The sequence below is a fragment of the Vibrio sp. CAU 1672 genome (genome assembly GCF_029223195.1).
GTDB lineage: Bacteria > Pseudomonadota > Gammaproteobacteria > Enterobacterales > Vibrionaceae > Vibrio.
In genome coordinates this window covers 1-57,671 of the sequence record NZ_JARHUF010000026.1, presented here as the reverse complement: position 1 = coordinate 57,671, position 57,671 = coordinate 1, and the positions used below count along the sequence as shown (strand labels likewise).

The following is a 57,671-nucleotide window of genomic DNA, read 5'->3' as shown; positions in this document are numbered from 1 at the left end:
CCAGCTTAGTCACTACTTTATCGGCTGCGATGTGGTTGCGGATTTCGTCTGTCGTTAGCTCCTGCTTCTTACAACGAATCACGCCGCCTTCTTCCAGCACCGATTTAAGCTCTGCTTCATCCATCATAGTGATGCCTTGCGGTGTGTCGCCTGTCTTCACCCATTCAGTCAATGTGGTTTCGATCGCGACCTCAGGAATAGCAGGTACAACCGGTAGGCTACCCATAGTCTTACGCAATAGAGCCAATACGTCTTCAGCTTTTTTGTAGCTGCTGGCATCAACCAGGATGAAGCCTTCTTTTGGCATGATCAGCACGTAAGTGTGGCTGCTACGACTAAATGCACGTGGCAGTAGGTCCATGACGATGTCATCTTTGAGGTTGTCTTTCTCTTTCTTCTTAAGAGGACGACCTTCTTGTGCTTCCATGGTTTCGACTTTGGCGCTCAATGAATCTTTGATCACTGACGCTGGTAGCATTTTTTCTTCTTTCTTGGCACAAATCAGAATGCGGTTTTCTGATACGTGAGTCATCATGTCGCCATGTTTGCCCATCACGTTGACCCAACCAAACTTTTGCTTATCTTGGCTGCCGCACGGAGTAAAACGAAACTCGGCCAGTTGAGTTTCCAGTTGGTCTGCATTGAAGTTAACTTCACGGTTAACACGGTATACCAGACAGTTTTTAAACCACATAAATCTTCTCTAGGCTGATGACAGGGCCGTAATCATAGGAAATTTTGTCCTGAATGTCTTAAGTGAAATGCAAAATATCAGAATGAATCCCAAAAGAAAGTTATGTGAAAATTTGTTTTCAAAGGTCACAAAAGTGTCATAATTGGTAGTGATAATGCTTATGCATAGAGGAGCGCTTTGTCGCTTAACTTTACTAAGTCAACGAACATAAGGTTATTCAGTTATGTCTAGAAGGATTCTGGTTGTTGAAGACGAAGCGCCAATCCGTGAAATGTTGTGTTTTGTGCTTGAGCAGAAAGGTTATCAAGCAGTAGAAGCCGAAGACTATGACTCTGCGGTATCGAAATTGGCGGAACCTTTTCCTGATCTGGTGTTACTAGACTGGATGCTGCCGGGTGGCAGTGGGATTAACTTTATCAAACATATGAAGCGTGAAGAGCTGACACGTAACATTCCGGTGGTGATGTTGACCGCACGCGGTGAAGAAGAAGATAAAGTGCGTGGTTTGGAAGTTGGTGCCGATGACTATATTACCAAGCCCTTTTCTCCCAAAGAGCTGGTCGCGCGCTTAAAAGCGGTTATTCGCCGGGTGACGCCTACTGCATTAGAAGATGTGATTGATGTACAAGGACTAAAGCTCGATCCTGTCTCTCACCGTGTGACGGCCAATGATCAAGCGTTAGATATGGGGCCGACAGAATTTAAAATGCTGCACTTCTTTATGACTCATCAGGAGCGGGTCTATAGTCGTGAGCAACTGCTGAATAACGTTTGGGGCACTAATGTGTACGTCGAAGATCGTACTGTTGATGTTCATATCCGGCGCCTGCGTAAAGCACTTGAAGCGGCCGGCCACGATAAACTCATCCAGACAGTGCGCGGTGCGGGATACCGCTTCTCGACTAAAGCTTAAGGCTTTAGCAGAACCTTATTCGGAGCAATGAGTGGTTGAAAGATTAACTTGGAAAAGGCTGGCCTGGGAGCTGGCTTTTTTTTACACACCCTGGCTGATTGTCGGGTGGATATTTGGCTACATGCCGTGGTTGCTGTTGGCGGCGACGGCGTTGCAACTTGTGTGGCACCTGCATAATCAAGTCCGGCTGTCGGCTTGGTTATGGGATGAGAAGCGGTTGACCCCTCCGTCTGGCAGTGGCAACTGGGAGTCGTTGTTCAATGGTTTATACCGTTTGCAGCAGCGACAGCGACGCAAGCGTAAAGAGCTGACCAACTTAATTCGTCGTTTTCGTAACGGTGCGGAATCACTCCCGGATGCCGTGGTGGTGTTTCGCGCCGAAGGCAATATTGTCTGGTGCAACCGCCTGGCGCAGCACTTGCTAGGTTTTCATTGGCCGGAAGATTCCGGACAGCCGATCTCTAACTTGATCCGCACTCCTGATTTTATCAAATACCTGAGTAAAAGTGACTTTTCCGAGCCGCTGGAAATGCGCTCGCCGCTCAATGTTGAACGCATGCTTGAGTTACGGATAGTGCCCTATACCGAAGGTGAGCACCTGATGGTGGTGCGGGATGTGACCCAGCTTAAACAGCTGGAAGGTATGCGGCGTAACTTCTTTGCCAACGTATCACATGAGTTGCGTACGCCGATGACGGTTCTGCAGGGTTATCTGGAGATGACTGAAGATCCGGATATGGTTGTCGGACCGATGTGGAGTAAAGCACATGGAGTGATGACAGAGCAACTTAACCGGATGAATGGTCTGGTTAATCAGTTGCTTACGCTATCTAAGATTGAAGCGGCGCCAATGCATGAACTGGAAGATGTGGTGGATGTCCCTGGCATGCTGGATGTATTAGAGAAAGAGGCATTAAGCCTGAGCGGGGACAATAACCATCAGCTGCATTTTGATATAGATACCGGACTGCGTGTGTTGGGCGATGAAGATCAGCTGCGCAGCGCAATATCGAACCTGGTATATAACGCAGTGAAATATACGCCGCCCGAAGCCAATATTTATGTGCGATGGTTTCGAACGGCGCAAGGCGCGTGCCTGGAAGTGGAAGACAGCGGTGACGGCATTGAACCTCAGCACCTTCATCGTTTAACTGAGCGCTTCTACCGCGTGGACAAAGCTCGCTCGCGGGACACCGGGGGGAGCGGCCTTGGCTTGGCGATTGTTAAGCACGCTTTAAGCCACCATGACTCCCACCTTGAAATACAAAGTGAAGTTGGGGTTGGCAGTAAGTTTTCATTTGTTTTACCTAACCGCCTGGTGGTGAAGGCATGACGAGCACCAGAAAACTACTCTCATGGGTAGCCCTGAGTATTTCACTGCTTGCGGGAAGCGCTTCGGCTGATGAGCCGCGGCTGCCGCCTTACCAGAAAACCAGTGGTATTGTGGGTAACCTGTTGTCGGTCGGTTCCGACACCCTGGCAGGCATGACCACCTTGTGGGTTGAGGAATTTCAGTCGATCTATCCTAATATCAATGCACAAATTCAGGCTTCCGGCTCTTCGACCGCCCCGCCGGCGCTGACTGAGCAAACCGCACAGTTCGGCCCGATGAGCCGGCCGATGCGCTTAAGGGAAGTTGAAGCCTTTGAGCGAGAGCATGGTTATAAGCCGACGGCCTTGCGGGTTGCCATTGATGCGATTGGGATCTTTGTCCATCAGGACAACCCGATTGAAGGGCTGAACTTTCGGCAGCTGGATGCGATGTTTTCTGCCACCCTGCGCTGTGGTGAGCTTGACTTTATCACTAACTGGCGGCAGCTGGGGATTAAAACTGATTGGGCGAAACGCAACTTACAGCTTTTCGGTCGCAATTCTGTGTCTGGTACCTATGGTTACTTTAAAAGTAATGCCCTGTGTGGCGGGGATTTTAAGACCCGAGTGAATGAACAGCCTGGCTCGGCATCGGTGGTGCAGTCTGTGGCTTCCAGCGTCAGTGGGGTTGGTTATTCCGGGGTTGGTTACCGCGTTTCAGGAGTGCGGTTGTTGCCGATCGCCAAAACTGGAGCCGATTATGTCCGGCCAACGCGAGAAAATATCGTTTCCGGGCGTTATCCGCTGTCCCGTTACCTGTATGTGTATGTTAATAAACACCCCGATCACGCTTTGAGCCCGATTGAGGCGGAATTCATTCGGTTTATTTTTTCGGCTGAGGGCCAAACGTTGGTCGCCAAAGATGGTTACGTGCCGATATCCGGTGAATTTGCTTTACAGGAGTTAGCAAAAGTCGGCTTATAAGCCGACTCTCTGTTACTCGTTTATCAGCTCTAGTTTCCAGCCGGTATTATGCCAACGTTGTTGCTCTTCAGCTAAGTCTGCATCAAGCAGTTTGTTGTTTTCCAGCCAATCTTTATCCGGACTCGACAGTCGCCATTTGTCATTTTTGAGCGTTAGCTGCACCTCAGCCTGAGGCATGTCGCTGCGTTGTCCATTAAGGACAATCGCCAAACGCAGCAGCTTGATCAGGCTTAACACCTCGCTTTTTTTGTATAAGTTAAACTCGGGTAACTCATTAAGCCTTAATGACTTGCGCTGGAAGCGTGCCAGCGTCGCCAGCAGAAGTTGTTGCTCACTGTTGAAGCCTGGTAGTGTGGAGTGCTGGAGAATGTAGCAGGAGTGACGATGGAAGCCTCTAAAGCTGATACTTAAGCCGACTTCGTGCAGCAGTGCCGCCCATTCCAGCAGAACGAACAGTTCGCTTTTCTTTTTGATCCCGAGGTCGACATGAATTTGCTGCAATAGCTCTCGCGCACAGCCTTTGACCCGCGCGGCGTGCTCAAGATCAACATGATGTTTCAGTGCCAAGTTTTCGGTAGTGCGCATGCGGATGTCGGTACGGGCAAACCGTTGTTCCATCTCATACAGTAATCCCTCCCTTAATGCGCCGTCAGAAAAAAACATCTGTTCAATGTTGAGCGCCTGAAACAGGGCGGTTAATATCGCGACTCCCGCGGCAAAGACTGGCTTGCGTTCATCGGCCAACCCTGCCAGCTCCAGGCCATCGATGTTCTCCAGTGCACACAATGTCTCAATCAACTGGTGTAAGCGGGGCAGGGTGATCATGCCATCGTCGTGTCCTTGCCCTAACAGTACTTCGCGGATCGCTTTGATGGTTCCTGAAGAGCCTAACGCAATGTCCCAGCCTTTCTTCTGGTATTTACCCGCGATGGATTCAAGTTTTTGTTCTGCCGACAAGATGGCCTTGTTAAAGTTCTTACGTGATAGCTTGCCGTTTTTGAAATAATGCTCAGTGAAATTGACGCAGCCCATCCGTTTACTGTTTAGCAGGTCAGCCTCAAATTCCTGACCGATGATCATCTCGGTGCTGCCCCCACCGATATCGACTACCAGTTTTGAGTTTGACTCAACTTGGGTATGTGCCACCCCAAGGTAAATCAGGCGGGCTTCTTCCTCGCCGGAAATGATTTCGATCGGGAACGGCAGGACTTCGCGTGCCCGTTGAATAAACAGGTGCGCGTTTTTCGCCTGACGCAGGGTATGAGTAGCCGCAATACGCACATTGGACGGCTCAAAACCCTGAATTCGCTCAGCGAACATCGCCAAACACTCCAGGCCTCTTTCCATCGCGGCATGGCTGAGGTTCATTTCATTATCAAGTCCGGCAGCCAGGCGTACGCGTTGTTTGTGGCGGCTGACCAGTTGTAGATCGCTGCCCACCACTTTGGCTACTACCATATGAAAGCTATTCGAGCCGAGGTCGATTGCGGCGATATAGCGTACATTTTGTTCAAGTATCTGAGACATCTGATTTTTGCTTTCTGGTTTGTTTCTCTATGTTTTTAAGATAGTCGTAAATGGCTAATTGGGAACGAACTTTTTTCCGGTTACCGCGCGAGACGTACTGGTTGCTCATCTCTTTATCGAGCAAGCGGGCTTTGACCGTATCAGTAAACTGGATATTAAGGATATCGATAATTTTTTGTTTTAACCGAGGATCACGGATAGGGGTGGCGACTTCAATGCGGTGGTCAATGTTCCGGGTCATCCAGTCTGCCGATGAAATGTAAACTTGAGGGTCGCCATCGTTGTGCGTAATGATGACGCGAGGGTGCTCCAAAAACCGGTCGACAATACTGATGATACGGATATTGTCACTGACGCCTTCGACTCCGGGTACCAATGAACACATGCCTCGGATGATCATATTGATTTTCACGCCGGCATTGCTGGCGCCATAAAGCTTATTGACGATGCCTCGATCAACCAGATTATTGACCTTAAGGGTCAGGGCGGCTTTTTTGCCGGCTTTAGCATGGGCGATTTCACTGTCGATAAGGCGGTAAATCTGTTTGCGCGAATTGCGCGGCGATACGAACAAGTGGTTGAAGCGTACCGGTCGGTAGGGGTTTTCTATGTAGCCAAATACATTGCGCACTTCGTTGGTCAGCTCCTGATCGGCGGTGAGCAGTGAAAAGTCGGTATAGATGCGGGCGGTTTTTTCATGGAAGTTGCCGGTACCGATATGCGCGTAGCGTACGATTTGGTCGTCTTCTCGGCGGCTGATCAGCAATAGTTTGGAATGGATCTTCAATCCCGGGGCGCCAAAGACCACGTGCACCCCCGCCTCGGTGAGCACTTTCGACCATTCGATGTTGGCTTCTTCGTCGAAGCGAGCCTGCAGTTCCACCACCACGGTGACACTTTTACCGTTATGCACCGCATCGATCAGTGAGTTCATCAGCCGGGAATCTTTAGCTACCCGGTAAACGTTAATTTTGATCGAAATCACTTTGGGATCAAACGAGGCCTGACGCACCAGCTCCGAGATATGGTCAAAGGTGTGGTAGGGGTAATACAGCAGAATATCCTGTGCTTTGATGGCGTCAAACTTGTTGGGATGACCTTCAAAATCGGCACACTTTAACGGTGCCAACGGTTTGTTCTCCAGGTACTCACGGCCAACGTTAGGAAAGGCGATAAAATCTTTGAAGTTATGATAACGGCTACCCGGGATCAGGCTGTCGTAGTGAGAGATTTGCAGTTTCTGGCACAGAAACTCGAGCATGTCATCTGGCATGCCCCGCTCATAGACAAAACGTACCGGCATGGCGGTTAAGCGTTGGCTGACGCCTTCCGACATCTGTTCTAGCAGACTGAACTCGATTTCGTTGCGTAAGTCGTACTCAGCATCGCGGGTCATTTTCATGGCATACCCATTGAGCTCATCATAATCAAAAAAGCCTTTAAATAGGTCGTCCAAGCAATAACGGATAATGTTATCGAGCAAGATAATGGTCTTGCGTCGCTTGCCTTTTTGCTCCGGCACCATAACAAAGCGCGGCAGGTGATCGGTGGGGATCTCGATCAAAGCGTACTGAGATTGGGTCTCTTTGCTTAGTTTGACCGCAATGTACGCGTACTCATCTTTGAGGAACTGCAGGACATCAATTTCATCTTTCATTAACAGTGGCGTAATGTGCGGCAATACCTGATTGTGGAAATACTTGGTGATCCACTTCTGCTGCGATTCATCCAACTGGGTCTCGTTGACCAGAAAAATGCGGCGACGTGCCATTTCCCGGATTAATTCACTATATAATTCATCGAATTGTTCGTTAAGCTTCAAAGCTTTCGATTGCATTTTGGCCAGGAGATGTTTGGGGTTGTCACTGCCGCCGCGTTCCTGATTGATCATGATTCGGCGTTTCACATCGGCAAAACGAACTTTATAGAACTCATCCAGATTGTTGGAAAAGATCCCCAGAAACCGAATACGCTCAATCAGCGGGACGGTTTTATCCGCGGCTTCTTGTAATACCCGCTCATTGAATGATAACCAGCTCAGTTCTTTTTCTATGTATAATTTTTCTGCGCTCATAACCTTACCTGACCAAAAAGTAAAACACACCCGATAGGGGACGCGGTGTGTATGAATGAGAACATTATGTGTTTTTTGTTACAGATTTATTTCATATTAAGTATTGCACAATAGTTGTATTCTTTTCAGGTGTTTAATGTGATCTGTAATATAATTGTCATCTAAGCGACATATTCTGGTACTGAGTCAAAAAAGGTAGAGAGATAAATGGCACAAGCCGAGTTTTCATTGCAGGAAAAAGATAAAAAGCGTTTGATTAAAGATCGTTTGATTCGTCTTGCAGTGACGGCCGGTGGAGTCGGGGTGTTGGCGGCGCTGATATTGATTTTTGTTTATCTGGCAATGGTGACCATCCCTCTGTTTTCCGATGCAAAAATTGAAACCAATTATGCTCAGCGCCAGATTGAGGCCAAGCAGCCGTTTGCGATCGCTGTTGATGATTACGCCCAACTGGCACTGGTCTTGACCCGCAATGGCCAGGTTCACTTTCTTTCCCTGCAAGATCCGAATGCCCCCGCCGTACATGTCGAACAGTTAGCCACTAACCCGGTTGCGTTTGCGCAATCTGTGCCGGGCATGGGCTGGTATGGGTTGGTTGATGATAATGGCAGTGCGTATCTGTTTAAGCCTGAGTTTAATGCGACGCTGCGTGAGAATGCGCGCTCACCGGAAGTCATCCACTATCGTGCCGAGATGGATATGCGCTTGAGTGATCCCAGCGATCCAGTACGCCAGTTTGTCTTTGCATTCAATGAGTCATCGCCAGTGATGGTATGGCAAACGCAATCCGGTCGGTTGGCCGCGCGCTGGCAACAGCCCCGGTCATTTGGTAACGGTGTTACTACCATCAATTATACCTTCTCCTCCGCATTCCGCGCTCCGGAGCAGATGTTGCTGACGCCAGATGGCCAAACGCTGTATTTACGTCAAGGCTCGGAACTGGTTGTTCTGCAGCAAACTGAGCAGGCTTTTGCTGTCCGGGAGGTGGTTGATCTCAGCCAGGGAGAAACTAAGCATGAAGTGCGTAGCATGGATTTGTTAGCCGGTGCGTATTCGTTGCTGGTAACCCACCAGGACGGGCAAGTATCACAGTGGTTTGATACCCTGCAGCAACAACGCCGAGCTCTAACGCATATTCGCGATTTTAAACTCGCTTCTGAACTCGCGTTCCTGTTGCCGGATACGCACCGCAAAGGCTTCTTCAGCTTTTTCGCCAATGGCACAGTGCAAAGCCATTACACAACCAGTGAAAAGCTGGTGATGTTTCAGCGGGCTTACGCAAAATCGCCGCAGTTGGCCGCGATGTCCAACAACGAGCGCTATGTGATCACGCTGCTGGGTAATGAGTTGAGTGTTGCCCTGGTGGATAATCCTTACCCGGAAGTGTCACTGTCTTCATTGTGGAGTAAAGTCTGGTACGAGGGCTACCCTGAGCCGGAGTACGTGTGGCAGTCCTCCTCGGCCAGCGATAATTTTGAAGCTAAGTTCAGCCTGATCCCGATAGCCTTTGGGACGATTAAAGCTGCGATGTTCGCGATGCTGTTCTCTGTCCCGATAGCGGTGCTGGGCGCGATCTATACCGCTTACTTTATGTCGCCCCGTATGCGGCGTGTGGTCAAACCGTCGATTGAACTGATGGAGGCCTTACCAACGGTGATCATTGGTTTTCTGGCCGGGCTGTGGTTTGCGCCGATTGTTGAAGACCACCTGATTTCGGTGATCGTGTTGTTATTCATGTTACCCCTCAGCACCATACTGATGGGCGGAGTGTGGGCCGCCATTCCTGGCACGCTTCGCAACCGCCTGCCAAATGGCTGGCATGCGCTGGTGTTAATGCCGGTGCTGGTGGCTGTCGTGGGCTTTGGCTTGTGGATGGCGCCGTTGCTGGAACAAACGTTCTTTGGCGGTGATATTCGTTTGTTTCTCACTGAGCGGGGGATTGGTTTTGATCAGCGCAATGCTTTGGTGGTCGGGCTGGCGATGGGGTTTGCGGTGATCCCGACCATTTTCACTATTGCTGAAGATGCCGTGTTCTCTGTGCCTAAGCACCTGTCTGATGGCTCTCTGGCATTGGGGGCAACACCATGGCAGACCTTGATTTATGTTGTGTTGCTGACGGCAAGCCCCGGGATATTCTCCGCGATCATGATGGGGCTTGGACGTGCTGTAGGAGAAACGATGATCGTCCTGATGGCGACCGGCAATACCCCGTTAATGGACTGGAATATTCTCGAAGGATTACGCAGCCTGTCCGCGACTATTGCGGTAGAGTTGGCTGAATCTGAAGTTGGTAGCACCCATTATCGCTTGCTGTTTTTGGCGGCACTGATCCTGTTTGTGTTCACCTTTGCCGTCAACTCCCTGGCTGAATGGGTTCGTCAGAGATTGAGAGAGAAGTATCGTGCATTGTAATCAAGTGGACATAGAGCGAGTAGCAGCGTGTTGAAATGGATCCGTTCGGGTGCGCCCTGGATTTGGTTAACTGGTGGCGCGGTCAGTATCAGCTTGCTGTCAGTGCTTGGACTATTATTGTTGATTGGCTGGAAAGGGCTGACTTACTTCTGGCCCGCCCCGCTGTATCAGTGGAATGTGAGCGAACTAACCCCGGTACAAGGTGAGGTGCTGGATAAGAATACCATCCTGGTTGGCCAGGTGTATGAGCGCAGTTTTGTGCCCAGAAGCTATTTACCGCCACAGTCGGCAGGTAAACTGGCCGATGATGAAGAGTTTGCCACCCGGCTGAGTATTAAGATTGCCAACCGTGAGTTGTATCCGTCGGATTTTATTTCTGTGTTGCAAATGCAGCTTGATGAACCGACCAAACCGACAGACTGGGCCGTGATAGAGCGCAGTAGCGGCGGGTATTTCTTTGGCAAATTCATCGCGTTCCGAGATGGTGAAACGTTATATCAGGATGATATTCAGTCAGTACTACAGAAAAAGCTGAGCGACGCTGATACCCTGCGCGACGAGATCCAGTTATTAGTGAGTGAGCAGTTGCAGTCTCTGGGCTGGCAGCTGGAGCAATTGCGTTTAGATAAGCGTAAACGCGAACTTAATGGGGCGTTAACCGGCGCTTACCTGGCGGATTATGCAGCCAGGCAAGCTCAGATTGAGTCGCAACTGGCGATGTTAGAGTTGCAGTTAGATGGTCTGAGGTTGCAACTGTCGGATTACGCCCTGCTGGTGGAAGACATGACAGGACAGCAGGTGGCAATCCTGTTGGAAGATATTCTGGATTACTGGTATCCCAACCAAATGTCGACCCTGGATAAAGTGCTGCATTGGGGCAAACAGGTGTGGAAGTTTTTATCCGAGCAACCCCGAGAATCCAATTCAGAGGGCGGGGTATTCCCAGCTATCTTCGGTACGGTCTTTCTGGTGTTGATCATGTCGATCATTGTGATGCCGCTTGGGGTGGTAGCGGCGATTTATTTGCATGAATACGCCAAAAACACTCTGCTAACCCGCATTATCCGGATTGCGGTCATCAACCTTGCCGGGGTACCGTCGATTGTGTATGGGGTATTCGGTTTAGGCTTTTTTGTCTATACCATTGGCGCATCGATTGATAATGTATTTTATGCTGAGCGTTTGCCCGCGCCGACGTTTGGTACGCCGGGCCTGCTGTGGTCGGCATTGACCCTGGCGGTGTTAACGTTGCCGGTGGTGATCGTCACGACCGAAGAAGGTTTGACGCGTATTCCCAGTTCAGTCCGTCACGGCTCGCTTGCTTTAGGAGCAACCCAGTTTGAAACCTTGTGGCGGGTGGTGTTGCCGATGGCGACGCCAGCGATCATTACCGGATTGATTTTGGCTATCGCCCGTGCCGCTGGGGAAGTTGCACCACTGATGTTGGTTGGGGTGGTCAAGCTGGCATCAAGCCTGCCGGTGGACAGCCAGTTTCCCTATGTGCACTTAGAGCGCAAGTTTATGCACTTAGGATTCCATATCTATGATGTGGGTTTCCAGACCTCCAATATCGAGGCGGCGAGACCGTTAGTGTATGCCACCTCATTTTTGCTCGTGACGGTGATAGTCGGGCTAAACTTAACAGCAATAAACATCCGCAACAATTTACGCGAGAAGTACAAAACATTAGGACAAGATTAAGTATGCTGAACTTCGATAGTGCATTGGGATTTCCGCCCCCGTTAGATGTCCATAATCTGACGGATGAACAAACGGCGATTTCAATTGAAAACCTTAATCTTTTCTATGGTCAGGCTCAGGCGCTCCATGATATATCCATGCGTATCCCGAAAGGGCAGGTCACCGCCTTCATTGGCCCCTCTGGCTGTGGTAAATCGACGTTATTACGCTGTATCAACCGGATGAACGATCTGGTCGAAGGGTGTAGCGTGAATGGTAAAGTGTGCCTGCATGGTAAAAATATCTATGCTCCCAGTGTGGATGTCGCCACGTTGCGGCGTCGGGTCGGAATGGTTTTTCAGCGGCCTAACCCGTTTCCGAAGTCGATTTATGAGAATGTGGTTTATGGTTTGCGCTTGCAGGGGATTAAGAACAGCCGGGCTTTGGATGACGCCGCCGAACGTTCATTACGCTCTGCGGCACTATGGGATGAAGTGAAAGACCGTTTACATGAAAATGCCTTTGGCTTGTCTGGTGGCCAGCAGCAGCGTCTAGTGATTGCCCGGGCGATTGCGATTGAGCCGGAAGTGCTGCTGTTGGACGAACCGACCTCCGCTTTGGATCCGATATCAACCTTAACGATCGAAGAGCTTATCAATGAGCTGAAGACTCAATATACTGTGGTTATTGTTACCCACAACATGCAGCAGGCGGCAAGGGTGAGCGATCACACCGCTTTCATCCATATGGGCAAACTGATTGAATATTCTGATGCGGACTCGATTTTTACCTCGCCACTGAAAAAGCAGACAGAAGATTACATTACCGGCCGCTACGGTTAGATTTACCAACACTGAAATAACAGGGACAAGTATGCACTTTGGACGTCACATCTCCGGGCAATTCAATGCCGAGCTGGAATCGATTCGCACCCATGTACTGACCATGGGCGGGCTGGTTGAGCAGCAGCTCTCTTTCGCCATTCAGGCGTTGCATAAAGAAGATATTGAGCTGGCACGCAAAGTGGTCCGTGACGATCATAAAGTGAACGCCATGGAAGTGACCATCGATGACGCCTGTACCCGCATCATTGCCAAGCGCCAGCCGACGGCGAAAGACTTGCGCCTAATCATGGCGATCATTAAAACCATCACCGATTTGGAGCGGATTGGTGATGTTGCAACGCGTATTGCGTATGTCGCAATTGAAAGTCCCTCCTCGAAAGAGCGCCAGTTCCAGGTTTCTCTCGAACCACTGTGCCGCCAGGCGATCCAAATGCTGCATCAGGTACTGGATGCCTTTGCCCGCATGGATGTGGATGCTGCAGCAGAAGTGCATAAGCTGGATGATAAGCTGGATGCTGAGTACGAAGCGGTTATCCGTCAGCTGATGACCTATATGATGGAAGACCCGAAAAACATTCCGCATATTTTGCAGGTGATGTGGTCTGCCCGGGCGATTGAACGGGTAGGCGACCGCTGTCAGAACATCTGTGAATACATTATCTACTTTGTCAAAGGGAAAGATGTACGCCATCTTGGCGAGCAAAGCATTGATGACGTACTGAAGTAAACGTTAGAAACGCAAACCAAAACCGACAGAAAAGTTAATCATAGTGTCAGTGAAGGTGTGGGTTTTACCGTCTTTGAAGACGTCAAGATCTGCCCCTGCTCTTACGGAGAACACTGGATTCACCTGATAAACATATGCTCCCCCGACACTCAGGCCAGCAGTCTCCCTCTGCTCCTCGCGATATCTTCCCTCATAAGCCGCTAAGCCCAGACTGGCCTGAAATCCCATTTGAGGCTGATGGGCAAACATATGCTCAAAGCCGATGCGGTAAGCGTCGATTTTTTCATCAAAATTACCGCTTTTGTAACTGACTTGTGAGTAATCCAGAAAGAGTGCGTCGAATCCGGCCACATCAGTAGCCCCAAGTTGGATGCCAGCCCCACGAAATGACCCAATTTTGAGCTCCGGAGAGATATACCAACCGGAAGCTTGTGCAGAAAGAGGCGCGATTAATAGCGCCATTAATGACAGTGAATGTTTCATCGCTCTACCTGGAACCTTCGCCGTTATGTATATCTGCTAACCCAGAGTTAGTTGAATTTGATTTGTACACCGACACCTCCGGCCACATCTGATGAAGAGTATTTGCCAGACGATTCGTAGTGGAAGGTGCCGGAGACGCTTATCTGATCATTGATTCCGTAAGCGCCGCCAACAGCCAGAGCTTCTTTGCTGCCGGAAAAACCGACACCGGCACCTAGAGCAAATTCACCATTGGCCGCATAAGGACGTGCATTGGTCACGGCATGCAGGCTCGCACGGATACCATCCATCTGTTCGGCTTGTTGATTTAAACGATAGTCGTATTCTACTGCCAAGTTTTCGAGATAATTAAGGCGATCGTCGACCGGAGTAGCCTCAATTGGGTTAGATGGCAGCTGAGGTGTCGGGCGATCAGGGATCCCAGGTATACCATTGTCTTTTTCTGGCAATACCGGTTGTTCCGGAGCGGCTTCTATAGGCGGTGTTGCCGGCATGTCGGGGCGTGGACGGTCCGGGATGCCAGGAACACTGTTATCCACTTGCGGTAAGGTAGGATGCTCAGGGATACCCTGAATTGGATTGGTCGGAATGCCCGGGTTGGGCCGGGGTGGCTCCAGTGCGGCAAGTGCTTGGAATGACGCTAGAATGGCACATGCGGCGGCTAGTTTAACAGTATGGTTAGACATATCTTTACTCTCAATAATTAAACAACGGCAGCATCCTTACTGTGGCTTTTCGCTGTTGGCGAAGTTCCTTTAAGTTGAGCGTCATTTTATTGAGTGATTTTGGTTATGACTAAGTAATAGACGTTATCTCGGTGATAAGCTCTACTTATTTACCTGCTTGGTAAGTATCTCCTGGATTAAGCCGAATAGCCACCGTACTAGTGGGTTGTTGCGGTTGCGTAAATGCGTGTGACAAAATACCGGGATGTCGAAAGTTCGGCCATCAATCGCAACATCGATAGCACGTAAATTAGGGTATTGTTCCACCGGGAAGAGGTTGGAGTGCGGAAAGTACATGTCAGTGTGTTGAATCACATCAATCACAGCCATCACCAGCTCTGAACGAAAACCAATTTTGTGCTCGATGCCCCTTTGCGTCAGTATACGTGAGGCTACGCTGAAGTTGTCATTCCAGCCCGGTGTAATCAGCGACGCAATTTCATAGCGCGAAAAGTCTTCTGGTACAGCTGTGGTTTTTTTTATTGGATGGTCTTTGCGGACCAGTACCCTACCACTTAAATCGATCAGCTTCTGGGCGTAGATTTCCTTATTCGGTAGTTGCACACCATAATTGATACCAATCAGTGTTTCACCTTTTATGAGCTCATTTTCACTATTATTGTTCCAACTGACCAACTCTAACTGAGCTCTGGGAGCTTGCTGGCGAAGTTGTTCAAACAGGCTTCCAGACAGGCAGTTTAAGGTTATAGGAGATAGTGCAATACGCAGCTTATGGTCAATTTCACCGGGGTTAAACTGGTAAGAGCGGTTCAGTGCGGCAGCGAGTTCATCCAGGATAGGCGCGATTTGATTAGCCAGCGACTCAGCAAAAGGAGTCGGCTCAAGTCCGGTTTTGACTTTCACAAACAACTCATCATTAAAATGGTGACGCATTTTTTGCAGTGCTTGACTGATGGCTGGCTGCGAGACAAGCAAACGTTGCGATGCTTTACGCATGTTTTTTTCTTGTATCAATACCATAAAGGTTTTGAGCAGGTTCAGATCAAGATTGTGGAACCGGTCTTTTGCCATAGCAGATCTCTAATACTTTTCTGGAACAAAGGTTTGATCGTGAATTGACGTCCGCACGTAGCCTTCGGTGTTCAATTTAGGCAGTACAATTTTTGGGTGGTCAATCTCTTTATATTCAATTTGGCTGAGTAAGTGGCTGATACAGTTGAGCCGGGCGCGCTTTTTATTGTCGGAAGGGACAACCCACCAGGGGCTGTGTTTGGTGTCTGTGTAAGCAAACATTTTGTCTTTGGCTTCTGAATACTCCGCCCAGCGGTTACGCGATTCTAAATCCAGCGGGCTGAATTTCCAGCGTTTTATCGGAGTATTGATCCGGCCCCGAAAGCGCTTTTCCTGCTCTTCATCCGAGACGGAAAACCAGTACTTGATCAAGATAATTCCGGAACGTTGCAGCATGCGTTCAAACTCCGGGCAGGAGTGCAGGAATTCTTCATATTCTTCCAGGGTACAAAAACCCATGACTTTCTCGACCCCGGCACGGTTATACCAGCTGCGGTCAAACAGCACCATTTCTCCGGCTGAGGGCAGATGGGCCACATAGCGTTGGAAGTACCACTGCGTTCGCTCTTTTTCGGTGGGAGCGGGCAGGGCAGCGACCCGGCATACCCGCGGGTTGAGTTTTTCGGTGATCCGTTTGATGACCCCACCTTTGCCGGCGGCATCTCGTCCTTCAAAGATCACCACTACTTTGAGGCCCTTGAGCTTGACCCACTCTTGCAGCTTAACCAGTTCAATTTGCAGCTTTTCCAGCTCGTTTTCATAGCCCTTTTTTTTGAGTTTTGACATGCTTTACCTTCCTTTGTTATCAACATGTTAGCACTCAACTGGGTTGGTATGTTGATCTTTTGTGCAAATTTTAGGTTGAAACGCCGGGTAAAACGGTTGGCACCGGGTGTTGGTCAGCCGGCCAAATACCGCAGAAGCTTGCGCAGATCAGTTCGTCCTTCTGGAACTGACCTGGGTTAAGCAAAATTTATCGTTACCCTCGTTTTAGGGTAGCCGTCACACTGGCGATTGCTTCAGTGCTGGTGATGGGAATGATAAAGTCATCCACCCCGGCAGCGCCCATTTTGCTTTGTGCAGCGATGAAGGTCATCTGACTCGGGCGAGTGGTTTTTCCGGAAAGATGCACTTCCTCAATCTGCGCCTGTTCAATCAGTTGGTTGACATTTCCGGCATTCACGCCAGCTCCCGCCATGATGGAGATACGCCCGTGAGCTTGTTGCACCAGAGACTTTAAAACCTCAATCCCTTGCGGTGCACTGGGGGCCAGGCCGGAAGTCAGGACGCGCTCACAGCCCAGACTAATGATTTCTTCCAGCGCCTGTGATGCTTCTCGACACTGATCAAAGGCCCGGTGGAAGGTGACGCCTAAGCCGAGTGCATGAGCTTTTGCACACAACGTAGTGGCATGGGGCAGATGAATGTGTCCGTCGTGCGTCAGGACGCCCAGAACCACACCATCTAATCCTGCCAGGTGTGCTGACTCAATATCCAGACACATTGTTTCAATTTCCTCTTCGCTGTAGAAAAAATCACCCTGGCGGGGACGGATCATGGCGTAGACCGGGATGGGGGAGCATTTCGCGGCTAAGCGCATAAAACCGTAACTGGGGGTAAGCCCGCCGAGACTGAGCGAAGAGCACAGCTCGATGCGGGTGGCTCCGCCGGCAATGGCATTGTGGAGCGATTCAATGTTGTCAATGCAGACTTCTAACTGAGCATTCATTTACTTATCCTGGAGAGTCGTTGTTGCGAGCAATAGTAACAGGGCTTTGTTCAGGATTTTGTCTGCAACAGGTTAGAAATAGAGGTAAAGTTTGCTGTGAGTTAGTGCCTCTTTTGTGGGGATTTTGAACATGAAAAAGCCCGGAGCAGGGCTCCGGGCTTGGATAGGACTTTACTTCGACTGATTGGCGTTTGCGCTTTTTGCGCGAGCTTATTGCTTTATTATTTGATATCCAACCGCCACACCTATTGAGCTTAGGTGCTGTTAAGCAATTATTTGCTTAGGTCGTCTGCGTGCTCAGATAGGAATGCAGCGACACCTTTTGGTGATGCATCCATACCTGCTTTACCTTCTTCCCATTGCGCTGGGCATACTTCGCCGTGTTTCTGGTGGAAGTTTAGAGCGTCAACCATGCGTAGCATCTCATCGATGTTACGGCCCAGAGGCAGGTCATTGACTACTTGGTGACGAACCAGACCGTCTTCGTCGATTAGGAATGAGCCGCGGAAAGCCACGCCTTCTTCTGGGTGTTCAACATCGTACGCTTTGCAGATTTCGTGCTTAACGTCAGCGATAAGTGGGTACTTAACCTGGCCAATACCACCGTTTTCAACCGGGGTGTTACGCCATGCGTTATGTGAGAACTGAGAGTCAATAGAAACGCCGATTACTTCAACACCTTTTGCCTGGAAATCTTCGTAACGGTTATCGAATGCGATCAGCTCAGAAGGGCAAACGAACGTAAAATCTAGTGGGTAGAAGAAAACTACAGCTTTCTTACCTTTCGTGAACTCTGCAAAGTTGAAGTTTTCAACGATTTCACCGTTACCTAGAACAGCTGCTGCAGTAAAATCAGGGGCTTGACGACCGACTAGTACCATTTTATTGCTCCTAAAAAATATGTTTAGTTCCAAACCGTTTTACAGTATTCAGGGCTTGGTCCGTGTTTGTACGAGACAAACTATAGTACAGATTGTAGTATTGAAAAAAGCGAAATAAATAGATTGAGTTAATCGAAAAAAACGATGACACTCAAACTGGAATCCTGATCACTACTACGGCGAAAGGAACCGACATAATTATGAATAAGTGGCCCAGTTTGAAGCAGTTACACTATCTGGTCACACTGCATGAAACCCGACATTTCAGCGATGCTGCCGAGCGTTGTTTTGTCAGTCAGTCAACTTTGAGCAAAGGGATACAAAACCTGGAAGAGTTAATTGGCTGTCCCTTGTACGAAAAGAAAGACAAAAAAAGCCCACTGGTTTTTACTCAAGCCGGTGAGATGGTGGTGCAGCATGGACGCGATCTGTTAGCGAAAGGGCAAGATCTGGTTGAGCTGGGGCGTTTGTGCCAGGGGGATGATATGCAAGGTCAACTGAAAGTTGGTTGTATTCCTACTATTGCCCCATTCTTGCTGTGTGATTTGGTTCAAGAGGTAAACTATCGTTTCCCGCAACTGAACCTGCTGCTCAGAGAAGACACCACCACCAACTTGCTCCAGGCTCTGCGTAACGGCCAACTGGATGTACTGATCCTGGCTCTGCCGGTCGAAATCGACGGCATGCAAAGTTGTGTGGTCGGGCAGGATCCTTTTCGGATGGTGATCAGTGCCAATCAAGTGCACTCTGTGCCGCTGCCGATCCGCTATGCGGATCTGCCGGATGAGTCTGTATTCTTGTTAGAAAAAGAACACTGCCTGACGGAACATGCGGTATCGGCTTGTAAGCTGACCGACAAAGAAAAAATTAATCCGTTCACGGCAACCAGCTTACATACACTGGTGCAGATGGTCGCAAACGGGTTAGGGACTACCTTTATTCCTCAGATGGCGATCGATCATGGGCTGTTACACAACCAGAATCTGGTCGTGATTGATCCACCTGGCCAGCAAGCGTACCGCGAGATTGGTTTGGTTTGGCGACCGAGTTCCTCTCGTATCAATACTTTCAATCAACTGGCAGAAGTGGTGTCTGAACTGCTTTAGCAATAAGTATTAGCGGACTCCCCGGGCTTAATTTTCCAAAAACGCACTGTAACAGGTGCGTTTTTTAGCATTTTATTCTATTGGTAAACTTTAACTTGTAAAATTTCACAGACAATCTTGCATGAAGATTTCATAAAATAGTGAAATTTCACATTGTTAATTTTACACATTGCACCGTCAGTTCTGTTTAAGCGCCGTTTGATTTCCCGCTGCCAGCCCTTGTGAATACAAGGGATTTTCCCTCGACTCATTATTCATACGCTTGTTTTAATTTCGACACGACATCAGAAATTTGTGTAAATTAATTACGTAATAACTTACAGAAACGAGCTCAAAATCAAAGGTTTGTTTGATACCGGATAAAACTTTGAATTTAACGTTTTGTTTACTTTGGGGGTTCCGTTTAAATTCTTGTTGGTATAGCTTAATTAAAGGCTTGTAATACTTATGTCTAGATTGCAAAAGCCGCCTGGCTTGCGCAATGTATAGGCATGCAAACGCCGGATGACCATCAAATCTAAGGATGTGATTTGTTGTTTTTAACTTACAAATGTAGTTTTAGGCTTTGTGCTATCAATGAAGAAGCTCGTTAAGGATGAATGATTATGCTTGCTCAGACCGATCAAAAAACACAACAACCACAGCAGACCCAAGGCATGCTTGCAGTGAACGGTACCCTGTTGCCTGAACATCAAGCAATTTTCCCTAATGAAGCCCAAACCTTTTTATCTTTGCTGTGTGAAAAGTTTGCCGGACGTGTTGAGCAACTGCTTAGCGGCCGGGAAGAGCAGCAAGCCCGTATTGATGGCGGAGAGTTGCCGGATTTTTTACCAGAAACTCAAGATATCCGCGAAGGAAGCTGGCAGATTTTGGGTATTCCGCAAGATCTGCAAGATCGCCGGGTGGAGATCACCGGTCCGACAGATCGCAAAATGGTGATCAATGCACTCAACGCCAATGTGAAAGTGTTTATGGCGGATTTTGAAGACTCGATGTCTCCGGCATGGAGTAAAGTGCTGGATGGTCAGGTCAACCTGCGTGATGCGGTGAACGGCACCATCAGCTATACCAACCCCGCTACTGGCCAGCAGTATCAGCTGGCCGATGACCCGGCAGTATTGATTTGCCGTGTACGCGGACTGCACTTAAAAGAAAAACATGTTACGTGGCACGGTGAAAGCATTCCCGGAGCGTTGTTCGACTTTGCGCTGTATTTCTATAACAACTACCAGGCGTTACTGACAAAGGGCAGCGGCCCTTACTTCTACATTCCCAAACTGCAGTCTCATCAGGAAGCCAAATGGTGGAGTGAAGTGTTCCATTTCACCGAAGAGTACTTCGGTTTAGATACTGGCACCATCAAAGCGACCGTTCTGATAGAGACCCTGCCTGCGGTATTTGAGATGGACGAGATCTTGTTCTCGCTTAAAGAACATATTGTTGGACTCAACTGCGGTCGCTGGGATTACATTTTCAGCTACATCAAAACACTGAAGAAACACCCTGAGCGAGTACTGCCTGATCGTCAGGTGGTGACCATGGATAAGCCGTTCCTGAACGCTTACTCGCGACTGCTGGTGCGCACCTGCCACAAACGTGGCGCCTTTGCGATGGGAGGAATGGCCGCCTTCATTCCGGCCAAAGATCCCCAAGAGAATCAAAAGGTACTGGATAAGATCCGTAACGATAAAGCGCTGGAAGCCGAGAACGGCCATGATGGTACCTGGGTGGCGCACCCAGGCCTGGCAGATACCGCGATGGAAGTGTTCAGTGCAGCGTTTGGTGAGCGGAGTAACCAGCTTGACGTGAGCCGTGAGCAGGATGCTCCTATTACTGCTGCCGAGTTGCTTGAGCCGTGTGAGGGTGAACGCTCAGAACAAGGCATGCGCCACAATATTCGTGTCGCTCTGCAGTACATCGAAGCGTGGATCTCGGGTAACGGTTGTGTGCCGATTTATGGATTGATGGAAGATGCCGCCACGGCAGAGATTTCTCGCGCCTCTATCTGGCAATGGATTCAGCATGGCAAGACTCTTGATAACGGCCTGACGGTAACCAAGGAACTGTTTGAGCTGTACCTGAAAGAGGAAATTGAAGTGGTGAAACAAGAAGTCGGCGAAGAGCGTTATCAAAATGGCCGATTTGCAGAAGCTGCCAGTTTGATGGCCAGGCTGACTACCAGTGATCAACTGACCAACTTTTTAACCATTCCGGGTTATGACTACCTGGACTGAAGACCGATAACAACATCACCAATACGTGAAGGATTTTCGCAGCAGATAGGGATGTACTGCTGGAGAAATGGACAACTCAAACGGCACGCGTTTTGACGCTGCCAATAAAACAGAGGGATAGACCGATGACACTAACTCGCCGCCAACAAATTGAAGCTCTGGAAAAAGACTGGGCGACCAACCCACGCTGGAAAAATGTTAAGCGCACTTACACTGCTGAAGAAGTGGTTGAGCTGCGTGGTTCGATGGTTCCGGCCAACACCGTTGCCCAGCGGGGCGCGGATAAACTCTGGTCACTGGTCAACGGTAGTGCCAAAAAAGGCTATGTTAACTGCCTTGGTGCCTTAACCGGTGGTCAGGCGGTGCAACAAGCGAAAGCCGGGATCGAAGCGATTTATCTCTCCGGCTGGCAGGTTGCGGCAGACAATAATACCGCATCAACCATGTACCCGGACCAGTCGCTATACCCGGTTGACTCGGTTCCCTCGGTCGTGAAGCGCATCAACAACTCCTTCCGTCGTGCGGACCAAATCCAGTGGGCAGCCGGTAAGTCACCGGAAGATGAGGGTGGTATTGATTACTTCCTGCCGATTGTTGCGGACGCGGAGGCCGGCTTTGGTGGGGTGCTGAATGCGTATGAGCTGATGAAATCCATGATCGATGCCGGGGCCGCTGGTGTTCACTTCGAAGACCAACTGGCCTCAGTGAAGAAGTGTGGCCACATGGGGGGGAAAGTACTGGTGCCCACCCAGGAAGCGGTACAAAAGTTGGTTGCGGCTCGTTTGGCTGCCGATGTCGCGGGGACGACAACGCTGGTTATCGCGCGTACCGATGCTAACGCTGCAGATCTACTGACGTCAGATTGCGATCCATATGACAAAGATTTTATCATTGGTGAGCGCACTCAGGAAGGCTTCTACCGCGTACGTGCTGGTATCGACCAGGCGATTTCGCGTGGCCTGGCTTACGCGCCATACGCCGATTTGATCTGGTGTGAAACCGCTACTCCTTGCCTGGAAGAAGCCAGAAAGTTTGCGGAAGCGATCCACGCCGAGTACCCGGATCAACTGCTGGCCTATAACTGTTCGCCTTCGTTTAACTGGGAGAAAAACCTGGATGCAGAAACCATTGCTAAGTTCCAGCAAGAGCTTGCCGACATGGGCTACAAATACCAGTTCATTACGTTAGCCGGTATTCATAACATGTGGTTCAACATGTTCGAACTGGCTCACGCTTATGCCCAAGGTGAAGGTATGCGCCATTATGTTGAGAAAGTTCAACGACCCGAGTTTGAAGCGGCAGAAAAAGGTTATACCTTCGTCGCGCACCAACAAGAGGTAGGAACCGGTTATTTTGACCGAATGACCAACACCATTCAGGGCGGTAACTCTTCCGTCACGGCACTGACCGGTTCGACCGAAGAAGATCAGTTCTAATCAATCGCGCACGCAGTACGCACAACCAGAGCGGCCAAGTTGCCGCTCTGTTTATTGTTATGGAAGGCTCAGAGTTTTTCCTCGTCGGGCTCTATCTCGTCTGGCTCGACTTCTTCTTGCAATTCCAGCAGGTTAATTGCGATGGTAACAAAATCCGTATCGGTAATGATACCCACCAGTCTTCCTTTTCTCACTACCGGCAAACACCCCACCTTATGTTTTTGCATATAAATCGCACTCTCTTTTAAACCAGCGCGCGGCTCGGCCGTCATGAGGTTGGTATGCATCATTTCAAACAGCGGGGTATCCAGAGTAAAAGACGCCCCTGATTCGCTGGGGTGCACTGTCGATTCCTGAGCGGCGAGGATGTCACGCTGGGTAACCAGCCCTTGCAAATGATTGTTGGCATCCACAACCGGAATATGTCGAATGTCCAGCGCTTCCATCATCCCCTGAGCATCACGTAAGGTGTGCGTGCGTGTCAACGTGTGTGGGTGACGCGTCATCATATCTTCAACTTTGATCATAGAGACCTCCGAAGGCGTTGTCCTTTACTCTAAATATAGAGAAAAATTTCCGTTATATCTGGGAGCTAACTCGTTTTTCATTAATTAAAAAGTTCCGATCTGGCCCGTTGTCTTCAGGGGTTCGCCAAGGGGAAACCTATGGCGAAAAGAGCTTGCTGGCTGCGCTGCGAGCCAGTTGGCATTCTATTTTGATATTCACGGTAGTCTGGATGTAATCCAATGAGTTGAATCGCACATTTGGCTTGGCTTGGTTTTATTCAGCTCAGTGCTCGAGGAAGCTGCGCACAGCTGAAGGATTAATTGATGACTATGTACAAGCAACTATTAGTGATGGTGGCCGCTCTGAGCCTGCAACCTGCAGAGGCGATCGTGTTGGGTGATGAGGAGCCTGTCGCGGGTGAACGTGTGGCAATTCGCGCCAGCAATATGGCGGAATTTCAGATGTGTGGTGGTACCTTGGTGACAGAGCAGTGGGTGATGACTGCTGCGCACTGTGTGGTGATGGGAGAGGGGACCGATGAAAATAGCTATTATGTGACCCCTCCGGGGGACTTGTCGGTTACAGCAAATGTATCCGATCATGATATTACCTCTATCGATAACTACTATCCGGTGTCTCATGTTGTCGTACATCCGGACTATACCCGTTTTGCTAAAGCCGAAACGGATGGCAATGGCAATTTCAAGCCAATCCAAACCGGCTTAAACAGTGACATTGCGCTGCTCTACCTGACCCGCCCGGTCGCTAACGCCAACCTGGCGGAGTTGGCGACCAAACCGGATATGCTCGATATCGAGGCCCGGTTGGCTGCAGACTGGAGCGATAACTACGCCACCAACCAAAGGACGGCAAATGTGCAGGTTTTTGGCTGGGGGTCTACCACGCCAATGGCATCGGAGCCTTCTACAACCCTGAAAACCACTACGATAGCGTTTCTGCCAATTGATAAGTGCTATGAGCGACTGGAGGTTGGCAGCAGCTATCCAGGTTTAATTGAATCTCGCCAGAATCAAACCAAGATCTGTACATTACCGACGGTTAACCGGCCTTTGGGGCTTACCAGCAGCACCCAATATGGTAACTCGGCGTGTACAGGCGACAGTGGCGGGCCACTGGTGGATGTGGCTACCGGAAAGCAAATTGGTATTGTCAGTGGCGGGCCTTTGGTGTTGCCTACCTGTGGTTCATTAACTATCCCCAGCATCTACACTAAGGTCAGCCAACATTATGATTGGGTTCAGTCTTACATCACCGCAGAACAGCCGCCGAGCAGTTACATTATCGAACCTAATTTTATTAAAGAAAGCAAAGATAGCAGTCCTGGCGAGTGCTACGATGGTATTGCGACCAATAACTGCAATTTTAACGGCTCAGGCGATGAAGGCGGCAGCGTTGGTATGTCCGTATTACTGATGCTGGTGGCGTTGCTTGGGCGGCACCGGCGTCTGGCCTGAAAATTCATCCGATTCACTTTTCCCAGGCAGCGCAACGCGCTGCTTTTTTATCTTCTGCGCGCCTTTCACGTTTTATTACACTCTCGGTAACAGGTTTTGCTGTGATCTGCAGGGATTTACTTGCTATTGCAATATGCCGACATATACTAGTCTGCTGCGAAAAACTCGTCGCACCTTTTTCGTCGACCCGATGTAATATGAGCAACCGATAAGACAAGTAACATGCAAGTATCTGATTTCCATTTTGACCTTCCTGATGAACTCATCGCCCGTTACCCTCAGCCAGAGCGTACCGCCAGTCGCCTGCTGCAACTGGACGGCAACACCGGTGAGCTGGTAGACGGCACTTTTACCGATGTGCTGGAGCAAGTTCAGCCGGGGGATCTGGTGGTCTTCAATAATACCCGGGTTATCCCGGCACGTATGTTTGGCCGTAAAGCATCGGGCGGTAAGTTAGAGGTGTTGGTTGAGCGAATGCTGGATGACAAACGCATTCTGGCGCATGTGCGCTGCTCTAAATCACCTAAACCGGGTTCAACCGTTATTGTCGGCGAGAACGATGAGTACACCGCGGAAATGGTGGCGCGTCATGATGCGCTGTTTGAGCTGAAGTTTGACGCAGATAAAACCGTATTGGAGATCCTGGAAGAGATTGGCCATATGCCGTTGCCGCCGTATATCGATCGTCCGGATGAAGACGCGGATAAAGAGCGTTACCAGACGGTATATAACCAAAAACCGGGGGCGGTAGCAGCGCCAACTGCTGGTCTGCACTTTGATGACGTGTTGCTGGAAAAAATCAAAGCCAAAGGGGCGGAGTTTGCTTACGTGACTCTTCACGTCGGGGCGGGAACCTTCCAGCCAGTTAAAGTCGACAATATCAATGATCACCATATGCATGCGGAATACGTTGAAGTGCCGCAAGGCGTAGTGGATGCCATCAATGCGACCAAGGCGCGCGGAGGCCGGATCATCGCCGTAGGCACCACTTCGGTTCGTTCGCTGGAGAGTGCTGCACAGGATGCATTAAAGAAAGGTACCGAACTGGCGCCATTTTTTGGTGATACCGAAATCTTTATTTATCCTGGCTACGAATATCAGCTAGTGGACTGCCTGATCACCAACTTCCATTTGCCGGAATCGACTTTGATCATGTTGGTGAGTGCGTTTGCCGGCTATGACAATACCATGAACGCTTATAAACATGCGGTGGAAAACCAGTATCGTTTCTTCTCGTATGGCGATTCGATGTTCATTAAAAAGAAAACCAGTTAACCCCATCGCGAGGGGTAATACACAAACAGAATTTACGAGTGCTAGCAGTAGGCTAGGAAATGGGCAGATGGCTGCCCGATTTCTCGCATGGATGAGCGACCGCTCCCTAAAATAGGGTGATAACCCTGAAATAATCGTCAGACTGTTTCTCTGACACCGGAGGCTTCGTGAAACTAAAATTTGATTTGAAAAAGAAAAACGGCAATGCGCGTCGTGGTCAGCTGACTTTCGAACGTGGCACGGTGCAAACCCCAGCGTTTATGCCGGTGGGTACCTACGGCACGGTTAAAGGGATGACGCCTGAAGAAGTAAAAGGCACCGGCGCAGAAATTCTGCTGGGTAACACCTTCCACCTGTGGCTACGCCCGGGGCAGGAAGTGATGAAAATGCATGGCGACCTGCACGATTTTATGAACTGGCACGGCCCAATCCTGACCGATTCAGGCGGTTTCCAGGTGTTCAGTCTGGGTGATATCCGTAAGATCACCGAAGAAGGGGTGCATTTCCGCAACCCGGTCAACGGCGATAAGATTTTCATGGATGCAGAAAAATCGATGGAAATCCAGAAAGACCTCGGCTCTGACATTGTGATGATTTTTGACGAATGTACGCCGTACCCGGCGACACACGCTGAAGCGAAAAAGTCGATGGAAATGTCTTTGCGCTGGGCACAGCGTTCACGTGATCATTTTGACAAACTGGACAATCCAAATAACTTATTTGGTATCGTTCAGGGTGGTGTGTATGAAGATCTGCGTGATGTCTCGGTCGAAGGTCTGACTAAGATCGGTTTTGACGGTTATGCGGTTGGCGGCCTGGCAGTAGGTGAGCCAAAAGAAGACATGCACCGGATTCTGGAGCATACCTGTCCACAGCTGCCGGAAGATAAGCCTCGTTACCTGATGGGGGTAGGCAAACCGGAAGATTTGGTTGAGGGGGTACGCCGCGGTATTGATATGTTCGATTGCGTGATGCCAACGCGAAATGCGCGTAACGGTCACCTGTTTGTGACTGGAGGTGTGATCAAGATCCGCAATGCGAAGCATAAAACCGACACAACTCCGCTCGATCCGCATTGTGACTGTTACACTTGTCAAAACTACTCGAAGTCGTACTTACACCATTTGGATCGTTGTAATGAAATCTTAGGTGCACGTCTGAACACTATTCATAACTTGCGCTACTATCAACGTGTGATGGAAAGTATTCGTACCGCGATTGAGGAAGATCGCTTCGATGAGTTTGTTGAGGAGTTTTATGCTCGCCGCAACCGCGAAGTGCCGCCGTTAGGCAAACAGTAACAATACCAAGCCTTTGGCCCTGCGCCAGAGGCTTTTGCTAATTATTTAAGCAAACGCATTCTATTTTTGAGAGAGCGATCTCTATTACGAAAGCTCTGACTTGAATCTATGATGCAACAGCCCAACTTGTTGGATTATCAATAAAAATTAATGAGGATGTTTTAATGTTTATTTCTCAGGCTCACGCAGCAGCAGAAGGCGCACCAGCAGGTGGCGGTTTTGAAATGCTCATCATGCTAGGTATGTTCGCGGTGATCTTTTACTTCATGATCTACCGTCCACAGTCAAAACGTGTTAAAGAGCACAAAAACCTAATGGCCTCCATGGGCAAAGGTGACGAAGTGCTAACCAGCGGCGGTCTGGTGGGTAAAATCACCAAGATTGCCGAAGATAATGATTTCATCACCATTGAGCTGAATGCAAACAATGAAGTTGTGATCAAAAAAGACTTCGTTACTGCAGTGCTACCAAAAGGCACGCTTAAATCTCTATAAAACAGCTATAGGATCCTCGCTGTGCTAAACCGTTATCCGTTGTGGAAGTACCTGATGGTAATGTTTGCCATTATCATCGCTGCGTTGTACGCGCTTCCAAACCTTTACGGTGAAGATCCGGCTATTCAAGTTACAGGGGCGCGTGGCGCCTCTGTAGATATGTCAACGCTGGATGCTGTCACCGCTGCTCTTGAAAAAGAGCAACTCTCTCATAAATCAATTGCCCTGGAAAATGGGTCAATTCTGGTTCGATTCAATGATACTGATACCCAGATCAGTGCCCGTGATGTGGTCAATGAAGCGCTAGGCAAAGACAAGATTGTTGCGCTTAACTTAGCACCGTCAACACCTGACTGGCTGGAAAGCATCGGTGCCTCGCCACTTAAACTCGGTCTCGACCTGCGTGGTGGTGTTCATTTCCTGATGGAAGTGGACATGGACGCGGCGATGGAAAAGCTGATTGGGCAACAGGAAGAAGCGTTCCGTAGTGAATTGCGTGAAGCCAAGATCCGTTATCGCGGGATTCGTCCGTCTGGTAAGGAAGCGGTAGAAGTGTTGCTGCGTGACGAAGACCAGTTGCTTCAAGCCAAACGCACCTTAGAAAAGAACCACCCGGACATGACTTTTGTCGAGGCTGATTCGAACGGCCGTTTTGCTTTGACCGCTACATTTACCGAGCAGCGCTTGCAAGAAATCCGCAACTATGCGGTTGAGCAGAACATTACCATTTTGCGTAATCGTGTGAATGAACTGGGTGTGGCAGAGCCGCTGGTTCAGCGCCAGGGCGCAAGCCGTATTGTGGTTGAACTGCCGGGTGTACAAGATACTGCGCGCGCTAAAGAAATCCTTGGTGCGACGGCAACGCTGGAATTCCGCGAAGTCGATGACAAAGCGGATCTTGCTGCAGCGGCCAGTGGCCGTGCGCCGGCAGGCAGTGAAATCAAGCAGGATCGCGACGGCCGTCCTGTGGTACTGAAAAAACGCGTTATCCTCAGCGGTGCCAGCATTACCGATGCCAGTTCAAGTGTGGATGAATATGGCCGCCCTCAGGTGAACATCTCGCTCGACAGCGAAGGTGGTAATAAGATGTCGGCGTTCTCAAGACAGAACATCGGCAAACTGATGGCTACCGTATTTGCCGAGTACAAAGACAGTGGTCGTCGTACACCGGAAGGCAAAGTGATCCTTGATAAGCATGAAGAAGTGATCAACCAGGCGACGATTCAGTCGGCGTTGGGGCGTAACTTCCGTATCACCGGTATCGATTCGGCGGCTGAAGCGCATAACCTGGCGCTGCTACTGCGTGCCGGTGCATTGATTGCTCCGATTTCGATCGTGGAAGAGCGTACCATCGGTCCGTCAATGGGTCAGCAAAACATCGATATGGGTATTCAGGCCTGTATCTGGGGTATGGTTGCCGTGATGCTGTTTACCCTGGTTTACTACCGCAAGTTTGGCTTGATCGCCAACGTGGCGTTAATGGCAAACCTGGTGTTGATTATCGGTGTCATGTCGATGATTCCTGGTGCGACGATGACGTTGCCGGGTATTGCCGGTATCGTATTGACGGTCGGTATGGCAGTCGATGCCAACGTGCTGATTTTTGAGCGTATCCGTGAAGAGTTGCGTGATGGGCGCAATCCTCAGCAAGCGATTCACCAAGGCTACGCTAACGCTTTCAGTACCATTGCCGATGCCAACATCACGACTTTAATTACGGCAATCATTCTATTTGCCGTAGGTACCGGTGCGGTGAAAGGTTTTGCGGTAACACTATCTATCGGTATCTTAACCTCCATGTTTACTGCCATTGTAGGTACACGCTGTATCGTGAACCTGCTGTACGGTGGCAAACGTGTTGATAAACTGTCGATCTAAGGCTGGGAATTATTATGTTTCAAATTCTAAAAGCAGAGAAAATGATCGACTTCATGCGTTGGTCAAAAGTGGCATTCGTTTTGTCAATTGTCATGATTGCCGCTTCGCTGTTCACGCTGTCAACCAAATGGTTAAACTGGGGCCTGGACTTCACCGGTGGTACGCTGATTGAAGTGGGCTTTGAACAGCCGGCAAACCTGGAAGAGATCCGTACGTCACTCGAAGCTAAAGGTTTTGGTGATGCCACGGTACAAAACTTTGGTAGTGCGCGTGATGTTATGGTGCGCCTTCGTCCACGTGATGATGTATCGGGTGAGACACTGGGTAACCAGATCATTGGTGCAATCCAACAAGGTACCGGTAAAAGCGTTGAAATGCGCCGGATTGAGTTTGTTGGCCCTAATGTGGGTGATGAACTGACCGAAGCGGGTGGTTTGGCGATCCTGGTTTCATTGATCTGTATCCTGATTTACGTCTCGATGCGCTTTGAGTGGCGTCTTGCGGCAGGTGCGGTAATGGCTCTGGCGCACGATATCATCATTACGCTGGGTGTTTTTTCTGTCATGCAGATTGAGGTTGACCTGACTATTGTGGCGGCACTGCTGACCGTAGTGGGTTACTCGCTTAACGATACCATCGTTGTATTCGACCGGATCCGTGAAAACTTCCGTAAAATGCGTAAAGGTGAGCCTGCTGAAATCATGAACAGCTCAATTACCCAAACATTGAGCCGTACGTTGATCACATCAGGTACGACATTGTTCGTGGTTATCGCCCTGTTTATGCAAGGCGGAGCAATGATCCATGGCTTTGCCACTGCACTATTGCTTGGTATTACCGTTGGTACTTACTCTTCTATTTATGTTGCATCAGCACTGGCGCTGAAACTGGGTATCCAGAAAGAGCACCTGATGCCGCCTCAAGTAGAAAAAGAAGGGGCAGAGTTCGACGAGATGCCATAAGGCAGAGAACCCAAAAACAAAACCGCTGAATCATCAGCGGTTTTTTTGTATCTGAACACCTACTTAGCCAGCTTGGTATAAAAAAGCCCCGCTCAATGAGCGGGGCTATTCGAAAGTCATCAGCGTGACGGGCTTAGGATGACCTTAGGATCTTATTTAAGGATCGCACTGTTGCCGTGTTCGCGAATGTGCTTAAGCATCGATTTCACGCCACGAGCGCTTGAAGCCACAATGTTGCCAGACTTCATGTAGTCAGTACCACCGGCAAAGTCAGTCAGGATTGCGCCAGCTTCGCGAGCGATAAGTTCACCTGCAGCCATATCCCATGGTTTCAGGCCTAGCTCGAAGTAACCATCCACACGGCCTGCCGCTACGTAACATAGGTCAAGCGCCGCTGAACCACTGCGACGGAAGTCAGCACACTCAGTGAACAGAGAACCAATGATCTTAATGAATGATTCAGAGTGTTGCTTCTGTTTGAATGGGAAACCCGTCGCCAGTACAGTGCCTTGCAGGTCTTTAAGCTGTTCTACACGGATACGGGCATTGTTAAGCTGTGCACCGGCACCACGCTGTGCAGTGAAGAGTTCGTTCTGCATAGGATCGTATACACAGGCAACTTCAGTTTTGCCTTTGATGCGAACTGCGATAGAAACGGAGAAGTGAGGGTAACCTTTTACAAAGTTAGTGGTGCCATCCAGTGGGTCGATGATCCATTGTACGTCTTTATCTTTGCCTTCGATAAGACCTTGTTCTTCAGCAACGATACAGTGCTCTGGGTAAGAGTGCTTGATGGTATCGATGATGATAGCTTCTGCTTCTTTGTCTACGTTTGTAACAAAGTCATTAGTGCCTTTTAGATTAGACTCAACTTTATCTGCGTTTTCTAAAGATTTAGCAATATGATTGCCTGCTTTTCGCGCAGCGCGAATAGCAATGTTTAGCATTGGATGCATACGAATTTCCCAACGGATGTTAAAGAACAATTTAAAGCGGCGGCGAGTATACCAGAGATTGATAAAAAAGGAAGTGGTTAATTTTTAAACGAGAAAGGTGAGGGGAGGATCCGGCTCAACATCCCAGCGTGAGCCACGGCGGAATAGCGGCAGACAGACCCGCTTCAGGCTAGGGGGCGACAAAAATGTATGGTAAGATTCTGCGGTTTTTTATTCAGGCAGTGAGCACACATGTTGGATCAAGTTAAAGTGGTTCTGGTTGGTACTTCCCATTCAGGTAACATCGGCTCGGCAGCACGAGCGATGAAGGTCATGGGATTAAGCCAAATGGTGTTGGTGGATCCGCAATGTGAGATCGATGAACAAACCTTCGCCTTGGCTTCGGGAGCGGCTGATATCGCCCAGAATGCAGTAATAGTAGATACGCTCGAAGAGGCTATCGACGATTGCGGACTGGTCGTTGGATCGAGCGCACGCTCTCGTACTCTGGAATGGCCGATGCTGGACCCGCGTGAATGCGGAGAAAAGTTTGCACTGGAAGGGCAACAGCATCCGGTTGCGCTAGTATTTGGCCGGGAAAGAACCGGCTTGACCAATGAAGAGCTGCAAAAGTGCCATTATCACGTTTGTATTCCTGCCAACCCTGAGTACAGCTCACTTAACTTGGCGATGGCGGTGCAGACATTGAGTTATGAAATCCGGGTGGCACACCTCAATCTACTGGCAAAGCAATATGCCCCGGCAGAGCAGGAGGCCTATCCGCGGCATAAAGAGTTGGAAATGTTCTATACACACCTTGAAAAGGTGTTATTGGATACCCAGTTTATCAGTGAAGACCAACCGAGCATGGTGATGAACAAGCTACGCCGTCTGTTCTCCCGTGCGCGTCCGGAAGCACAAGAGCTGAACATCCTGCGTGGGATTCTGACCTCGATTGAAAAGCACCGGCGCTGAGCAAATAATGACCACGTTAGGTGTAAGGATGAATACCTGAGTAAATTAGTCAAATAAATACTTGACCGAAATGGTCGGGTATGTGACTATTCTATCCATTACAAACCATGTGGATACGGTGTGGTATGAAACTTACATCTAAAGGAAGATATGCAGTGACTGCCATGCTGGATGTGGCACTGCACTCGCAACAGAATCCAGTCCCATTGGCGGATATTTCAGAACGCCAGGGGATTTCGTTGTCTTATTTAGAACAGTTGTTTTCTAAATTGCGTAAAGCGGGCCTTGTCGCCAGCGTGCGTGGTCCTGGTGGCGGTTACCGACTTGGTGCGGATGCACACAGTATTGCCATTGGAACCGTTATCGCGGCAGTCGACGAATCGGTCGATGCCACCAAATGCCAGGGTAAAGGGGATTGCCAGGGGGGCACGCGTTGCCTGACTCACACATTATGGCGTGACCTGAGCTCTCGCATTAGTGACTTCTTGAATAACATCACTCTGGGTGAGTTGATGAGAGACAATGAAGTGCTTGAAATTTCTGATCGCCAGGATATTGATCTGGCGGTGACTCATGGGCTTTCAAATAAAAATACCACCGCCGCGCCCATCGGTGTAAACGTCCGCTCATAGCGGTCAGCCTTTTACATTGGAGTAGAGAATGAAACTGCCGATTTACCTTGATTATTCCGCTACATGTCCGGTCGATCCTCGTGTTGCTGAAAAAATGGTTCAGTACATGACGATGGACGGTACATTTGGCAACCCAGCCTCACGTTCGCACCGTTATGGCTGGCAGGCAGAAGAAGCGGTAGATACTGCTCGTGAGCAAATCGCTGACCTACTGAACGCGGATCCTCGCGAAATTGTATTTACGTCTGGAGCCACAGAGTCTGACAACCTGGCTATTAAAGGTGCGGCGCACTTCTATGCGAAGAAAGGTAAGCACATCATCACGTGTAAAACCGAGCATAAAGCGGTGTTGGATCCATGCCGCCAACTTGAGCGTGAAGGCTTTGAAGTGACCTACCTGGAGCCAGAATCAAACGGCTTGATTGACCTGAACAAGCTGGAAGCGGCCATGCGTGATGATACTGTACTGGTCTCTATCATGCATGTTAACAACGAAATTGGCGTGATTCAGGACATCGCGGCGATTGGTGAACTATGCCGTGCGCGTAAGATTGTTTTCCATGTCGATGCGGCACAATCGGCGGGCAAGTTGCCAATTGATGTACAGGAGATGAAAGTCGATCTTATCTCTCTGTCAGCACACAAAATTTATGGCCCTAAGGGTATTGGTGCCCTTTACGTCCGTCGTAAACCACGCATTCGCCTGGAAGCACAAATGCATGGTGGTGGCCATGAGCGTGGTTTCCGTTCGGGTACGCTACCGACCCACCAGATTGTTGGTATGGGTGAAGCGTTCCGCATCGCCAAAGAAGAGATGCAGCACGATTACGATCACGCACTGAAACTGCGTAACCGTCTGTTGGACGGCGTGAAAGATCTGGAAGCCGTCACGGTTAACGGTGATCTTGAGCAACGCGTACCACAAAATCTCAACATCAGTTTTGCCTTCGTAGAAGGTGAGTCGTTGCTGATGTCACTGAAAGATCTTGCAGTGTCATCAGGCAGTGCCTGTACTTCTGCGAGTCTCGAGCCATCTTACGTCCTTCGTGCTTTAGGCATGGATGATGAACTGGCTCACAGTTCAGTCCGTTTCTCATTTGGTCGTTTTACCACCGAAGAAGAAATTGACTATGCAATTGAACAAATCCGTGCTGCAGTGACCAAGCTGCGCGACATGTCTCCTCTATGGGATATGTACAAAGAAGGGATTGATTTGAGCACCGTTGAGTGGGCTCATCACTAATCTCAGGGATAGAAATAGAGGATTCGAGGAATTTATCATGGCATACAGCGAAAAAGTTATTGATCATTATGAGAACCCACGTAACGTTGGTTCGTTTGATAAAGAAGATCCGTCCGTAGGCAGCGGCATGGTCGGTGCACCGGCCTGTGGTGACGTGATGAAACTGCAAATCAAGGTGACACCGGAAGGTATTATCGAAGATGCAAAGTTCAAAACCTACGGATGTGGTAGTGCCATTGCATCAAGCTCACTGGTTACTGAGTGGGTGAAAGGCAAGTCAGTGGATGAAGCAGCTGCGATCAAAAACTCCGAGATTGCGGAAGAGCTTGAGCTGCCACCGGTGAAGGTGCACTGTTCGATTCTTGCTGAAGATGCAATCAAAGCAGCGGTTGCGGACTACAAAAAGAAACACCAAGAATAACTCATTCCTAATATAGTGGGGGCAGCCGCTCCCATTTCGTAATTTAGATAGACTAAGGTGCAGTATGGCCATCACATTGACAGAAACAGCAGCAACTCGCGTTAGATCATTCCTTGACAACCGGGGCAAAGGGATCGGTTTACGTTTAGGTGTGAAAACAACGGGTTGTTCCGGCATGGCTTACGTGCTTGAGTTTGTCGATGAGCTGAATGAAGGCGAAGATGAAGTGTTTGAACACTCAGGCGTGAAGATTATCATCGATAAAAAGAGCCTGGTGTACTTAGATGGCACTCAGCTCGATTACGTTAAGGAAGGGTTGAACGAAGGTTTTGAATTCAACAACCCGAATGCGAAAGGCGAATGTGGTTGTGGTGAAAGCTTCAACGTCTAATTGACTGACCTTCTGGATACATACCGTATCCGGAAGGCTTTACTAGGACCCGGTTTTAATGAATCACTTTGAATTATTTGGGCTACCAACTCAGTTTAAGCTGGATGGTAGCCTTCTTTCTTCTCAGTTCCTTGAATTGCAAAAACGCTTCCATCCTGACAACTTTGCAGCGGCATCCGAACGCGACCGCCTGATGGCGGTACACAAAGCGGCCCAGATTAACGATGCTTACCAAGTGCTGAAAAATCCGATCTCTCGCGCGGAGTATATCTTGGCAGAGCAGGGGACTGATATTCGTGGTGAACAGCATACGATGCAGGATCCGATGTTCCTGATGGAACAGATGGAACTGCGCGAAGAGCTGGAGCATATTGCAGACCGTGCCGATCCCGAGGACGAACTCTTTGACTTCGACAGCAAGGTAAGCAAAATGTACCAGCAGCACCTGCTAAGTGTTGAGCAAGAGTTGAATGATGGCCTCTGGGAACAAGCGGCGCAGCGCGTTCGTAAACTCAAATTTATTGCCAAACTAAAGAACGAAATTGAGTTAGTCGAAGATAAACTTCTCGGCTAATCAGCGAGACAAGGACCAATCATGGCATTACTTCAAATTGCAGAACCGGGCCAGAGCTCGGCACCTCATGAGCATAAGTTAGCGGCTGGAATCGATTTGGGGACGACCAATTCGCTGGTGGCGTCAGTACGCAGTGGCGATGCCGCGCCGTTGGCCGATGCTCAAGGGCGGAGTATTCTTCCTTCCGTCGTCAACTACGCTCAACCGACACCGTTAGTTGGTCATGAGGCCAAAGAACAAGCGGAATTGGATCCTAAGAACACCATCATTTCGGTAAAACGTCTGATCGGTCGTTCCCTGAAAGATATTCAGGCGCGTTACCCCTCTTTGCCTTATCAGTTTAAAGAAAGTGAAAACGGCCTGCCTGTTTTGCAAACCGCGCACGGGGAAAAGAACCCGATTGAAGTGTCGGCAGACATTCTTAAGGCGCTGGGCAAGCGGGCTGAAGAATCGCTGGGCGGGGAGCTGTCTGGGGTAGTGATCACGGTACCGGCATATTTTGATGATGCTCAGCGGGCCGGCACCAAAGACGCCGCTAAGCTGGCCGGCTTGCATGTACTGCGTTTGCTCAATGAGCCGACAGCTGCAGCCATCGCTTATGGCCTGGACTCAGGGCAGGAAGGCACGATTGCGGTCTATGACCTGGGCGGCGGAACCTTTGATATTTCGATATTGCGCCTGTCAAAAGGGGTATTCGAGGTATTGGCGACAGGCGGTGACTCTGCGCTGGGCGGTGATGACTTTGACCACCTGCTGGCTGAGTACCTTATGCAGCAGGCTGGCTTGGAAGCGCCACTGTCGGCAGAGAAAAACCGTACCCTGCTTAACATCGCGACTGCGACTAAGATAGCTTTTTCTGAGCAGGATAGTGTCGAGGTTGAGGTGTTTGGCTGGCATGGCCGGATTACTCGCGAGCAGTTCGAAGCGCTGATCCGCCCGCTGGTGAAGAAGACCCTGATGTCTTGCCGCCGTGCTCTGAAAGATGCGCAGGTTGCTGCGGATGAGGTCCTTGAAGTGGTCATGGTTGGTGGCTCAACGCGAACCCTGCTGGTGCGCGAGATGGTGGGCGAGTTCTTTGGCCGTACGCCGTTAACCAGCATCAATCCGGATGAAGTGGTCGCAATTGGCGCCGGTATCCAGGCAGATATCCTGGCAGGCAACAAGCCCGATTCGGAAATGCTGCTGCTGGATGTGATCCCGCTGTCACTGGGTATTGAAACCATGGGTGGGCTGGTGGAAAAAATCATTCCGCGTAATACGACAATTCCGGTTGCCCGTGCGCAGGAGTTTACCACCTTCAAAGATGGCCAAACGGCCATGAGTGTCCATGTGGTGCAAGGGGAGCGTGAAATGGTTGACGACTGTCGTTCTCTGGCGCGCTTTTCCCTGAAAGGCATTCCGCCAATGACCGCGGGCGCTGCGCATATCCGTGTCACTTATCAGGTTGATGCCGACGGTCTGCTTTCCGTTACGGCGATGGAAAAGAGCACCGGTGTACAATCTGAAATTCAGGTCAAACCATCTTATGGATTAAGTGATGACGAAGTGGCCAACATGCTGCGTGACTCGATGACTCATGCTCAGGAAGACATGCAAGCACGGGCACTGGCCGAGCAGCGTGTAGAAGCGGATCGTGTCATCGAAGGCTTGTTGGCGGCTATGCAGGCTGATGGTGATGAACTACTCTCAGAGCAGGAAAAGCAAAATTTACTCGCAGCGATTGAAGGTTTGATCGCGCTGCGTAACGGCGATAACGCCGATGCGATAGAGCAGGGGATCAAAGACACTGATAAAGTCAGTCAGGAGTTTGCTTCGCGTCGCATGGATAAATCGATTCGGTCTGCGCTGTCAGGTCAATCAGTAGATGATATTTAAGAGATAACAAGTTATGCCCAAGATTATTGTATTACCGAATCAAGAACTGTGCCCGGAAGGGGCGGTACTGGAGGCGGAGTCCGGTGAAACCGTACTGGATGTCGCACTGAAAAACGGCATTGCTATTGAGCATGCGTGCGAAAAATCCTGCGCCTGTACTACGTGTCACGTCATCATTCGCGAAGGGTTTGATTCGTTAGAAGAGAGTGATGAGCTGGAAGATGACATGCTTGATAAAGCGTGGGGTCTGGAGCCGGAATCGCGCCTGAGCTGTCAGGCTAAAGTGGCTGATGAAGACCTGGTGGTGGAGATCCCGAAATACACCCTGAACCACGCGTCGGAAGATCACTAAACTGTGCTCCGGGTTGCTTCCGGAGTGCAAACAAACGTTGAATTTGCTAAAGGAAGGTTAGCCATGAAATGGACCGATTCTCGTGATATTGCGATTGAACTGTGTGACAAGTTCCCGGATACCGACCCCAAAACAGTCCGCTTTACCGACTTATATGATTGGATTATGGCGTTGGATGGTTTTGATGACGATCCAAACCACTGTAATGAAAAGATCCTGGAAGCGGTGATCCTCTGCTGGCTGGATGAAGCCGACTAACCCCGGCCAGGTGGTAAAACATCGCTCAGTTAACAATTCTTGCTAAAAAACGCGGACCTTCGGGTCCGTTTTTTTATCAATTTGACATTTTTACCCTACATAATGCTAACATCGCCAAGTAATTAAAATAGAAGCGACATAGGCTATGTCGTTATAAGACAAGGAGAAACCATGTCTACACAGATGTCTGTATTTTTAAGCCAAGAACCAGCCGCGCCACACTGGGGCGATAAAGCTCTGCTTTCTTACGCCGAACAAGGTGTGACCATCCATTTGGGTGAAGGGCATGATCTTGGTGCGATTCAACGTGCAGCTCGTCAGCTCGATGGCCAGGGAATTCGTTCAGTGTTACTTTCTGGAGAGGGCTGGGATCTCGAGAGCGTCTGGGCTTTTCATCAAGGTTACCGCAATGCCAAAAAACACGGCACCTTAGAGTGGGCTGAACTGGCCGACGATCAGCAGGCGGAACTGCTGGCACGTATCACAGCCACCGACTTTACCCGCGATATCATCAACAAACCGGCGGAAGAAGTCGCACCACGCCAACTGGCGACCATGGCGGCTGAGTTCATTAAATCGGTCGCACCACAAGGTACGGTAAGCGTACGTATTGTGAAAGACAAAGATTTGCTGGCTGAAGGCTGGGAAGGTATTTACGCCGTTGGTCGTGGTTCAGAGCGCACCTCGGCAATGCTGCAACTCGACTATAACCCGACCGGTGATGAGAATGCACCAGTCTTTGCCTGTTTAGTCGGTAAAGGGATCACCTTTGACTCGGGTGGTTACAGCATTAAGCCATCGAACTTTATGGCGGCGATGAAAGCGGACATGGGCGGCTCGGGCACTATCACCGGTGGTCTGGGGCTGGCGATCCTGCGTGGCCTGAACAAGCGGGTGAAACTGATCCTATGCTGCGCGGAAAACATGGTGTCGGGGCGAGCACTTAAGCTCGGTGACATCATCCGCTACAAAAACGGTAAAACCGTTGAGATCATGAACACCGACGCTGAGGGTCGTCTGGTGTTGGCTGATGGTCTGATTTATGCCAGTGAGCAGAACCCTGAGTTGATCATTGACTGTGCGACCCTGACCGGCGCGGCGAAGAACGCTCTGGGTAATGATTATCACGCTCTGCTGAGTTTTGACGATGAGCTGTCTCACCAGGCACTGACTGCTGCTAACCAGGAGAAAGAAGGCCTGTGGCCGTTGCCTCTGGCCGATTTCCACCGCGGTATGCTGCCATCAAGTTTTGCGGATTTATCGAACATCAGCTCGGGTGATTACTCGCCGGGTGCAAGCACTGCGGCAGCGTTTTTATCGTATTTTGTTGACGATTATAAAAAGGGCTGGCTGCATTTTGACTGTGCAGGTACTTACCGCAAATCGGCTTCAGATAAGTGGGCGGCCGGTGCCACCGGGATGGGCGTTCGTACCTTGGCTCGCTTGCTTAATGAGCAGGCCGGGAAATAGCTTTCAGCCAGTGCTGGCTTTGCCAGCACTGGCTGACCCAGGTTAAGTGCAAACGCCGGATACCATTGTGTGCCCTTAAGTAGAGGGTCGGCATTGTAGAGTGGCCTCAGTCACTCCGCCAACATTATTATTACAAGTAAAAGGAAACTTTATGGCTCTAGAAAGAACGTTTTCAATCATTAAACCAGACGCGGTCAAACGTAACCTGATTGGTGAAATTTATCATCGAATCGAGCGAGCGGGACTACAGGTTATTGCCGCGAAAATGGTGCACCTTACTGAGGAGCAGGCGAGCGGTTTTTACGCCGAACATGAAGGTAAAGAGTTTTTTCCTTCGTTGAAAGAGTTCATGACATCAGGTCCGATCATGGTTCAGGTGCTGGAAGGGGAAAGCGCCATTGCCCGCTACCGTGAACTGATGGGTAAAACCAATCCAGAAGAAGCGGCCTGCGGTACGATTCGCTCGGATTACGCTTTGAGCATGCGCCATAATTCGGTTCACGGTTCAGACAGCCCTGAGTCCGCAGCACGTGAGATTGAATACTTCTTCCCTAGCTCTGAAATCTGCCCGCGTTAGCCGCCCCGCTTTCGCGCGTTGAGCAGCCTGATGATGGGGTTGCCTACCTGAAAGGTTAAGCCACGGCAGAGCACCCGGCTAACTGAAGTGTTGGTGGCAAGCCAGATGAATACCAAGCCTCGAAGTGTTTCGAGGCTTTTTCTTTTCCGCCCCGCGAGGATGAGTGCCTGAGGGGTGATTGAAATTTAACCACAGTTATTTTAAGACCTTAACAAACCAAGGGGTTTACAGCCCTTGTTGTGGCTGCATAAAGGCTGTACAATTCGCGCCCTTATTCTTGATTCAGTCATTGAGAGGCAACATGAGCACTGAAAAAATCAATCTACTCGACTTTGATCGCAAAGGCATGCGTCAGTTTTTCGCAGAAGAACTCGGCGAGAAGGCGTTTCGTGCTGATCAGGTTATGAAGTGGATCTACCATTTCGGTGTGGATGACTTCGAGAAGATGACCAACATCAACAAGAAGCTGCGTGAAAAGCTACAGCACAGATGTTGTATCGTCGCCCCGGTGGTATCGGAAGCTCAGCACTCGTCAGACGGGACCATTAAGTGGGCCATGCGCGTTGGCGATCAGGACGTTGAAACGGTATACATCCCTGAAGATGACCGTGCCACGCTGTGTGTTTCTTCTCAGGTGGGCTGTGCGCTGGAATGTAAATTCTGTTCGACCGCTCAGCAAGGCTTTAACCGCAACCTGAAGGTTTCTGAAATCATTGGCCAGGTGTGGCGTGCCGCGCGTGAAATCGGCCTGGAAAAAGAAACCGGCCGTCGCCCGATCACTAATGTGGTGATGATGGGGATGGGTGAGCCGCTGTTGAACATGAAAAACTTAATTCCGTCATTGGAAATCATGCTGGACGATCTCGGATTTGGCCTGTCCAAGCGGCGTGTGACCGTGTCGACGTCAGGGGTGGTTTCTGGTCTTGACCAGATGACGGGTAAGATCGACGTGGCGCTGGCCATTTCTCTGCACGCGCCAAACGATAAGCTGCGCAGTGAAATCATGCCAATCAATGATCGCTGGGACATCGAAGATTTTCTCGGTTCCGTGCGCCGTTACATTGCGTCGTCGAACGCCAACCGCGGCAAAGTGACGGTCGAGTATGTGTTGCTGGATCATGTCAACGATGACATGGACCATGCCCGTGAGCTGGCAGAGTTGTTGAAAAATACACCATGTAAAATCAACCTGATCCCATTCAACCCGTATCCAGGTTCGCCTTACAATAAGCCAAGCAACTCGCGCATTGATCGTTTCCAGAAAACCTTAATGCAATATGAGCACACCGTTACCGTGCGTAAGACCCGCGGTGATGATATTGATGCAGCATGTGGTCAGTTGGTGGGCGATGTGATTGACCGGACCAAACGGACTGCTGAGCTAAAAGCGTCACGCGGTGCGCAAACTATCGAAGTGAAAGCGGTCTAAGCCGGTTTTATTTGTTAATAGCCAGGGTGATTACCCTGGCTATTTTGTTTGTCGCCAAGCTCAGCGGGTTCCTTTCTTGAGTTCTTTAGCGAGAAACCACGAATATTGTGTCATTTTTTGGACAAAAGCTTGAGCGATCTGTTAATTTGGTAGCAAAGCATTTTTGCCTGAAAGAGATATTCGCTTATTATGACAAGCGTATATACAATGCACTGACAATTCTCGGTATTTTCTCACATACGCTGTGCTGGATGTTTGCAGGGTGGGATTTCACTATCTGGCAGCAGAGAATTATTTGAAACGCTATTGGTGAACACGTTCGGGCTGGCTATCTTTAACGGTAGCTGAAGAACAAAAATAAACAAACCACAACCGTGTTGGCCGCTAAATGGATTAAAACCACAGTTATGACAGAACACGAAAGTACGAATGACGCACCGCTTTCCATCGAAGCCGGTACATTGCTGAAAAACAAACGCGAATCGTTAGGTATGACGCAAAAGCAAGTTGCAGATCGCCTGAGGCTTCGCGTTTCAGTTATTGAAGACATCGAAAACAACCAGTTTGACTCCCACCTGGTGGCGACGTTTATCCGCGGCTACCTGCGTTCTTATGCCAAGCTGGTGTCACTGGATGAAAAGCTGGTGTTGGCTGCCTTGGAGCAGTCGGGCGGTGCACAGCATCAAGAGCAAGAGATGCAGAGCTTTTCGCGCAAAACCAAGCATGAAAAACACAACAGCCGAATTATGTTGCTGACCTGGGCGATTGCCCTGATCATCCTGGGGATTTCTGCCATCTGGTGGTGGCAAAACCAGCAGGAAAACAGCCTGGCGCAAGTGGTTAATGAAGCCAGTGTGGAAGAGGCCACCGCAGCCGGCGATATGGATGAGATTGATTTGCTCACCGTCGACGAGGTTATTGCCAGCACACCTGCAGAGAGTGTCGCGGTGACTGAGTCAGTGGCAAACGAAGCGGCTGATTCAGTCGCAGACTATGCCGCTGAAGTGCCGTCAGAGCCAGAAACAGTGAGCAGTGACGCTGCAACAGGGCAAGCGGCCACGCAACAACCAACTCCTGCTGAATCTCAGCCGGACAGTCAAACAGACATCCCTGAGCCTCAAACCCAGCAAGCCGTTACGCTTGTCCCTGAAGGTATGACTGCTTTAACCATGTCGTTTGCTGCGGATTGCTGGATTCAGGTAAAAGACGCCAATGGCAAGACACTGGTAAGCGGGACCCACCGGCTTGGGCAGAAGGTTGAACTGGCTGGCGAAGCACCGTTTAAAGTGATACTGGGCGCGCCGGAAGGCGTAACAATGATATTTGCAAGTGAACCTGTCGACCTTTCTGGGTATACTTCAGGCAAAGTAGCCAGATTCACTCTACCGTTATAAAAATTATGCAACACGATTCTCCAATTATTCGTCGTAAATCGACGCGTATCTATGTGGGTGATGTACCAATTGGTGATGGTGCACCAATTGCAGTACAGTCAATGACCAACACTCGCACGACTGATGTGGAAGCCACAGTCGCACAAATCCGGGCATTAGAAAAAGTAGGCGCTGACATTGTACGTGTGTCTGTACCTACGATGGATGCGGCGGAAGCCTTTAAGCTGATCAAACAGCAAGTATCTGTGCCACTGGTGGCAGATATTCACTTTGACTATCGCATTGCGCTGAAAGTCGCAGAGTACGGCGTAGACTGTTTGCGTATCAACCCGGGCAACATCGGTAACGAAGAGCGTATTCGCTCGGTGGTCGACTGTGCTCGCGATAAAAACATTCCAATCCGGATTGGTGTCAATGGCGGTTCTTTGGAAAAAGATCTGCAGTTGAAATACGGTGAGCCGACGCCTGAAGCTCTGGTGGAGTCGGCGATGCGTCACGTGGATCATCTGGATCGGCTTAACTTTGATCAGTTCAAAGTAAGCGTGAAGGCATCCGATGTATTCCTGGCGGTGGATTCCTACCGCCTGCTGGCACAGAAAATAGATCAACCACTGCATCTGGGTATTACCGAGGCAGGTGGGGCGCGTGCCGGTGCGGTGAAGTCGTCTGTCGGCCTGGGTATGCTGTTAGCCGAAGGTATCGGTGATACGTTGCGTGTCTCTCTGGCGGCTGACCCGGTAGAAGAAATCAAAGTCGGTTTTGATATCCTCAAGTCCCTGCGTATCCGCTCGCGCGGTATTAACTTTATTGCGTGCCCGAGCTGTTCTCGTCAGGAGTTTGACGTCATTGGTACGGTTAACGCCCTGGAAGAGCGTTTAGAAGACATCATCACACCCATGGATGTGTCGATTATCGGCTGTGTGGTTAACGGTCCTGGTGAGGCAGAAGTTTCCCATCTGGGTCTGGCTGGCAGCAACAAGAAGAGTGCGTTCTACGAAGACGGCAAACGCCAGAAAGAACGCTTCGACAATGATGATCTGGTTAACCAGCTGGAAGCGAAAATCCGGGCGAAAGCGGCTCAGATGGAAGAGCAAAACCGCATCAACGTCAAAATAAAAGATTAATCTCAACGAGTATTACGGTAAGCATTGTGGCAAAAACAATCCAAGCAATTCGAGGCATGAACGATTGCCTCCCAACTCAATCACCACTGTGGCAGAAATTAGAAAACACAGTGAAAAATGTAATCAGCGCCTACGGTTATAACGAAGTGCGCATGCCAATTGTTGAGATGACGCATCTATTCAGCCGTGCTATCGGTGAAGTAACCGATGTGGTTGAGAAAGAGATGTACACTTTCGAAGATCGTAATGGCGACAGCCTGACCCTTCGTCCTGAAGGAACTGCTGGCTGTGTGCGTGCAGGGATCGAAAATGGTTTGCTGTACAACCAGGAGCAGCGCTTGTGGTACATGGGCCCGATGTTCCGTCATGAGCGCCCGCAGAAAGGCCGTTACCGCCAGTTCCACCAATGTGGTGTGGAAGTGTTTGGCCTCAATGGCCCAGATGTTGACGCAGAGCTGATTATGATGACGGCGCGTCTGTGGCGTGAACTGGGCATCGATAAGCACGTTCGCCTGGAGCTGAACTCGATTGGTTCGCTAGAAGCGCGTGCCAACTACCGTACTGCTTTGATCGCATTCTTAGAGCAACACATGGATGTTCTGGATGAAGACTGCAAGCGCCGTATGCATACTAACCCGCTGCGCGTTCTTGATACCAAGAACCCTGATGTTCAGGCGATTTTAGGTGATGCACCTCGCCTTTCTGATTACTTAGATGAGGAATCTAAGCAACATTTCGCTGGTCTGTGTGAACTTCTTGATGCCGCTGGCATCGAATACACAGTTAACGAGCGTCTGGTTCGTGGTCTGGACTACTACAACCGCACCGTATTTGAGTGGATCACTGAAAGCCTGGGTGCACAAGGCACTGTTTGTGGTGGTGGTCGTTACGACGGTCTGGTTGAGCAACTGGGTGGTAAGCCTACCCCAGCAGTCGGCTTTGCTATGGGGCTGGAGCGTTTGGTTCTGATGCTGGAAACCTTAGAGCTGACCGAGGTACGTCGCAGCGTAGACGTTTATGTCGTAACGGCTGGCGAAGGCACTATGATGGCGGGCATGAAGCTGGCTGAGCAACTGCGTGAAGCAGTATCTGGCGTGCGTGTGATGAACCACTTTGGTGGTGGTAACTTCAAAAAACAGTTTAAACGCGCAGACAAAGTCGGTGCGGTTGTCGCTCTGGTTCTGGGCGAGAATGAAGTCGCGGATAACACCGTAGTAGTAAAAGACTTGGTAGGCGGTGAGCAACAAACCTGTAATCAGGCTGATGTTGCTGAAAAGATCGCCACACTGATTTAAGTCTTTTTACCCGAGAAAGATTACATCCTGATTCGTAACGATAAGGCTCCCAAGATAGGAGCCTTTCGACGAAAAAGGAACAATGGCAGCCAGACTGCCATTTACATGTTTTAAGAGGACAGGAAGTGGAACTTTACGATACTGAAGAACAACAAGTTGAAGCCATTAAAGACTGGTGGAAGGAAAACGGCAAAGCCGTCATCATCGGTGCGGTTGTTGGTTTAGGTGGTCTGTTTGGCTGGCGTTACTATCAGGATTCTGTAACCCAGGCGAGTGAAGCTGCTTCCCAGAGTTACACCACTGCGATGAATGCGTTGCAGGCGCAGGGCGTTGAGTCGGCAGCAGAGGTTCAAGCTTTCATCAACAGCAACGAAGTCAAAGAGTACTCAGTGCTGGCGGCGATGCAGTTGGCAAAAGCGCAGATTGAAGCGCAAGACTTGTCAGCAGGTTTACAGCAACTGAAGTGGGCGCAAAGCAATACTCAGGATGCAGCACTCGCACCATTAATTGGTTACCGCATCGCCCGTCTGGAAGCAGAGCTGGGCAACTTTGATGCTGCTAAAGCGGAGTTGGACAAAGTTACTGACAGTACCTGGACCGGTCGCATTGCAGAGCTACGCGGTGACATTGCCCTGCGTCAAGGCGATAAAGAGGCGGCTTACACTGCGTATACTGAAGCTCAACAAGCGGCGGATGCTAGCCCAACATTGCAAATGAAATTGGACGATCTGGCGAAATAAGGACCGCAGCGGATGAAAAGAGTCTTCAGTAAAGCCCTATTGGGTGCTTTGACGGTGGGCATTCTCGCAGGCTGTGCCGGTGAAGAAGACACGATCGTAATGGCACCATTGCCGCAGGTCGACAGTCAGTTTACCCCAAGCAGTGAGTGGAGCGCCTCGATTGGTGATGGCGTTGGCCATTATTTTTCTAAACTGGCCCCGACTTACGCTGATGGTAAATTGTTTATTGCCAGCCGTAATGGCTTAGTTAAAGCGCTGGATCCGGAAAGTGGCACCACTTTGTGGGAGAACAATCTGGAGCAGGATGTGATTGCACGCCTGTCGGGCGGGGTGACGGCTGCTTACGGGCAGATTTACCTTGGTTCTGAAAATGGGGAAGTGATTGCGCTCGATCAAGCAAGCGGTGAAGTGTCGTGGCGTGTGGCCGTGGGGGGGGAGGTGCTGGCTAAGCCGGTAGCCGATTCCGGGCTGATTATGATCAACACCAGCCGTGGCACCTTAGTTGCGCTGGATCAGGCCAGTGGCGAACAGCGCTGGGCAATCAGTACTGAAGTGCCAAATCTGACCTTACGCGGTGACAGTACGCCGACCGCGATTGGTGGCGGGGTGTTCTGGGGAACCGCCAATGGCCGCCTGGCCGCTGCGATTGTTGAGCGTGGCCAATTGATCTGGCAGCAACCGGTAGGCACGCCGAAAGGCGCAACCGAGATCGACCGCCTGGTTGATGTCGATGCCTCACCTATCGTATTGGGTGGGACGCTTTTCACAGTGGGTTACAATGGTCAGTTGATTGCGATCGACTTGCGTTCAGCCAATCCGCTGTGGAAACGTAATTACTCATCAGCAAATGATTTGGCCACCGATGGTAGCCGTATCTTTGTGATCACGGATACCGACCACCTGGTTGCGGTTGATGCCCGCAGTGGTACTGAACTGTGGCAAAACAAACGGCTGGAGCACCGTCAGTTAACCGCGCCGGTGATCGTTGATAATTACCTGGTTGTGGGTGATACCCTGGGTTATCTCCACTGGATTGACCGGGCCAGTGGTGAGTTTGTTGCCCAGCAGTTTATCGATGACAGTGGTTTTGCCGTAGGGCCAACCCCATTAGGGGATGGCTACGTGATCACTACCCGTAATGGCGATGTAAAGAAACTAACCATTAACGAATGATATCGTGATATAATTCACAATCGGCTCCTGGCTGGCAACAGTTAGGGGCCGTTTTATTGCTTAAATTTATTATCCTGACGTGGTTATAGGTAAAAAGCTGGTTTGAGTTGGCATCAAGCAAGTCGTTACCTATAACTACAGAAGAAAGATTATTGTAGAGGTTGTTATGGTACCTGTTGTTGCTCTGGTTGGGCGTCCTAATGTAGGTAAATCTACGTTATTTAACCGATTGACTCGTACTCGTGATGCATTGGTGGCGGACTTTCCAGGCCTGACGAGAGACCGTAAGTATGGCCAGGCAAAGCTTGGTGAAGAACATGAATTTATCGTGATTGATACCGGCGGTATTGATGGCACGGAAGAGGGGGTTGAGACCAAAATGGCTCAGCAGTCGCTTGCTGCGATTGATGAAGCGGATGTGGCTTTGTTCCTGGTTGATGGTCGTGCAGGCCTGACGTCTGCCGATGAGGCGATTGCGGCACATCTGCGCAAAATGGAAAAGCCAGCGATGCTGGTGGTCAACAAAATTGATGGTATTGACGCCGATGCGGCGTGCGCCGATTTCTGGCAACTGGGCGTGGATGACATGTATCAGATTGCAGCGGCGCATGGTCGTGGTGTCACCGCGCTATTAGAGCGTGCTCTGGCCCCGTTTTTTGATGATTTGCTGAACCCAGAAGAGGCGGAAAGCGGTCAGATCGAAGATCTGACAGAATTTGAAGATGCTGAAGCCGCAGTGGAAGAGTACACCGAAGAGGATGCTGAGGCGGAGTTTAAGCGCCTGCAGGAACAACCGATCAAGTTAGCGATCATCGGCCGTCCGAACGTTGGTAAGTCGACCCTGACCAACCGTATTCTGGGTGAAGAGCGCGTGGTTGTGTATGACATGCCGGGTACCACACGAGACTCTATCTACATTCCGATGGAACGAGATGGCCGCGAATACGTCATCATTGATACTGCCGGAGTACGTCGTCGTGGCCGTATTAATGAAACCGTAGAAAAATTCTCTGTGGTTAAGACATTGAAAGCGGTTGAAGATGCCAATGTGGTTCTGTTGGTGATCGATGCACGGGAAAATATTTCCGATCAAGATTTAAGCCTGTTGGGCTTTGCGCTTAATGCCGGCCGCTCTATCGTGATTGCGGTGAACAAGTGGGATGGTCTGGATAGCGACGTCAAAGAACACGTTAAGAAAGAGCTGGATCGCCGTTTAGGTTTTGTCGATTTTGCACGTATTCACTTTATCTCTGCGTTGCATGGTACCGGAGTCGGTCACCTGTTCGAATCGATTGAAGAAGCGTACAAGTCTGCCACCACACGTGTTGGGACATCGGTACTGACCCGTATCATGAAGATGGCGACAGAAGATCACCAGCCACCAATGGTACGCGGACGCCGGATCAAACTGAAGTACGCGCATGCGGGCGGATACAACCCACCTGTCGTGGTGATCCACGGTAATATGGTGCGTGAACTGCCAGACTCCTACAAACGTTACCTGATGAATTACTTCCGTAAGTCACTGGAAATAATGGGAACACCGATCCGGATCAATTTCCACAACAGTGATAACCCATTTGAAGGCCGTGCCAATAAGCTGACGTTATCTCAGGAGCGTAAGCGTAAACGTATGATGTCGGCGGTCAAAAACCGCAATAAATAATTTTGCATGATTTCCCAATACCCAAGTTTATACTTGGGTATTTTTTTATAGGAAGATAGTCCAGCATGAAAGTCACTCCTACCCGTATCTCGTTCTGTCATCAGACCTGGCAGTCACAAGTGAATATTCAATATGTCGAAAACCATGAGCAATCGACGTATGTCATTACCGATGCGACCCCCTTTCACCCGGTAAGCCATATCTGGCCGGATCACCCTGCAGATACCGGCGTGCTCATCGCTGGGAATCACGAGGTGCCTGTGTTGGACTGCCAGGTCGGCGCTGTCGAACTGGACTCTGGTCAGCTGTATGTTGGCGCGGCGATCCCGGTTAAGCGGGATACTGAGGGCTGGGTATTTGTGGTGGTGCATTGCCTGGCGCTGACGAACACTTTGTGCGTAGGTGACCAGGTGACACTCGTTGTCGATAAAGCGTATCAGCAGGCGCTTAGCCGCGGACACACGGCCGGACACTTAGCTTATCTTGCGCTGAACAAGGTGTTGGCCGAGGATTACTGGCGTAAAGATGCAGAACGTAAAGACCCCCATGGTTACTGTGACTTCAACAGTTATGCGCAGGTGACGAGCTTTGTCACCGAGGATAAATGTCTGGATACCTACCGTTTAGGTAAAACATTGCGAAAAAGAGGCCTAAACAGCGCAGATATGCTGTCCGACCTGAAACAGATTGAAGCTAAGGTCAACACTCAGCTGATGGAATGGCTGGCAAAGCCGGTGCCGGTTGTTATCGACTGCCAGGGGCCGAACCTGACTGACTCGCGCTACTGGCAGTGTGATTTGGGTGAAGGACAGACCGCCAGCATCCCTTGTGGTGGAACGCATTGCTGCCACTTAAATGAGTTGGCTGCGATTGAGGTAACGTTAGTTGAAGTGGATGGACAGACTGTCGAAATGCATACCAATGTAACGGCGGCAAATTGATGACTGCTATTTTATTAAATTCTTAATCTTTGTTTTATAATGCCACCAATTGGTGTTTATGTCTGTTTTAAATGCAAATACAGAACATGTAACTTATGCTTTCGGTATGTGGTGATATAAATATTCTTTTCAGGGCTGATCGCTGATCAAAGGGGAATAATCAAATGATCAGTTAAGGATCTTTTAGGCAGGCTGGCGACGGTTATGTGATTTAGTTACCTGCGAAACGTTTACATATATATTAAAATTGTTGACTATTAAAACATAACAATAACAATTTATTGGAAGCCAGCCCCTATATGAACAAGGATAGACTGTTAGACGCTCATCGTTCAGTCAATCGATTATTAGCAAAGCTTGCACTTGGAATGGACCGAAGTCAGCTAAATAAAAAAGTGATCATGCTGAGTGAACATTTATTCGGTCAAAGAAAAGCCTCAATATTACGATTGCATCCTGAACACAGTACATTGCATCTTGAGTATGCTCCGCACCTGCCTGATTTTTATAATCAAGCCATAGAAGGTGTATTGATCGGGCCTGAAACCGGTTCTTGTGGTGCCGCTGCGTATTTAAAACAGACCGTGGTGGTGAGCAATATTAACCAACACCGCAACTGGGCGCCATTTTTGGAATTGACCCGCAGTGCCAACCTGCACGCGTGCTGGTCGGTACCCATTGTCGCTACTGATGGAAATGTATTGGGTACGTTCGCGATTTACAGTGAACAGCCTTCAGAGCCCCATGCTTATGAACTGGAAGTGTTAGAGATGCTTGCGGCGCTCTACTCGGTTGCTCTGGAAAAGTTTCGCCTCGAAGAACAACTTCACTTTCATGCCAGTCGAGACCCTCTGACTCATTGTTTTAACCGCCGTGCATTGCTTGCAGAAGTGGATCGTAAAATTAACCGTGACTGCGTTCGTAGCTCGGTGGTCGGGTGTTTCTTTGTTGATATTGATCAGTTCAAGTACATCAATGATCGTTTTGGTCATGAGGCCGGGGATCAGGTATTGGTGTTTCTGGCTAAGCATTTAAAGCAACTTTTTCGATCATGTTCGGTCATTGGTCGCTATGGCGGGGATGAGTTTGTAGCATTTAGCTGTTTTCCGGATCTGCAGGCTTACCATGCGTTTGCCGCGCAAATAACGGATGAACTCAACCAAATCTGCCGCCTGGAAGAGTATTATGTACGGGCCAGTGTCGGCGCCGCTTCCAGTACGATGAGTGAGCGTGCTGTGCTGCAGAAATTAATCCAACAGGCCGATTTGGCGATGTATCGTACTAAACGAGCTAAGCGAGCGTGATTAAGATCAAAGCCCATTTATCACTTATGATTAGTATGATAGCAAAGTCGATTGATCAAAATAGTAGGGGTTATCATGCAGCAAAATACGTGTCCAACGTGTAATGTCGAGTTGGAGTGGACCGGGCAATATCACTGTAGCCAGTGTCATACGGACTATAAAAAAATCGGCTTTTGTCCCGATTGTAATGCGGAACTGGAGAAGCTACAGGCGTGTGGAGCGGCGAACTATTTTTGCAACAGCTGTAATGAACTCAAATCAAAATCTCGGGTTCGATTTGAGTTTCACAAACTAGATGCTTAAACAGTAGGGACTAATTGACGGTTGAGCGAATTTCGCCATCGGATAAGCGGGTGACCAGAGTGTCACCCGTTTTTACATCTGACGCCTGGGTGATGACTTGCCCTGACTCCGTCTGGGTGATCGAGTAACCGCGTTTTAACGTGGCCAGTGGACTGACGGTATCCAGCTTTTCCGCAGCGATGGCCAGTTGGTGGCGCAGGGTCAGTAACCGGCGGTCCATGGCATCCTGCAGTCTTTGTTCCGTGCGCTCAAGTTTTATTTTCTGCTCGCTCACGCGTCTGATCGGCGAGTGCAACTGTAAACGGTGCTGCATACGTTCAATGTTCTGCTGGCGGCGGTCAACAAGGTTCACCATAGCTCGCTGCAAGCGCAGTTGCAGCTCATCAAGTTGTTGCGCCTGGCGCTGCAGTTGATGGCTCGGATGCTGGCGATCCAATTGATGCGTTAACTGACTTAAATGGTGTTTTTGAGCAGCCAGATAGTAACGCAGGGCACTGGCCAGTTTGTGTTGACGGGTCGTCAATGCCTGGGCTTTATGGCTGTTGTCACGACTGACAAGCTCGGCCGCCGCTGATGGCGTGGGGGCGCGAACATCGGCAACAAAGTCAGCAATCGTTACATCGATTTCATGACCAACCGCACTGATGATAGGAATTTGGCTGGCGGCAATCGTCCGTGCCAGAATCTCGTTGTTGAAACACCAAAGGTCTTCTAACGAACCACCGCCACGGCCGACGATCAGCACATCACACTCGTTGCGGCTGTTGGCTCTTCCTATCGCCTGCGCAATTTTGATTGCGGCCTCTTCCCCCTGCACCATGGTTGGGTAGACCACCACCGGCAGGGAAGGATCACGGCGTTTTAATACGTCTAAGATATCGTAAAGCGCGGCACCGGTTTTAGAGGTGATCACCCCAACACGCTCAGGATGTTCTGGCAGTGGCTGCTTATTGGTTTGGGCAAACAAACCCTCCGCAGCGAGCTTCAGCTTAAGCGCTTCAAACTCTTGTTGCAGACGACCGTCCCCTTCTGGCTGCATGCTTTCGATGATCAGTTGATAGTCACCACGTGGCTCGTAAAGAGACAGGCGGGCTTTAACTAATACTTGATTACCGTTAGCAGGCTTGAAAGTGACGCGACGATTGTTACCACGGAACATGGCACACTTAACCTGAGCGCGGGAATCTTTAAGCGTGAGGTACCAGTGACCAGAGACAGGAGCTGAGAAGTTGGATATCTCTCCGACAAGCCAGACAATGCCCATTTCATTTTCAAGCAACAGACGCACTTCGGCATTGAGACGAGAAACAGTGAAGATGTTTTGGTTGGGCTGGGAGAGCACAGCTAATCTCGTAGACGTGAGTATGGAAATTAGCGGCAATATAATACATAGCAAGGGGGTAATTGCAAGAAAAAAATTAAAAAAATTTGTAGTCAAGCGATTGCCTTGAACGTATAATCCCTCCGCAATATCTAATCCAAATGTAGCCAACAACCTAAAACTGGTTACCCTCATTATGCGAAACGATGAGACTGGATTGTTCTTTTTACTCCTCTAATTGTGAGATATTGCAAATGCTAAGAATTGCCAAAGAAGCGCTGACATTCGATGACGTACTACTCGTGCCAGCTCACTCCACCGTTCTCCCAAACACAGCTGATCTTCGCACTCAGCTTACTAAGAACATCACCCTAAACATCCCAATGATTTCAGCGTCTATGGACACTGTGACTGAAGCTCGTCTGGCTATCGCGCTAGCGCAAGAGGGTGGCATTGGCTTTATCCACAAAAACATGTCTATTGAGCAGCAAGCGGCTGAAGTTCGTAAAGTTAAGAAGTTCGAAGCGGGTGTGGTGAGCGATCCGGTTACGGTTAACCCGGATGCGACCATCGCTGACGTGGTGGCACTGACTGACAAACACGGCTTCGCTGGTTTCCCTGTAGTAACAGAGAACAACGAGCTTGTAGGCATTATCACTGGTCGTGATGTGCGCTTTGTTACTGATCTTTCTAAAAAAGTGTCTTCAGTAATGACGCCTAAAGAGAGTCTGGCTTCGGTTAAAGAAGGTGCGACTCTGGAAGAAGTGCAAGAAAAAATGCACGAAGCACGCGTAGAGAAAGTGCTGGTTGTGAACGACGAGTTCAAACTAACCGGTATGATCACTGCAAAAGACTTCCAAAAAGCAGAGCGTAAACCAAACGCCTGTAAAGATGAGCGCGGTCGTCTGCGTGTTGGCGCCGCCGTTGGTGCTGGCGCAGGTAATGAAGAGCGTGTTGCGGCACTGGTTGAAGCGGGCGTTGACGTGCTACTTATCGACTCTTCACACGGCCACTCAGAAGGTGTGCTACAACGTATCCGTGATACACGTGCGGCATACCCGGATCTAGACATCATCGGTGGTAACGTTGCGACAGGTGCGGGTGCTAAAGCACTGATTGAAGCAGGCGTTAGCGCAGTGAAAGTCGGTATCGGCCCTGGCTCTATCTGTACAACTCGTATCGTAACGGGTGTTGGTGTTCCTCAGGTTACTGCTATCGCAGATGCGGCAGAAGTTGCCAACTCATACGGTATCCCGGTTATCGCTGACGGCGGTATCCGTTTCTCGGGTGATATCTGTAAAGCTATCGTAGCCGGTGCATCATGTGTGATGGTTGGTTCTATGTTTGCAGGTACGGAAGAAGCACCAGGTGAAGTGATTCTTTACAACGGCCGTTCTTACAAAGCTTACCGTGGCATGGGCTCTCTGGGTGCGATGTCTCAAGGTTCTTCTGACCGTTACTTCCAGTCTGACAACGCCGCAGACAAACTGGTACCGGAAGGTATTGAAGGCCGTATTGCTTACAAAGGTCGCCTGAAAGAGATCGTACATCAGCAGATGGGTGGTCTACGTTCGAGCATGGGCCTGACTGGCAGCGCTACTATCGAAGTTATGCGTACTAAAGCTGAATTTGTACGTATCTCTGGCGCAGGCATGCAAGAGTCTCATGTACACGACGTTCAAATTACTAAGGAAGCGCCAAACTACCGTTTGGGTTAATCAACGTTCACTCGTTTTTGCTTAGCAAGAACCGAACGTAAACGTTTGCTTTTTCCTTGAAGCATTAATAAGAGGCGGGTACACTCGCCTCGGTTTTAATCACTTAGCCTAAAAGACTGCTCAAAATGACGAAAAATATTCATGACCAACGTATTCTGATCTTGGACTTCGGTTCTCAGTACACTCAGTTAGTTGCACGCCGCGTCCGTGAAATCGGCGTTTACTGTGAACTGTGGAGCTGGGACGTTGAAGAAGCGGATATTCGTGAGTTCAATCCAGATGGCATTATCTTATCTGGTGGCCCGGAAAGCGTAACGGAAGAAAACTCGCCACGCGCTCCTCAATATGTGTTTGACTCAGGTGTTCCTGTACTTGGCGTATGTTACGGCATGCAAACCATGGCTGAGCAGCTAGGTGGTAAAGTTGCCGGCTCGAACGAGCGTGAGTTCGGCTACGCACAAGTTAAAGTTTCTGGTGAATCTGCTATCTTCAAAGATCTTGAAGAAACTCAAGACGTATGGATGAGCCACGGTGACAAAGTAGTAGAAATCCCGGCTGACTTCGTCAAAGTCGGTGAGACAGACACTTGCCCGTACGCGGCAATGGCGAATGAAGAGAAAAAATACTACGGCGTTCAGTTCCACCCAGAAGTAACGCACACCAAAGGCGGTCTACAAATGCTGGAGAACTTTGTTCTTGGCGTATGTGGCTGTGAGCGTCTATGGACGTCTGAATCTATCATCGAAGACGCAGTTGCTCGTATTAAAGAGCAAGTGGGTGACGACGAAGTGATCCTGGGTCTGTCTGGTGGTGTTGACTCCTCTGTCGTTGCAATGCTGGTTCACCGTGCCATCGGCGACAAGCTAACCTGTGTGTTCGTAGATAACGGCCTGCTTCGTCTTAACGAAGGTCAACAAGTAATGGATATGTTCGGTGACCAGTTTGGTCTGAATATCATCAAAGTTGACGCGGAAGAGCGTTTCCTAAAAGCACTTGAAGGCAAATCGGATCCAGAAGAGAAGCGTAAGACCATCGGTCACGTATTCGTAGACGTATTTGATGAAGAGTCTAAGAAGCTGAAAAATGCGAAATGGCTGGCACAGGGTACTATCTACCCAGATGTTATCGAGTCAGCAGCATCTAAGACTGGTAAAGCGCACGTGATCAAATCACACCACAATGTGGGTGGTCTTCCTGATGACATGGAAATGGGTCTGGTTGAGCCACTACGTGAGCTGTTTAAAGATGAAGTACGTAAGATCGGCCTGGAGCTTGGTCTGCCATACAACATGCTTTACCGCCACCCATTCCCAGGTCCTGGCCTGGGTGTTCGTGTTCTTGGCGAAATCAAGAAAGAATACTGCGACTTGCTGCGCCGTGCTGACGCAATCTTCATTGAAGAGCTACACGCTGCTGACCTATACAACAAAGTGTCTCAGGCATTCACAGTATTCCTACCAGTTCGCTCGGTAGGCGTAATGGGCGATGGCCGTAAGTACGATTGGGTGGTATCACTGCGTGCAGTAGAAACCATCGACTTTATGACGGCACACTGGGCGCACCTGCCATACGACTTCCTGGGTAAGGTTTCTAACCGCATTATCAACGAAGTAGATGGTATTTCTCGCGTGGTTTACGATATCTCAGGTAAGCCGCCAGCGACCATCGAGTGGGAATAATTTCCTGCTAGATGCATCATTTTTAAAAGCCAGCCTTCGGGCTGGTTTTTTTGTAGTCGCGCTGGGGGGCTCTCTGACGTAACGCTGAAAGGCGCCAGTTGGCAAAGACTAACCGAGGCGGTTATAACGGGTAACTCCATTAGGCAGGGCACGAGGAAGTCATATACCCGTTAATGTCAATCCGGCCTGGCCGGTTCGGCACTTTGTGACGAAAAATGGCTCGGTTTTTTATGATGCCCAACACAGAGCAATTGGTTTTTATGATGATATATTTTATCGAAAAATGAAGCGTAATCAGCCTAACTATCTACAAAGTTCAGTGTTTTTAGTAGGAGCTATTTTTGTCTTGCTGAGTGTGCATTTATGCAATCTTAAATTGCGAATTCAAGATCTATCTTTTTTATTGAACCTGACTAAACTTCGCGCGTAAATCTTATCAACATTTTTGAAAATAGGTACGCGTACATGTCTACTAAACTGGCTAACCCAGCACCGTTAGGTCTTATGGGTTTCGGTATGACCACCATTCTGCTTAACATCCATAACGCAGGATTTTTCCCAATTGACTCTATGATCCTGGCAATGGGTATCTTCTACGGTGGTCTTAGCCAAGTACTTGTTGGCATGATGTGCTTTAAGCGTGGTGATACTTTCGGTACCACCGCGTTTACTTCTTACGGTCTGTTCTGGCTAACGCTGGTTGGTCTGATCGTAATGCCACACATGGGCCTGCCAGCCAGCCCGGCCAGCTTCATGGGTTGGTACCTGTTGCTGTGGGGTATCTTCACTGGTTTCATGTTCATCGGTTCTCTGTGCTACCCGGTAGCCAAACAGGTAGTATTCGGCTCTCTGACTATCCTGTTCTTCCTGCTGGCGGCACGTGACTTCACTGGCAGCGAGCTTATCGGCACTATCGCCGGTTTTGAAGGTATTTTCTGTGGCGCAAGCGCGATCTACTTTGCGATGGCACAGGTACTAAACAACGAGTACGGTCGTACCGTACTGCCAATTGGCGAAAAGCAAAAGCCTCTAGTGGCAACACAAGAAATCGCTGCGTAATTGCCAGTCAATAGCATTGACCCGTCCTGATATGGGTTGACACTTTTTAACTAAAACGCTCGATGTACTTCATCGGGCGTTTTGTATTTCAAAGCCGTATGAGGCCTCATTTGATTATAGATCTCTACGGATTCTGC

At 49.6% G+C, this 57,671-nt stretch carries 53 protein-coding genes (1 of these 53 running past the window's edge); 40 read left to right on the top strand and 13 right to left on the bottom strand.

The genetic code is table 11. The features are described from left to right. A protein-coding gene (rdgC, locus tag P2G85_RS18195; RefSeq protein WP_275865491.1) for a recombination-associated protein RdgC crosses the window boundary here: on the bottom strand, window positions 1–694 show its 5' portion. 221 nt of this gene lie to the left of the window's left edge; only the first 694 of its 915 coding nucleotides appear in the window; the start codon lies at window positions 692–694; its stop codon lies off the left edge, out of view. 223 nt (window positions 695–917) lie between these two features. On the opposite strand from rdgC, the gene phoB reads away from it, so the two are divergent. The 3 genes from phoB to P2G85_RS18180 are packed head-to-tail and all read left to right on the top strand — an operon-like array spanning window position 918 to window position 3,902. Beyond that, window positions 918–1,607 carry a phosphate regulon transcriptional regulator PhoB gene (phoB, locus tag P2G85_RS18190; RefSeq protein WP_275865490.1) on the top strand — a complete coding sequence of 230 codons (690 nt, stop codon included), beginning with the start codon at window positions 918–920 and terminating at the stop codon, window positions 1,605–1,607. 31 nt (window positions 1,608–1,638) lie between these two features. Beyond that, window positions 1,639–2,940 carry a phosphate regulon sensor histidine kinase PhoR gene (gene phoR / locus P2G85_RS18185; protein WP_275865489.1) on the top strand — a complete coding sequence of 434 codons (1,302 nt, stop codon included), beginning with the start codon at window positions 1,639–1,641 and terminating at the stop codon, window positions 2,938–2,940. Then, a complete protein-coding gene (locus P2G85_RS18180) occupies window positions 2,937–3,902 on the top strand; it encodes a phosphate ABC transporter substrate-binding protein PstS family protein (protein WP_275865488.1) in 966 nt (321 codons plus the stop codon). Before phoR ends, P2G85_RS18180 begins: the two co-directional genes overlap by 4 nt. A 12-nt stretch (window positions 3,903–3,914) precedes the next feature. Here the strand turns inward: P2G85_RS18180 and ppx are convergent, their stop codons facing one another. After that, window positions 3,915–5,429 (bottom strand): exopolyphosphatase, encoded by a 1,515-nt coding sequence (ppx, locus tag P2G85_RS18175; protein WP_275865487.1) that lies wholly within the window; start codon window positions 5,427–5,429, stop codon window positions 3,915–3,917. After that, entirely contained in the window at window positions 5,413–7,503 is a 2,091-nt protein-coding gene (gene ppk1 / locus P2G85_RS18170) for a polyphosphate kinase 1 (protein WP_275865486.1), read from the bottom strand. Before ppk1 ends, ppx begins: the two co-directional genes overlap by 17 nt. A 207-nt stretch (window positions 7,504–7,710) precedes the next feature. Between ppk1 and P2G85_RS18165 the strand changes: the two genes are divergently transcribed. Genes P2G85_RS18165 through phoU form a run of 4 tightly spaced genes read left to right on the top strand, consistent with a single transcriptional unit; the run spans window position 7,711 to window position 13,167 of the window. Beyond that, a complete protein-coding gene (locus P2G85_RS18165; RefSeq protein WP_275865485.1) occupies window positions 7,711–9,915 on the top strand; it encodes an ABC transporter permease subunit in 2,205 nt (734 codons plus the stop codon). Window positions 9,916–9,942: 27 nt separating this feature from the next. Continuing rightward, window positions 9,943–11,616, top strand: coding sequence for a phosphate ABC transporter permease PstA (gene pstA / locus P2G85_RS18160; protein WP_275865484.1), 1,674 nt, complete (start codon window positions 9,943–9,945; stop codon window positions 11,614–11,616). A gap of 2 nt (window positions 11,617–11,618) precedes the next feature. Beyond that, the gene (gene pstB, locus P2G85_RS18155) at window positions 11,619–12,437 is read left to right on the top strand and encodes a phosphate ABC transporter ATP-binding protein PstB (protein ID WP_275865483.1); all 819 of its coding nucleotides are present in this window, start codon (window positions 11,619–11,621) and stop codon (window positions 12,435–12,437) included. A gap of 31 nt (window positions 12,438–12,468) precedes the next feature. Further along, entirely contained in the window at window positions 12,469–13,167 is a 699-nt protein-coding gene (gene phoU, locus P2G85_RS18150) for a phosphate signaling complex protein PhoU (protein ID WP_275865482.1), read from the top strand. A gap of 3 nt (window positions 13,168–13,170) precedes the next feature. On the opposite strand, the gene P2G85_RS18145 is transcribed toward phoU, so the two are convergent. The 6 genes from P2G85_RS18145 to P2G85_RS18120 all read right to left on the bottom strand — a co-directional run bounded on the left by P2G85_RS18145 (window position 13,171) and on the right by P2G85_RS18120 (window position 18,017). Next, window positions 13,171–13,650 (bottom strand): hypothetical protein, encoded by a 480-nt coding sequence (locus P2G85_RS18145; RefSeq protein WP_275865481.1) that lies wholly within the window; start codon window positions 13,648–13,650, stop codon window positions 13,171–13,173. 47 nt (window positions 13,651–13,697) lie between these two features. After that, a complete protein-coding gene (locus tag P2G85_RS18140) occupies window positions 13,698–14,336 on the bottom strand; it encodes a YadA-like family protein (protein ID WP_275865480.1) in 639 nt (212 codons plus the stop codon). A gap of 141 nt (window positions 14,337–14,477) precedes the next feature. Continuing rightward, the gene (locus tag P2G85_RS18135) at window positions 14,478–15,407 is read right to left on the bottom strand and encodes a LysR family transcriptional regulator (protein WP_275865479.1); all 930 of its coding nucleotides are present in this window, start codon (window positions 15,405–15,407) and stop codon (window positions 14,478–14,480) included. 9 nt (window positions 15,408–15,416) lie between these two features. Next, on the bottom strand, window positions 15,417–16,193 hold the full coding sequence (gene ppk2, locus P2G85_RS18130; RefSeq protein ID WP_275865478.1) for a polyphosphate kinase 2: 777 nt from the start codon (window positions 16,191–16,193) through the stop codon (window positions 15,417–15,419). A 193-nt stretch (window positions 16,194–16,386) separates the two neighbouring features. Beyond that, window positions 16,387–17,136 (bottom strand): copper homeostasis protein CutC, encoded by a 750-nt coding sequence (locus P2G85_RS18125; protein ID WP_275865477.1) that lies wholly within the window; start codon window positions 17,134–17,136, stop codon window positions 16,387–16,389. Window positions 17,137–17,408: 272 nt separating this feature from the next. Next, the gene (locus tag P2G85_RS18120) at window positions 17,409–18,017 is read right to left on the bottom strand and encodes a peroxiredoxin C (RefSeq protein ID WP_275865476.1); all 609 of its coding nucleotides are present in this window, start codon (window positions 18,015–18,017) and stop codon (window positions 17,409–17,411) included. Window positions 18,018–18,217: 200 nt separating this feature from the next. On the opposite strand from P2G85_RS18120, the gene P2G85_RS18115 reads away from it, so the two are divergent. The 3 genes from P2G85_RS18115 (at window position 18,218) to aceA (ending at window position 22,793) form a co-directional block, all read left to right on the top strand. Then, window positions 18,218–19,123 carry a hydrogen peroxide-inducible genes activator gene (locus P2G85_RS18115; protein WP_275865475.1) on the top strand — a complete coding sequence of 302 codons (906 nt, stop codon included), beginning with the start codon at window positions 18,218–18,220 and terminating at the stop codon, window positions 19,121–19,123. Between the two features lie 605 nt (window positions 19,124–19,728). Further along, window positions 19,729–21,357, top strand: a complete 1,629-nt coding sequence (aceB, locus tag P2G85_RS18110) for a malate synthase A (RefSeq protein ID WP_275865474.1) — start codon at window positions 19,729–19,731, stop codon at window positions 21,355–21,357. Between the two features lie 125 nt (window positions 21,358–21,482). Continuing rightward, window positions 21,483–22,793, top strand: a complete 1,311-nt coding sequence (gene aceA / locus P2G85_RS18105) for an isocitrate lyase (protein WP_275865473.1) — start codon at window positions 21,483–21,485, stop codon at window positions 22,791–22,793. A gap of 68 nt (window positions 22,794–22,861) precedes the next feature. On the opposite strand, the gene P2G85_RS18100 is transcribed toward aceA, so the two are convergent. After that, on the bottom strand, window positions 22,862–23,320 hold the full coding sequence (locus P2G85_RS18100; RefSeq protein WP_275865472.1) for a CBS domain-containing protein: 459 nt from the start codon (window positions 23,318–23,320) through the stop codon (window positions 22,862–22,864). 309 nt (window positions 23,321–23,629) lie between these two features. Between P2G85_RS18100 and P2G85_RS18095 the strand changes: the two genes are divergently transcribed. The 6 genes from P2G85_RS18095 to secF all read left to right on the top strand — a co-directional run bounded on the left by P2G85_RS18095 (window position 23,630) and on the right by secF (window position 30,685). After that, window positions 23,630–24,775 (top strand): serine protease, encoded by a 1,146-nt coding sequence (locus P2G85_RS18095; RefSeq protein ID WP_275865498.1) that lies wholly within the window; start codon window positions 23,630–23,632, stop codon window positions 24,773–24,775. 222 nt (window positions 24,776–24,997) lie between these two features. Beyond that, window positions 24,998–26,050 (top strand): tRNA preQ1(34) S-adenosylmethionine ribosyltransferase-isomerase QueA, encoded by a 1,053-nt coding sequence (queA, locus tag P2G85_RS18090; RefSeq protein WP_275865471.1) that lies wholly within the window; start codon window positions 24,998–25,000, stop codon window positions 26,048–26,050. Between the two features lie 167 nt (window positions 26,051–26,217). Continuing rightward, on the top strand, window positions 26,218–27,351 hold the full coding sequence (gene tgt, locus P2G85_RS18085; RefSeq protein WP_275865470.1) for a tRNA guanosine(34) transglycosylase Tgt: 1,134 nt from the start codon (window positions 26,218–26,220) through the stop codon (window positions 27,349–27,351). Window positions 27,352–27,515: 164 nt separating this feature from the next. Further along, window positions 27,516–27,845 carry a preprotein translocase subunit YajC gene (yajC, locus tag P2G85_RS18080; protein WP_275865469.1) on the top strand — a complete coding sequence of 110 codons (330 nt, stop codon included), beginning with the start codon at window positions 27,516–27,518 and terminating at the stop codon, window positions 27,843–27,845. 21 nt (window positions 27,846–27,866) lie between these two features. Further along, window positions 27,867–29,723, top strand: coding sequence for a protein translocase subunit SecD (secD, locus tag P2G85_RS18075; RefSeq protein WP_275865468.1), 1,857 nt, complete (start codon window positions 27,867–27,869; stop codon window positions 29,721–29,723). A 14-nt stretch (window positions 29,724–29,737) separates the two neighbouring features. After that, window positions 29,738–30,685 (top strand): protein translocase subunit SecF, encoded by a 948-nt coding sequence (secF, locus tag P2G85_RS18070; RefSeq protein ID WP_275865467.1) that lies wholly within the window; start codon window positions 29,738–29,740, stop codon window positions 30,683–30,685. A 152-nt stretch (window positions 30,686–30,837) separates the two neighbouring features. On the opposite strand, the gene suhB is transcribed toward secF, so the two are convergent. Next, on the bottom strand, window positions 30,838–31,641 hold the full coding sequence (gene suhB / locus P2G85_RS18065) for an inositol-1-monophosphatase (RefSeq protein ID WP_275865466.1): 804 nt from the start codon (window positions 31,639–31,641) through the stop codon (window positions 30,838–30,840). 231 nt (window positions 31,642–31,872) lie between these two features. Between suhB and trmJ the strand changes: the two genes are divergently transcribed. The 21 genes from trmJ to P2G85_RS17960 all read left to right on the top strand — a co-directional run bounded on the left by trmJ (window position 31,873) and on the right by P2G85_RS17960 (window position 51,757). Beyond that, on the top strand, window positions 31,873–32,595 hold the full coding sequence (gene trmJ, locus P2G85_RS18060) for a tRNA (cytosine(32)/uridine(32)-2'-O)-methyltransferase TrmJ (RefSeq protein WP_275865465.1): 723 nt from the start codon (window positions 31,873–31,875) through the stop codon (window positions 32,593–32,595). 125 nt (window positions 32,596–32,720) lie between these two features. Continuing rightward, window positions 32,721–33,227: a Fe-S cluster assembly transcriptional regulator IscR gene (gene iscR, locus P2G85_RS18055; protein WP_275865464.1), complete on the top strand. Its 507-nt coding sequence runs from the start codon at window positions 32,721–32,723 to the stop codon at window positions 33,225–33,227. A 28-nt stretch (window positions 33,228–33,255) separates the two neighbouring features. Continuing rightward, on the top strand, window positions 33,256–34,470 hold the full coding sequence (locus P2G85_RS18050; RefSeq protein ID WP_275865463.1) for an IscS subfamily cysteine desulfurase: 1,215 nt from the start codon (window positions 33,256–33,258) through the stop codon (window positions 34,468–34,470). A gap of 37 nt (window positions 34,471–34,507) precedes the next feature. Next, window positions 34,508–34,891 (top strand): Fe-S cluster assembly scaffold IscU, encoded by a 384-nt coding sequence (iscU, locus tag P2G85_RS18045; RefSeq protein ID WP_005381718.1) that lies wholly within the window; start codon window positions 34,508–34,510, stop codon window positions 34,889–34,891. Window positions 34,892–34,955: 64 nt separating this feature from the next. After that, entirely contained in the window at window positions 34,956–35,282 is a 327-nt protein-coding gene (iscA, locus tag P2G85_RS18040; RefSeq protein ID WP_275865462.1) for an iron-sulfur cluster assembly protein IscA, read from the top strand. Window positions 35,283–35,340: 58 nt separating this feature from the next. After that, complete coding sequence (gene hscB / locus P2G85_RS18035; protein WP_275865461.1) at window positions 35,341–35,856, top strand: co-chaperone HscB; 516 nt, start codon at window positions 35,341–35,343, stop codon at window positions 35,854–35,856. A 21-nt stretch (window positions 35,857–35,877) separates the two neighbouring features. Then, window positions 35,878–37,731, top strand: coding sequence for a Fe-S protein assembly chaperone HscA (hscA, locus tag P2G85_RS18030; RefSeq protein WP_275865460.1), 1,854 nt, complete (start codon window positions 35,878–35,880; stop codon window positions 37,729–37,731). Between the two features lie 13 nt (window positions 37,732–37,744). Then, on the top strand, window positions 37,745–38,083 hold the full coding sequence (gene fdx, locus P2G85_RS18025) for an ISC system 2Fe-2S type ferredoxin (RefSeq protein WP_275865459.1): 339 nt from the start codon (window positions 37,745–37,747) through the stop codon (window positions 38,081–38,083). Window positions 38,084–38,146: 63 nt separating this feature from the next. Further along, complete coding sequence (iscX, locus tag P2G85_RS18020; RefSeq protein WP_275865458.1) at window positions 38,147–38,341, top strand: Fe-S cluster assembly protein IscX; 195 nt, start codon at window positions 38,147–38,149, stop codon at window positions 38,339–38,341. Window positions 38,342–38,512: 171 nt separating this feature from the next. Beyond that, window positions 38,513–39,811 carry an aminopeptidase PepB gene (gene pepB / locus P2G85_RS18015; protein WP_275865457.1) on the top strand — a complete coding sequence of 433 codons (1,299 nt, stop codon included), beginning with the start codon at window positions 38,513–38,515 and terminating at the stop codon, window positions 39,809–39,811. 151 nt (window positions 39,812–39,962) lie between these two features. Then, the gene (ndk, locus tag P2G85_RS18010; RefSeq protein ID WP_275865456.1) at window positions 39,963–40,388 is read left to right on the top strand and encodes a nucleoside-diphosphate kinase; all 426 of its coding nucleotides are present in this window, start codon (window positions 39,963–39,965) and stop codon (window positions 40,386–40,388) included. Between the two features lie 301 nt (window positions 40,389–40,689). Then, the gene (locus tag P2G85_RS18005; RefSeq protein WP_275865455.1) at window positions 40,690–41,817 is read left to right on the top strand and encodes a bifunctional tRNA (adenosine(37)-C2)-methyltransferase TrmG/ribosomal RNA large subunit methyltransferase RlmN; all 1,128 of its coding nucleotides are present in this window, start codon (window positions 40,690–40,692) and stop codon (window positions 41,815–41,817) included. A gap of 407 nt (window positions 41,818–42,224) precedes the next feature. After that, on the top strand, window positions 42,225–43,211 hold the full coding sequence (gene rodZ / locus P2G85_RS18000) for a cytoskeleton protein RodZ (protein WP_275865454.1): 987 nt from the start codon (window positions 42,225–42,227) through the stop codon (window positions 43,209–43,211). A 5-nt stretch (window positions 43,212–43,216) separates the two neighbouring features. Beyond that, window positions 43,217–44,335, top strand: a complete 1,119-nt coding sequence (gene ispG, locus P2G85_RS17995; RefSeq protein WP_275865453.1) for a flavodoxin-dependent (E)-4-hydroxy-3-methylbut-2-enyl-diphosphate synthase — start codon at window positions 43,217–43,219, stop codon at window positions 44,333–44,335. A 26-nt stretch (window positions 44,336–44,361) separates the two neighbouring features. After that, window positions 44,362–45,630, top strand: coding sequence for a histidine--tRNA ligase (gene hisS / locus P2G85_RS17990; protein ID WP_275865452.1), 1,269 nt, complete (start codon window positions 44,362–44,364; stop codon window positions 45,628–45,630). A gap of 125 nt (window positions 45,631–45,755) precedes the next feature. After that, window positions 45,756–46,370 carry a YfgM family protein gene (locus P2G85_RS17985; RefSeq protein WP_275865451.1) on the top strand — a complete coding sequence of 205 codons (615 nt, stop codon included), beginning with the start codon at window positions 45,756–45,758 and terminating at the stop codon, window positions 46,368–46,370. A gap of 12 nt (window positions 46,371–46,382) precedes the next feature. Further along, entirely contained in the window at window positions 46,383–47,543 is a 1,161-nt protein-coding gene (bamB, locus tag P2G85_RS17980; protein ID WP_275865450.1) for an outer membrane protein assembly factor BamB, read from the top strand. Window positions 47,544–47,709: 166 nt separating this feature from the next. Then, window positions 47,710–49,209 (top strand): ribosome biogenesis GTPase Der, encoded by a 1,500-nt coding sequence (gene der / locus P2G85_RS17975; protein WP_275865449.1) that lies wholly within the window; start codon window positions 47,710–47,712, stop codon window positions 49,207–49,209. 65 nt (window positions 49,210–49,274) lie between these two features. Next, window positions 49,275–50,150, top strand: coding sequence for an alanyl-tRNA editing protein (locus P2G85_RS17970; RefSeq protein WP_275865448.1), 876 nt, complete (start codon window positions 49,275–49,277; stop codon window positions 50,148–50,150). Between the two features lie 299 nt (window positions 50,151–50,449). Further along, on the top strand, window positions 50,450–51,454 hold the full coding sequence (locus P2G85_RS17965) for a sensor domain-containing diguanylate cyclase (protein ID WP_275865447.1): 1,005 nt from the start codon (window positions 50,450–50,452) through the stop codon (window positions 51,452–51,454). Between the two features lie 75 nt (window positions 51,455–51,529). Beyond that, a complete protein-coding gene (locus P2G85_RS17960) occupies window positions 51,530–51,757 on the top strand; it encodes a zinc ribbon domain-containing protein (RefSeq protein ID WP_275865446.1) in 228 nt (75 codons plus the stop codon). Window positions 51,758–51,767: 10 nt separating this feature from the next. Here the strand turns inward: P2G85_RS17960 and xseA are convergent, their stop codons facing one another. Then, the gene (gene xseA, locus P2G85_RS17955; RefSeq protein WP_275865445.1) at window positions 51,768–53,099 is read right to left on the bottom strand and encodes an exodeoxyribonuclease VII large subunit; all 1,332 of its coding nucleotides are present in this window, start codon (window positions 53,097–53,099) and stop codon (window positions 51,768–51,770) included. A 233-nt stretch (window positions 53,100–53,332) separates the two neighbouring features. Here xseA and guaB point away from each other — a divergent pair, with 233 nt between their 5' ends. The 3 genes from guaB to P2G85_RS17940 all read left to right on the top strand — a co-directional run bounded on the left by guaB (window position 53,333) and on the right by P2G85_RS17940 (window position 57,534). Next, complete coding sequence (gene guaB / locus P2G85_RS17950) at window positions 53,333–54,796, top strand: IMP dehydrogenase (RefSeq protein WP_275865444.1); 1,464 nt, start codon at window positions 53,333–53,335, stop codon at window positions 54,794–54,796. A 125-nt stretch (window positions 54,797–54,921) separates the two neighbouring features. Beyond that, window positions 54,922–56,475, top strand: coding sequence for a glutamine-hydrolyzing GMP synthase (gene guaA, locus P2G85_RS17945; protein WP_275865443.1), 1,554 nt, complete (start codon window positions 54,922–54,924; stop codon window positions 56,473–56,475). Window positions 56,476–56,940: 465 nt separating this feature from the next. Beyond that, window positions 56,941–57,534 (top strand): acetate uptake transporter, encoded by a 594-nt coding sequence (locus tag P2G85_RS17940; protein ID WP_275865442.1) that lies wholly within the window; start codon window positions 56,941–56,943, stop codon window positions 57,532–57,534. A gap of 50 nt (window positions 57,535–57,584) precedes the next feature. Here the strand turns inward: P2G85_RS17940 and P2G85_RS17935 are convergent. Beyond that, window positions 57,585–57,671, bottom strand: an 87-nt coding sequence (locus tag P2G85_RS17935; RefSeq protein WP_141107335.1) for an integrase core domain-containing protein, incomplete at its 5' end; no start/stop codon positions are given.

Coding starts and splice junctions, on each gene's coding strand:
- phoB (WP_275865490.1), top strand. CDS start 918: ATGTCTAGAAGGATTCTGGTTGTTGAAGACGAAGCGCCAATCCGTGAA.
- P2G85_RS18180 (WP_275865488.1), top strand. CDS start 2,937: ATGACGAGCACCAGAAAACTACTCTCATGGGTAGCCCTGAGTATTTCA.
- ppx (WP_275865487.1), bottom strand. CDS start 5,429: ATGTCTCAGATACTTGAACAAAATGTACGCTATATCGCCGCAATCGAC.
- ppk1 (WP_275865486.1), bottom strand. CDS start 7,503: ATGAGCGCAGAAAAATTATACATAGAAAAAGAACTGAGCTGGTTATCA.
- P2G85_RS18165 (WP_275865485.1), top strand. CDS start 7,711: ATGGCACAAGCCGAGTTTTCATTGCAGGAAAAAGATAAAAAGCGTTTG.
- pstB (WP_275865483.1), top strand. CDS start 11,619: ATGCTGAACTTCGATAGTGCATTGGGATTTCCGCCCCCGTTAGATGTC.
- phoU (WP_275865482.1), top strand. CDS start 12,469: ATGCACTTTGGACGTCACATCTCCGGGCAATTCAATGCCGAGCTGGAA.
- P2G85_RS18145 (WP_275865481.1), bottom strand. CDS start 13,650: ATGAAACATTCACTGTCATTAATGGCGCTATTAATCGCGCCTCTTTCT.
- P2G85_RS18140 (WP_275865480.1), bottom strand. CDS start 14,336: ATGTCTAACCATACTGTTAAACTAGCCGCCGCATGTGCCATTCTAGCG.
- P2G85_RS18135 (WP_275865479.1), bottom strand. CDS start 15,407: ATGGCAAAAGACCGGTTCCACAATCTTGATCTGAACCTGCTCAAAACC.
- ppk2 (WP_275865478.1), bottom strand. CDS start 16,193: ATGTCAAAACTCAAAAAAAAGGGCTATGAAAACGAGCTGGAAAAGCTG.
- P2G85_RS18125 (WP_275865477.1), bottom strand. CDS start 17,136: ATGAATGCTCAGTTAGAAGTCTGCATTGACAACATTGAATCGCTCCAC.
- P2G85_RS18120 (WP_275865476.1), bottom strand. CDS start 18,017: ATGGTACTAGTCGGTCGTCAAGCCCCTGATTTTACTGCAGCAGCTGTT.
- P2G85_RS18115 (WP_275865475.1), top strand. CDS start 18,218: ATGAATAAGTGGCCCAGTTTGAAGCAGTTACACTATCTGGTCACACTG.
- aceB (WP_275865474.1), top strand. CDS start 19,729: ATGCTTGCTCAGACCGATCAAAAAACACAACAACCACAGCAGACCCAA.
- aceA (WP_275865473.1), top strand. CDS start 21,483: ATGACACTAACTCGCCGCCAACAAATTGAAGCTCTGGAAAAAGACTGG.
- P2G85_RS18100 (WP_275865472.1), bottom strand. CDS start 23,320: ATGATCAAAGTTGAAGATATGATGACGCGTCACCCACACACGTTGACA.
- P2G85_RS18095 (WP_275865498.1), top strand. CDS start 23,630: ATGTACAAGCAACTATTAGTGATGGTGGCCGCTCTGAGCCTGCAACCT.
- queA (WP_275865471.1), top strand. CDS start 24,998: ATGCAAGTATCTGATTTCCATTTTGACCTTCCTGATGAACTCATCGCC.
- yajC (WP_275865469.1), top strand. CDS start 27,516: ATGTTTATTTCTCAGGCTCACGCAGCAGCAGAAGGCGCACCAGCAGGT.
- secF (WP_275865467.1), top strand. CDS start 29,738: ATGTTTCAAATTCTAAAAGCAGAGAAAATGATCGACTTCATGCGTTGG.
- suhB (WP_275865466.1), bottom strand. CDS start 31,641: ATGCATCCAATGCTAAACATTGCTATTCGCGCTGCGCGAAAAGCAGGC.
- trmJ (WP_275865465.1), top strand. CDS start 31,873: ATGTTGGATCAAGTTAAAGTGGTTCTGGTTGGTACTTCCCATTCAGGT.
- iscR (WP_275865464.1), top strand. CDS start 32,721: ATGAAACTTACATCTAAAGGAAGATATGCAGTGACTGCCATGCTGGAT.
- P2G85_RS18050 (WP_275865463.1), top strand. CDS start 33,256: ATGAAACTGCCGATTTACCTTGATTATTCCGCTACATGTCCGGTCGAT.
- iscU (WP_005381718.1), top strand. CDS start 34,508: ATGGCATACAGCGAAAAAGTTATTGATCATTATGAGAACCCACGTAAC.
- iscA (WP_275865462.1), top strand. CDS start 34,956: ATGGCCATCACATTGACAGAAACAGCAGCAACTCGCGTTAGATCATTC.
- hscB (WP_275865461.1), top strand. CDS start 35,341: ATGAATCACTTTGAATTATTTGGGCTACCAACTCAGTTTAAGCTGGAT.
- hscA (WP_275865460.1), top strand. CDS start 35,878: ATGGCATTACTTCAAATTGCAGAACCGGGCCAGAGCTCGGCACCTCAT.
- fdx (WP_275865459.1), top strand. CDS start 37,745: ATGCCCAAGATTATTGTATTACCGAATCAAGAACTGTGCCCGGAAGGG.
- iscX (WP_275865458.1), top strand. CDS start 38,147: ATGAAATGGACCGATTCTCGTGATATTGCGATTGAACTGTGTGACAAG.
- pepB (WP_275865457.1), top strand. CDS start 38,513: ATGTCTACACAGATGTCTGTATTTTTAAGCCAAGAACCAGCCGCGCCA.
- ndk (WP_275865456.1), top strand. CDS start 39,963: ATGGCTCTAGAAAGAACGTTTTCAATCATTAAACCAGACGCGGTCAAA.
- P2G85_RS18005 (WP_275865455.1), top strand. CDS start 40,690: ATGAGCACTGAAAAAATCAATCTACTCGACTTTGATCGCAAAGGCATG.
- rodZ (WP_275865454.1), top strand. CDS start 42,225: ATGACAGAACACGAAAGTACGAATGACGCACCGCTTTCCATCGAAGCC.
- ispG (WP_275865453.1), top strand. CDS start 43,217: ATGCAACACGATTCTCCAATTATTCGTCGTAAATCGACGCGTATCTAT.
- bamB (WP_275865450.1), top strand. CDS start 46,383: ATGAAAAGAGTCTTCAGTAAAGCCCTATTGGGTGCTTTGACGGTGGGC.
- der (WP_275865449.1), top strand. CDS start 47,710: ATGGTACCTGTTGTTGCTCTGGTTGGGCGTCCTAATGTAGGTAAATCT.
- P2G85_RS17970 (WP_275865448.1), top strand. CDS start 49,275: ATGAAAGTCACTCCTACCCGTATCTCGTTCTGTCATCAGACCTGGCAG.
- P2G85_RS17965 (WP_275865447.1), top strand. CDS start 50,450: ATGAACAAGGATAGACTGTTAGACGCTCATCGTTCAGTCAATCGATTA.
- P2G85_RS17960 (WP_275865446.1), top strand. CDS start 51,530: ATGCAGCAAAATACGTGTCCAACGTGTAATGTCGAGTTGGAGTGGACC.
- guaB (WP_275865444.1), top strand. CDS start 53,333: ATGCTAAGAATTGCCAAAGAAGCGCTGACATTCGATGACGTACTACTC.
- guaA (WP_275865443.1), top strand. CDS start 54,922: ATGACGAAAAATATTCATGACCAACGTATTCTGATCTTGGACTTCGGT.
- P2G85_RS17940 (WP_275865442.1), top strand. CDS start 56,941: ATGTCTACTAAACTGGCTAACCCAGCACCGTTAGGTCTTATGGGTTTC.